The organism is Janthinobacterium agaricidamnosum NBRC 102515 = DSM 9628 (assembly GCF_000723165.1).
GTDB classification, from domain to species: domain Bacteria; phylum Pseudomonadota; class Gammaproteobacteria; order Burkholderiales; family Burkholderiaceae_D; genus Janthinobacterium; species Janthinobacterium agaricidamnosum.
The window spans coordinates 3,279,267-3,335,880 of record NZ_HG322949.1; the positions used below are offsets into that span (position 1 = coordinate 3,279,267).

50 protein-coding genes and 3 pseudogenes (1 of these 53 running past the window's edge) are annotated in these 56,614 nt (G+C 62.1%); 29 read left to right on the forward strand and 24 right to left on the reverse strand.

The genetic code is table 11. The annotated features are described in order from the left end of the window. The first annotated feature begins 384 nt into the window (after positions 1-384). Both GJA_RS13915 and GJA_RS13920 read left to right on the forward strand, forming a co-directional pair. Positions 385-2,301 carry a glucokinase gene (locus GJA_RS13915; RefSeq protein WP_038493193.1) on the forward strand — a complete coding sequence of 639 codons (1,917 nt, stop codon included), beginning with the start codon at positions 385-387 and terminating at the stop codon, positions 2,299-2,301. 74 nt (positions 2,302-2,375) lie between these two features. Beyond that, positions 2,376-3,416: a LacI family DNA-binding transcriptional regulator gene (locus GJA_RS13920; protein ID WP_081905411.1), complete on the forward strand. Its 1,041-nt coding sequence runs from the start codon at positions 2,376-2,378 to the stop codon at positions 3,414-3,416. Here GJA_RS13920 and GJA_RS13925 read toward each other — a convergent pair. Together GJA_RS13925 and GJA_RS13930 are read right to left on the reverse strand one after the other, a co-directional pair. After that, positions 3,408-4,334, reverse strand: coding sequence for a carbohydrate kinase family protein (locus tag GJA_RS13925; RefSeq protein ID WP_038493194.1), 927 nt, complete (start codon positions 4,332-4,334; stop codon positions 3,408-3,410). The genes GJA_RS13920 and GJA_RS13925 overlap by 9 nt on opposite strands. Further along, positions 4,331-5,545: an AGE family epimerase/isomerase gene (locus GJA_RS13930; RefSeq protein ID WP_038493196.1), complete on the reverse strand. Its 1,215-nt coding sequence runs from the start codon at positions 5,543-5,545 to the stop codon at positions 4,331-4,333. Before GJA_RS13930 ends, GJA_RS13925 begins: the two co-directional genes overlap by 4 nt. Before the next feature lie 155 nt (positions 5,546-5,700). On the opposite strand from GJA_RS13930, the gene GJA_RS13935 reads away from it, so the two are divergent. From GJA_RS13935 to GJA_RS13945, 3 genes are all read left to right on the forward strand, one after another. Next, positions 5,701-6,090, forward strand: a complete 390-nt coding sequence (locus GJA_RS13935; protein WP_144241537.1) for a DUF1090 family protein — start codon at positions 5,701-5,703, stop codon at positions 6,088-6,090. Positions 6,091-6,141: 51 nt separating this feature from the next. Beyond that, the gene (locus GJA_RS13940; protein WP_038493198.1) at positions 6,142-6,672 is read left to right on the forward strand and encodes an isochorismatase family protein; all 531 of its coding nucleotides are present in this window, start codon (positions 6,142-6,144) and stop codon (positions 6,670-6,672) included. A 312-nt stretch (positions 6,673-6,984) separates the two neighbouring features. Then, a complete protein-coding gene (locus tag GJA_RS13945; protein ID WP_144241538.1) occupies positions 6,985-7,392 on the forward strand; it encodes a cbb3-type cytochrome c oxidase subunit I in 408 nt (135 codons plus the stop codon). Between the two features lie 60 nt (positions 7,393-7,452). On the opposite strand, the gene GJA_RS13950 is transcribed toward GJA_RS13945, so the two are convergent. Continuing rightward, a complete protein-coding gene (locus tag GJA_RS13950; protein WP_038493202.1) occupies positions 7,453-8,361 on the reverse strand; it encodes a LysR family transcriptional regulator in 909 nt (302 codons plus the stop codon). Between the two features lie 163 nt (positions 8,362-8,524). Here GJA_RS13950 and GJA_RS13955 point away from each other — a divergent pair, with 163 nt between their 5' ends. Then, positions 8,525-9,544, forward strand: coding sequence for a zinc-dependent alcohol dehydrogenase family protein (locus tag GJA_RS13955; RefSeq protein ID WP_038493204.1), 1,020 nt, complete (start codon positions 8,525-8,527; stop codon positions 9,542-9,544). Positions 9,545-9,552: 8 nt separating this feature from the next. On the opposite strand, the gene GJA_RS13960 is transcribed toward GJA_RS13955, so the two are convergent. Next, positions 9,553-10,980, reverse strand: coding sequence for a heavy metal sensor histidine kinase (locus GJA_RS13960; RefSeq protein ID WP_038493206.1), 1,428 nt, complete (start codon positions 10,978-10,980; stop codon positions 9,553-9,555). Next, positions 10,980-11,651 (reverse strand): heavy metal response regulator transcription factor, encoded by a 672-nt coding sequence (locus GJA_RS13965; protein ID WP_038493208.1) that lies wholly within the window; start codon positions 11,649-11,651, stop codon positions 10,980-10,982. The genes GJA_RS13960 and GJA_RS13965 overlap by 1 nt, the downstream gene beginning before the upstream one ends. A 161-nt stretch (positions 11,652-11,812) precedes the next feature. Here GJA_RS13965 and GJA_RS13970 point away from each other — a divergent pair, with 161 nt between their 5' ends. From GJA_RS13970 to GJA_RS26215, 6 genes are all read left to right on the forward strand, one after another. Then, entirely contained in the window at positions 11,813-12,148 is a 336-nt protein-coding gene (locus tag GJA_RS13970; RefSeq protein WP_051780842.1) for a CzcE family metal-binding protein, read from the forward strand. A 24-nt stretch (positions 12,149-12,172) separates the two neighbouring features. Then, positions 12,173-12,571, forward strand: a complete 399-nt coding sequence (locus GJA_RS13975) for a DUF305 domain-containing protein (RefSeq protein WP_051780844.1) — start codon at positions 12,173-12,175, stop codon at positions 12,569-12,571. Between the two features lie 32 nt (positions 12,572-12,603). Next, a complete protein-coding gene (locus tag GJA_RS13980) occupies positions 12,604-13,995 on the forward strand; it encodes a YncE family protein (protein WP_038493210.1) in 1,392 nt (463 codons plus the stop codon). A gap of 176 nt (positions 13,996-14,171) precedes the next feature. After that, on the forward strand, positions 14,172-14,516 hold the full coding sequence (locus GJA_RS13985) for a CzcE family metal-binding protein (RefSeq protein ID WP_167541116.1): 345 nt from the start codon (positions 14,172-14,174) through the stop codon (positions 14,514-14,516). Positions 14,517-14,776: 260 nt separating this feature from the next. Continuing rightward, positions 14,777-15,127 carry a CzcE family metal-binding protein gene (locus tag GJA_RS26210; RefSeq protein WP_051780848.1) on the forward strand — a complete coding sequence of 117 codons (351 nt, stop codon included), beginning with the start codon at positions 14,777-14,779 and terminating at the stop codon, positions 15,125-15,127. 215 nt (positions 15,128-15,342) lie between these two features. After that, on the forward strand, positions 15,343-15,693 hold the full coding sequence (locus tag GJA_RS26215) for a CzcE family metal-binding protein (RefSeq protein WP_051780850.1): 351 nt from the start codon (positions 15,343-15,345) through the stop codon (positions 15,691-15,693). A gap of 8 nt (positions 15,694-15,701) precedes the next feature. Here the strand turns inward: GJA_RS26215 and GJA_RS14000 are convergent, their stop codons facing one another. After that, the gene (locus tag GJA_RS14000) at positions 15,702-16,160 is read right to left on the reverse strand and encodes a copper chaperone PCu(A)C (RefSeq protein ID WP_038493212.1); all 459 of its coding nucleotides are present in this window, start codon (positions 16,158-16,160) and stop codon (positions 15,702-15,704) included. A gap of 4 nt (positions 16,161-16,164) precedes the next feature. Further along, on the reverse strand, positions 16,165-16,779 hold the full coding sequence (locus tag GJA_RS14005; protein WP_038499859.1) for an SCO family protein: 615 nt from the start codon (positions 16,777-16,779) through the stop codon (positions 16,165-16,167). 283 nt (positions 16,780-17,062) lie between these two features. On the opposite strand from GJA_RS14005, the gene GJA_RS14010 reads away from it, so the two are divergent. Continuing rightward, on the forward strand, positions 17,063-18,700 hold the full coding sequence (locus GJA_RS14010) for an acyl-CoA synthetase (protein WP_038493213.1): 1,638 nt from the start codon (positions 17,063-17,065) through the stop codon (positions 18,698-18,700). 218 nt (positions 18,701-18,918) lie between these two features. Here GJA_RS14010 and GJA_RS26745 read toward each other — a convergent pair. Further along, positions 18,919-19,065 (reverse strand): annotated as a pseudogene (locus GJA_RS26745) (integrase core domain-containing protein); the annotation flags it as partial. A 167-nt stretch (positions 19,066-19,232) separates the two neighbouring features. Next, positions 19,233-19,526, reverse strand: a complete 294-nt coding sequence (locus GJA_RS26220) for a hypothetical protein (protein WP_051780852.1) — start codon at positions 19,524-19,526, stop codon at positions 19,233-19,235. Between the two features lie 206 nt (positions 19,527-19,732). Between GJA_RS26220 and GJA_RS14020 the strand changes: the two genes are divergently transcribed. Both GJA_RS14020 and GJA_RS14025 read left to right on the forward strand, forming a co-directional pair. Further along, positions 19,733-20,200, forward strand: a complete 468-nt coding sequence (locus tag GJA_RS14020) for a hypothetical protein (RefSeq protein ID WP_051780854.1) — start codon at positions 19,733-19,735, stop codon at positions 20,198-20,200. Between the two features lie 140 nt (positions 20,201-20,340). Next, positions 20,341-21,297 (forward strand): cupin-like domain-containing protein, encoded by a 957-nt coding sequence (locus GJA_RS14025; protein WP_038493215.1) that lies wholly within the window; start codon positions 20,341-20,343, stop codon positions 21,295-21,297. A gap of 330 nt (positions 21,298-21,627) precedes the next feature. Here GJA_RS14025 and GJA_RS14030 read toward each other — a convergent pair whose 3' ends face one another. Next, positions 21,628-22,728 (reverse strand): branched-chain amino acid aminotransferase, encoded by a 1,101-nt coding sequence (locus tag GJA_RS14030; RefSeq protein ID WP_038493217.1) that lies wholly within the window; start codon positions 22,726-22,728, stop codon positions 21,628-21,630. A gap of 212 nt (positions 22,729-22,940) precedes the next feature. On the opposite strand from GJA_RS14030, the gene GJA_RS27825 reads away from it, so the two are divergent. Together GJA_RS27825 and GJA_RS14035 are read left to right on the forward strand one after the other, a co-directional pair. Beyond that, complete coding sequence (locus tag GJA_RS27825; RefSeq protein WP_156484145.1) at positions 22,941-23,096, forward strand: hypothetical protein; 156 nt, start codon at positions 22,941-22,943, stop codon at positions 23,094-23,096. Positions 23,097-23,498: 402 nt separating this feature from the next. Continuing rightward, on the forward strand, positions 23,499-26,165 hold the full coding sequence (locus tag GJA_RS14035; RefSeq protein ID WP_081905414.1) for a PepSY domain-containing protein: 2,667 nt from the start codon (positions 23,499-23,501) through the stop codon (positions 26,163-26,165). Positions 26,166-26,350: 185 nt separating this feature from the next. On the opposite strand, the gene GJA_RS14040 is transcribed toward GJA_RS14035, so the two are convergent. From GJA_RS14040 to hisC, 3 genes are all read right to left on the reverse strand, one after another. Next, on the reverse strand, positions 26,351-26,932 hold the full coding sequence (locus tag GJA_RS14040) for a TetR/AcrR family transcriptional regulator (RefSeq protein WP_038499863.1): 582 nt from the start codon (positions 26,930-26,932) through the stop codon (positions 26,351-26,353). Positions 26,933-26,949: 17 nt separating this feature from the next. Further along, the gene (locus GJA_RS14045) at positions 26,950-27,693 is read right to left on the reverse strand and encodes a 3-oxoacyl-ACP reductase family protein (protein WP_038493220.1); all 744 of its coding nucleotides are present in this window, start codon (positions 27,691-27,693) and stop codon (positions 26,950-26,952) included. Between the two features lie 164 nt (positions 27,694-27,857). Next, complete coding sequence (gene hisC / locus GJA_RS14050) at positions 27,858-28,919, reverse strand: histidinol-phosphate transaminase (protein WP_038493222.1); 1,062 nt, start codon at positions 28,917-28,919, stop codon at positions 27,858-27,860. 210 nt (positions 28,920-29,129) lie between these two features. Here hisC and GJA_RS14060 point away from each other — a divergent pair, with 210 nt between their 5' ends. From GJA_RS14060 to GJA_RS14085, 6 genes are all read left to right on the forward strand, one after another. After that, entirely contained in the window at positions 29,130-30,359 is a 1,230-nt protein-coding gene (locus GJA_RS14060) for a hypothetical protein (RefSeq protein WP_144241539.1), read from the forward strand. 65 nt (positions 30,360-30,424) lie between these two features. Further along, positions 30,425-30,808, forward strand: coding sequence for a DUF2946 family protein (locus GJA_RS14065; RefSeq protein ID WP_038493228.1), 384 nt, complete (start codon positions 30,425-30,427; stop codon positions 30,806-30,808). Positions 30,809-30,892: 84 nt separating this feature from the next. Further along, a complete protein-coding gene (locus GJA_RS14070; RefSeq protein WP_038493230.1) occupies positions 30,893-32,233 on the forward strand; it encodes a PepSY-associated TM helix domain-containing protein in 1,341 nt (446 codons plus the stop codon). 86 nt (positions 32,234-32,319) lie between these two features. Continuing rightward, on the forward strand, positions 32,320-33,735 hold the full coding sequence (locus GJA_RS14075; protein WP_038493232.1) for an aminotransferase-like domain-containing protein: 1,416 nt from the start codon (positions 32,320-32,322) through the stop codon (positions 33,733-33,735). A gap of 91 nt (positions 33,736-33,826) precedes the next feature. Beyond that, a complete protein-coding gene (locus GJA_RS14080) occupies positions 33,827-34,510 on the forward strand; it encodes a hypothetical protein (RefSeq protein ID WP_038493234.1) in 684 nt (227 codons plus the stop codon). A gap of 82 nt (positions 34,511-34,592) precedes the next feature. Further along, positions 34,593-35,531: a DMT family transporter gene (locus GJA_RS14085; protein ID WP_038493236.1), complete on the forward strand. Its 939-nt coding sequence runs from the start codon at positions 34,593-34,595 to the stop codon at positions 35,529-35,531. Between the two features lie 51 nt (positions 35,532-35,582). On the opposite strand, the gene GJA_RS14090 is transcribed toward GJA_RS14085, so the two are convergent. The 4 genes from GJA_RS14090 to GJA_RS14105 all read right to left on the reverse strand — a co-directional run bounded on the left by GJA_RS14090 (position 35,583) and on the right by GJA_RS14105 (position 42,471). After that, on the reverse strand, positions 35,583-37,028 hold the full coding sequence (locus GJA_RS14090; RefSeq protein WP_038493238.1) for an MFS transporter: 1,446 nt from the start codon (positions 37,026-37,028) through the stop codon (positions 35,583-35,585). A 194-nt stretch (positions 37,029-37,222) separates the two neighbouring features. Further along, positions 37,223-40,669 (reverse strand): DUF748 domain-containing protein, encoded by a 3,447-nt coding sequence (locus tag GJA_RS14095; RefSeq protein WP_242404540.1) that lies wholly within the window; start codon positions 40,667-40,669, stop codon positions 37,223-37,225. 195 nt (positions 40,670-40,864) lie between these two features. Next, positions 40,865-41,635: a thiol:disulfide interchange protein DsbG gene (gene dsbG, locus GJA_RS14100; protein ID WP_081905415.1), complete on the reverse strand. Its 771-nt coding sequence runs from the start codon at positions 41,633-41,635 to the stop codon at positions 40,865-40,867. A 23-nt stretch (positions 41,636-41,658) separates the two neighbouring features. Beyond that, positions 41,659-42,471, reverse strand: a complete 813-nt coding sequence (locus GJA_RS14105; protein ID WP_242404541.1) for a TlpA disulfide reductase family protein — start codon at positions 42,469-42,471, stop codon at positions 41,659-41,661. Between the two features lie 140 nt (positions 42,472-42,611). Here GJA_RS14105 and GJA_RS14110 point away from each other — a divergent pair, with 140 nt between their 5' ends. The 3 genes from GJA_RS14110 (at position 42,612) to GJA_RS27370 (ending at position 45,773) form a co-directional block, all read left to right on the forward strand. Beyond that, on the forward strand, positions 42,612-43,277 hold the full coding sequence (locus tag GJA_RS14110; RefSeq protein ID WP_038493242.1) for a response regulator: 666 nt from the start codon (positions 42,612-42,614) through the stop codon (positions 43,275-43,277). Continuing rightward, positions 43,274-44,608, forward strand: coding sequence for an ATP-binding protein (locus GJA_RS14115; protein WP_038493244.1), 1,335 nt, complete (start codon positions 43,274-43,276; stop codon positions 44,606-44,608). Before GJA_RS14110 ends, GJA_RS14115 begins: the two co-directional genes overlap by 4 nt. Before the next feature lie 265 nt (positions 44,609-44,873). Continuing rightward, the gene (locus GJA_RS27370) at positions 44,874-45,773 is read left to right on the forward strand and encodes a S1 family peptidase (protein WP_144241540.1); all 900 of its coding nucleotides are present in this window, start codon (positions 44,874-44,876) and stop codon (positions 45,771-45,773) included. A gap of 114 nt (positions 45,774-45,887) precedes the next feature. Here GJA_RS27370 and GJA_RS14120 read toward each other — a convergent pair. The 3 genes and pseudogenes from GJA_RS14120 to GJA_RS14135 form a co-directional block, all read right to left on the reverse strand. Beyond that, positions 45,888-46,808 (reverse strand): annotated as a pseudogene (locus GJA_RS14120) (IS5 family transposase). A gap of 99 nt (positions 46,809-46,907) precedes the next feature. Further along, positions 46,908-47,706, reverse strand: a pseudogene (locus GJA_RS26750) (IS5 family transposase). 106 nt (positions 47,707-47,812) lie between these two features. Further along, a complete protein-coding gene (locus GJA_RS14135) occupies positions 47,813-48,415 on the reverse strand; it encodes a hypothetical protein (RefSeq protein WP_144241541.1) in 603 nt (200 codons plus the stop codon). Positions 48,416-48,779: 364 nt separating this feature from the next. Here GJA_RS14135 and GJA_RS14140 point away from each other — a divergent pair, with 364 nt between their 5' ends. Beyond that, positions 48,780-49,235 (forward strand): hypothetical protein, encoded by a 456-nt coding sequence (locus GJA_RS14140; RefSeq protein WP_038493247.1) that lies wholly within the window; start codon positions 48,780-48,782, stop codon positions 49,233-49,235. Between the two features lie 52 nt (positions 49,236-49,287). On the opposite strand, the gene GJA_RS14145 is transcribed toward GJA_RS14140, so the two are convergent. The 3 genes from GJA_RS14145 to GJA_RS14155 all read right to left on the reverse strand — a co-directional run bounded on the left by GJA_RS14145 (position 49,288) and on the right by GJA_RS14155 (position 51,865). After that, the gene (locus tag GJA_RS14145; protein ID WP_038493249.1) at positions 49,288-49,935 is read right to left on the reverse strand and encodes a YolA family protein; all 648 of its coding nucleotides are present in this window, start codon (positions 49,933-49,935) and stop codon (positions 49,288-49,290) included. A gap of 185 nt (positions 49,936-50,120) precedes the next feature. After that, a complete protein-coding gene (locus GJA_RS14150) occupies positions 50,121-50,804 on the reverse strand; it encodes a DUF2325 domain-containing protein (protein WP_038493251.1) in 684 nt (227 codons plus the stop codon). A 152-nt stretch (positions 50,805-50,956) separates the two neighbouring features. Next, on the reverse strand, positions 50,957-51,865 hold the full coding sequence (locus tag GJA_RS14155; protein WP_051780855.1) for a LysR family transcriptional regulator: 909 nt from the start codon (positions 51,863-51,865) through the stop codon (positions 50,957-50,959). 139 nt (positions 51,866-52,004) lie between these two features. Here GJA_RS14155 and GJA_RS14160 point away from each other — a divergent pair, with 139 nt between their 5' ends. Further along, complete coding sequence (locus GJA_RS14160; RefSeq protein WP_038493253.1) at positions 52,005-52,862, forward strand: oxidoreductase; 858 nt, start codon at positions 52,005-52,007, stop codon at positions 52,860-52,862. 116 nt (positions 52,863-52,978) lie between these two features. Here GJA_RS14160 and acpA read toward each other — a convergent pair whose 3' ends face one another. Beyond that, positions 52,979-55,108 (reverse strand): acid phosphatase, encoded by a 2,130-nt coding sequence (acpA, locus tag GJA_RS14165; protein WP_038493255.1) that lies wholly within the window; start codon positions 55,106-55,108, stop codon positions 52,979-52,981. A gap of 275 nt (positions 55,109-55,383) precedes the next feature. Here acpA and GJA_RS14170 point away from each other — a divergent pair, with 275 nt between their 5' ends. Next, on the forward strand, positions 55,384-56,614 hold the 5' portion of the coding sequence (locus GJA_RS14170) for a cytochrome-c peroxidase (RefSeq protein ID WP_038499873.1). 23 nt of this gene lie beyond the right edge of the window; the window shows 1,231 of its 1,254 coding nt (coding positions 1-1,231); the start codon lies at positions 55,384-55,386; its stop codon lies off the right edge, out of view.

Here is a 56,614-nt window from a genome sequence, read left to right on the forward strand (position 1 = left end):
CGGCTAAAGTCAGGGCGGCAGGTAACGCTTTCAACATCGTGCGATGCAGCATGGTGTGTCTCCTCGGTGAATTATTTTTTATCTAGTAATTCCATTTTGGAATTTACTGGCCAGAATCATTTCCGACAGAGATATAGTAACTATACTACGAACAAATATCAACAGATTATGTTGTAATCCTACGACTTTTCGGGATAAGCTTGATTGCGTAGTTTTTTGCCACGTAAACTGTGTTGCGCACCGAGTAGCAGCGCCGTGTTTAGCTATGCACGGCGACAAGATAAGACTTAGAATCCTTGGTTTTTGCCCATAACAAACAGCGCCGCCAAAGCGGCCAAAAAACCCATGCGTTGACATAGCGCAGGAAGAGACAAAAAAAATCCCATGAAAATAGACGAGAAAATCGACACCGCCATCGGCGATCCGTCCGAGCGCTTCAGCGACGGTCCGCGCCTGCTGGCCGACATCGGCGGCACCAACGCGCGCTTCGTGCTGGAAACCCGGCAAGGCCACCTGGAAGCGGTCGCCGTGCTGCCCTGCGACGACTATGCTACGCTGCTCGACGCCATCACTACCTATATGGACAGCGCGGAAGCCAAGGCGGTCGGCGCGGCCCGCGTGCGCCACGCCGCCATCGCGATCGCCAACCCGATCGACGACGACGTCATCAAGATGATGAACCATCACTGGTTTTTCTCGATCGAGGAAATGCGCACCGCGCTGGGCCTCGATACCTTATTAGTGGTCAACGACTTTACCGCGCTGGCGATGGCCCTGCCCCACTTGCGCACCGACCAGCGGCTGCAGATCGGCGGCGGCATTGCCCGCGCCGACAGCGTGATCGGCTTGCTCGGCTCGGGCACCGGCCTCGGCGTGTCCGGCATGATCCCGGCCGAAGACCGCTGGATCGCGCTTGGCAGCGAAGGCGGCCACGTCAGCTTTGCGCCGTGCGACCAGCGCGAAATGGACGTGCTGGCCTTCGCCTGGCGCGAACTGCCGCACGTGTCGGCCGAACGGCTGGCGTCCGGACGCGGCCTGGAATTGATTTACCGCGCGCTGTCCGAACGGGCCGGCAAGCCCGACGTGCAACCGCTGGCGGCGGCGGAAATCACCAGCCGCGCGCTCAGCGGCGAATGCGCGGTCTGCCTCGAATCGATCGAATGTTTTTGCGCCATCCTCGGCTCGATCGCCGGCAACGTCGCGATGACCTTGGGCGCGCTGGGCGGCATCTATATCGGCGGCGGCATCGTGCCGCGCCTCGGGCCGCTGTTCGCGCAATCGCAGTTCCGCGCGCGCTTCGAACAAAAGGGCCGCCTGAACGACTACCTGGCGCAAATCCCGACCTATCTGATCATCGCCGAATTGCCGACCTTCCTCGGCATCGCGGCGATCCTGGCGCAAAAGCTGAAACGCGCCCACAGCGGCGCGCCGATGCTGGAAACCGTGCGCCAGGCGCGCGGCCGCATGAGTCCTTCCGAATGCAAGGTGGCCGACTGGGTCTTGAAAGAGCCGAACGCCATGCTGACGCTGCCGATCGCCGAAATCGCCCACCGCATCGGCGTCAGCCAGCCGACCGTGATGCGCTTTTGCCGCTCGATCGGGGTGCAGGGCCTGGCCGACTTCAAGCTGAAGCTGGCGTCCGGCCTGACCACCGGCGGCGCCATCACGGTGGCCCATTGCCACGTCGAGATTTCCGATACCGACGCCGAACTGGCACGCAAAGTCCTCGGCAACAATGCCTCGGCGGCGCTGGCGCTGCGCGACATGCTCGACGTCAAGGCCCTGACCGCCGCCATCGAATTGCTGCGCAACGCCAACCGGGTCGAATTGCTCAGCGTCGGCAGCGCCCGCGTGGTGGCCGAGGACATGCAGCAAAAACTGCTCAACCTGGGCATCGTCAGCACGTATTTTCCCGATCCGCAGGCGCAGGAAATGAGCGCCGGCCTGCTCAAGCCGAGCGACGTGGCGCTGGTGATTTCGCGTTCCGGCGAACTGCCGGAACTGCTGCGCGCGGTCAAGGCCGCGCGCGCCTGCGGCGCGCAGGTGCTGGCGATTACCTCCAGCGGCTCGCCGCTGGCCAAGCTGGCCGACGTGCTGCTGGCCGTGAACCACCAGGAAGGCAACCTGAACTTCGTGCCGATGATCGTGCGGCTGCTGCAATTGATGATGCTCGATATCCTGTCGGTCGGCCTGGCGCGGCGCGATACCGCGCAGCGCAGCGGCGCGATCCAGCTGGAACAGGGCCAGCAGCACGGCATGCGCATCAGCGGCAAACTGAAATTTGGCGGACACCTGGAGTAACACGATGGCGGCGGCGTCATAGCGTCATATAATGCGATAAATTCATCACGACGTCGCCACCGTCAAACCAGCGCATGCCAGCAACCAAGCAGCCCGCCACTCCCGGCGGCGCCACCATCCACGATGTCGCCCGCCTGGCGGGCGTGTCGGCGATGACGGTGTCGCGCGTCATCACCGGCAGCGCCGGCGTCAGCGCCAAGACCCGCGACAAGGTCGACAGCGCCATCGCGCAACTGCACTACCAGCCCAACCTGGCCGCCCGCGCGGCGCGCAGCGGCACCTTGCGCATCGGCCTGTTGTACAGCAATCCCAGCCCTGCCTTCCTCAGCGAATTCCTGCTCGGCGCAATGGACCAGTGCAGCCAGAGCGGCGGCCAGCTGCTGCTCGAACGCTGCGACGATTTGGCCAGCCAGCAGGCGGCGATCGGCAAGCTGGTGGCGGCCGGCGCCGACGGCGTGCTGGTGCCGCCGCCGCTGTGCGACTCGGCCGCCGCGCTGAAACAACTGAAAGAATTAAGAATGCCGGCGGTGGCGGTGGCTACGGCCCGCCCGCTCCACGGCATGTCGGCGGTGCGCATCGACGATTACCAGGGCGCGCTGGCGATGACGCGCCATCTGGTCAAGCTGGGCCACCGCGACATCGCCTTCATCAAGGGCGACCCGCAACATACGCCGGCGCTGTTGCGGCAACAGGCGTTCCTCGATGCGATGGACGAAGCCGGCCTGGCCATGCCGGCGAACAGGATCGTGCAGGGATATTTCACCTACCGCTCCGGACTGGACGCGGCGCGCCGGCTGCTGGCAACGGCGGACCGGCCCAGCGCCATCTTCGCCAGCAACGACGACATGGCGGCGGCCGCGCTGGCGGTGGCGCACGGCCTGCAATTGCAGGTGCCGCGCGACTTGACCATTTGCGGTTTCGACGACACCCCGATCGCCACCACGGTCTGGCCGGAACTGACCACCATCCATCAGCCGATCGCCGACATGGCGCGCGGCGCGGTGCTGCTGGCCATCGAGGAAATCCGTCTGGCCCGCGCCGGCAAGGCGCCGCTGGCGCGCCACCAGCTGCTGGAATTTACGCTGCTGGAACGCGGCTCTTCCGGCTTACGATAATACGCTGGCCTCGAACAGCCGTTCGACCAGTTCCAGCGCCGGCGGCGACGCGCCGGCGCCCAGGCAGGCGCCCGCGCCGGCGGCGACGGCAAAGCGCAAGTGCTGGCCGCCATCGTGCTGCGGCCGGTACATCAGGCTGTACAGCAAGCCGCCGATGCTGGCGTCGCCGGCGCCGACCGAATCGATCACGTCGATTTCAGGCGGCGCCGCCATCCACATGCGGTCGCCCCGGTACAGCGCCGCGCCTGCCGCGCCGCGGGTGTACAGATAGGTCGCCTGCGGATTCCAGCTGCGCAGCAACTCGAACGACGCTTCGATGTCGTCGTGCCGGAACAGCCCTTGCAAATCCTCGTCCGATACCTTGACCACGTCGGCCAGCCCGGTCATGCGGCGCAAGGTCGCATCGTACTCCTGATCCATGAAGACGCGGAAATTCGGGTCGTAGCTGATCTTGACACCGGCCGCCTTCAATTGCTGCGCCAGCGCCACCAGCTTGCCGGCCAGCGGCTGGCGCGCCAGGCTGATGCCGCCGAAATGCACCCACAAGGCCTGCTGCCGCCACTGCTCAGGCAATAGCGATGCGTCGAAATGCAGGTCGGCGCTGTCGTCGCCGATGAAATAATATTGCGGCGGACTCAGTTCATGCACGATCGCCAGCAAGGGTGACTTGGCGTAGCGCTGCAGGAAGCGCATGTCCAGGCCGGCCGCTTCGGTGGCGCGGGCCAGCGCATCGCCGAACACATCGCGGCTGACCGCGCCGGCGAAGGCGCTCGGCACGCCGAGGCGCGCCATCACCCGCGCCACATTCCAGGTCGAGCCACCGACCTGGCTGGTCCACTGCTCGGCGCCGCTGCGCAGCATGTCGGTCAGCGCTTCTCCGGCCGATACGAAACTTGGCAAGCCATTTACCGTCGTCATTGCGCACCGCCGATCACGTTCAACACTTCATAACAGGCGCCCATGGTGTGGTAATCGACCTTGCCGGCCGGGCTCTTTTCTTGCGTGTGCTTGCTATTGTCGGCGCTCAGGATGCGGTACCACGCGCCATATTCATGGTCGACAAAGTGCCGCCAGCTGTAGTCCCATATCTTGTCGTAGGCATTCCAGTATTTGTCTTCCCCGGTGCGCGCGGCCAGCACGGCGGCGGCGGCAAAACTCTCGGCTTGCACCCAGAAGTATTTATCGCTGTCGCAAATTTCATCTTGCGGGCCGAAGCCGTAAAAAATACCGCCATGTTCGGCATCCCAGGCCTTGTCCAGCGCGATGTCGAACAACTGTTTGGCGCGCGGCGCCAGCCAGTCCGGCGAACCGGCCAGCCAGGCGGCGTGGCGTTCCATGATCAGCAGCAGCTTGGCCCACTCGGTCAGGTGGCCCGGCTGGTAACCCCACGGACGGAAGATATTGCTCTTGTCGTGCAGATTGTATTCCCAGTCAACCGACCAGTCCGGCTTGTAATGTTCCCAGATCATGCCGCCGGCCAGCGCCGCCTGGCGCACCGTGATGTTGTGCGCCAGCGTTTCGGCGCGGTGCAGGAAACGCGCTTCGCCGGTCGCTTCGAACGCCGCCAGCATCGCTTCGCAGGTATGCATGTTCGCGTTCTGGCCGCGGTAGGCGTCCAGCGTGCCCCAGTCGGCGCTCGCTTCGTCGGCGTACAGGCCGAAATCCGCTTGCCAGAAACGCTGCTCCATCAATTCGAAGGTTTCATCGATATAAGCGCGCGCTTGCGGGATGCCGGCTTGCAGCGCGTGCGCATACGCCAGCAGCACGAAGGCCAGGCCGTAGCAGTGGTTGTTACCGTCGAGGACAGTCTTTTTACCGTCTTGCCACGCCAGCTGCCACGCATAACCGCCGCTATCGGCGTCGCGGTGCACATCGCGCAGGAAAGCGAGGCCATGGCGCAGCGCTTCCAGGTATTCCGGCTTGCCGAACTGGCGGTAAGCCATCGCGAAATTGAAGATGAAACGGGTGCTGCTGACCAGGTGGCGCGTGCTTTCGTCGTAGATACTGCCGTCATCCATGAAGAAATGATAAAACCCGCCGCTGGCGTCGATGCAGCGCGGATGATAAAAACGCATGGTGTCGCCGATATGCTCCAGCAGCATCTCGCGCGAACGGAAATCAGGATTCATGTTAATGTCTCGTCAAAGAATTGTTATCGATAACAAATATCATATCACGGCTCAAATGGCGCCATCCAGCGGCGCCTGTATTTGGCGGAAAACGTTGCAGTGAGTGCTTTCTTTGTTATTCTACGATCACCTCAACGTTATCGGGAGAGACCATCGTGAAAACACCGTCGAAGGCCATCAGCGCTGCCTTATTGGCCAGCGCCATGGTGTGCTCCATAGCAGAGACCCACGCCGAAACCAGGCTGGCCGGCTGCGCCGCCAAGCGCGAGGCAGTCAGGGAACAGATACGCCAGGCGGAAGGCCAGCCGGAGCGGCTGGCCGGCTTGACGGCGGCGCTGGACGCCGTCAATGCCAATTGCCGCGACGACGACGTCGATAAAAAACACAATGAAAAGGTGATCAAGGCGCAAAACAAGGTCAATCAAACCGCACAGGCGCTGAGCCTGGCGCAATCGCAAAACCGTTCGCCAAAGAAGATCGCCAAATTGCAGGGCAAGCTTGACAAGGCGCGGGCCGAACTGGCGGCGGCGCAGGCGCTGCCCTGAACCATACGCCGCTGTGCCAGGCGCGGCAAAAAAACGACAGGAGCATGATGCATGCTGATCGATGCAAAACAATCGGTGCTGGTGATCGTCGACTTGCAAGGCCGGCTGATGCCGGCGATACACGACGCGGATGCGGTGCTGGCCCAGAATATCCGGCTGGCCGGCATCGCCCGCCTGCTCGACGTGCCGGTGCTGGGCACCGAACAAAATCCCGCCAGGCTGGGGCCGAACGCGCCAGCCATCGCGGCACTGTGCCGGCACACGCTGCACAAGCACCATTTCGGCGCCTGCGCCGACGGCTTGCAGGAACTGCTGCCGGCCGGCCGCAACAGCATCGTCGTGACCGGCTGCGAAGCCCACGTCTGCATGCTGCAAACAGCGGTCGGGCTGATCGGACTGGGCTACCAGGTCTTTATTGCGATCGACGCGGTCGGTTCGCGCAAGGCCAGCGACCGCGATGCGGCGCTGGCCCGGCTGGACAAGCTGGGCGCGCAACTGGTGACGGTGGAAATGCTGGCCTTTGAATGGCTGCGCGATTGCCGCCACCCGCGCTTTCGGGATGCGCTGGCGCTGATCAAGTAATCCGGCCGCTCAACACTCAAAAATAGCGCACTCGCCCCTGGCTGGCAGTACGCTTGAAGTTGCGTCGATATCGGCATCGACAATTACATCGATACACACCGTTTTTCTTCCGTCATGCAGCGTTAATCCGCATCACTCCATCGCACCAAAATACAGCCCGGCAGAATATAAGCAACACCCGAAACAAACACATTGATGCAGCTGCGAAAAGCCCAGAAAAGCCCTAGGGAGCTGCTATACTTAATTGCACATGGTAAATTTAAGTTTCTATTTGGAACTTATTTTCCTATGCTTTTTTTTGATGGAGCTTACATGCAACACGAATTACGCGCCCCATTCGCCCCCCCGTCCATGGCGGGGGTGATCTGGTTGAAGGTGGCGGTCGTCTATTTGATTATCGGTATCGCGATAGGCATCGGAATGGGGGCCAGCGAAAACCTGACGCTGCAGCCGGTGCACGCGCATGTGAATTTGCTGGGCTGGGCCAGCATGGCGCTGGCGGGCTTGATTTACAGCGTATTTCCGAAGGCTGGACAAAGCCGCCTGGCGAAATTTCATTTCTGGACCATGAATCTGGCGCTGCCGGTCATGATGGTGACCCTGGGTTTTCTTTTATTCGGCCACCTCGAGGTGTTACCGGTGCTGGTGGTATCGCAGATCGTCGCCGCGGTCAGCGTACTGGCGTTTGCCGCCAACATCTTCAAGAATCTGAAGCCTTGAGATGACTTGCATGCGGCTGGGCATCCGCTGCCCAGCCGCGCCTGCCTGACTTGATCGATGTCATGCGACTTTCTGAAATAACTCGGCAAGAAAATCGACAAACACCTTGACCTTGGCGGCGCGATGATGGCGCGCCTGCGTCAGCACCGATACGTCCGGGCCGGGACTGCGCCAGGCCGGCAGCAGCGGCAGCAGCGTGCCGTCGCGGATCGGCTCCAGCACCGACACCGACAATGCCTGCACGATGCCGCAACCGGCCTGCGCGGCGGTGATCATCGATTCGATATGGTCGAAATCGATGATGCCGGGCGGCGTCTGCGGATACGGCTGGCCGCCGTGCGCGCCATCATGGCGGAACATCCACTGCCGTACCTGGCGCGATTTCGGGTACAGGAAATTCAGGCACGGCAAGCGCGCCAGGTCGTCCGGCGTGTCCGGCGCGCCATGCCGGGCGACGAAGTCCGGCGACGCGCAGCAGATATATTCCATTTTTAGCAGGCAACGCGCGACCAGGCTGGAATCGGCCAGGTCGCCGATGCGCACCATCACGTCGACACCCTCCTCGACCATGTCGATCATGCGGTCGCTGACGGTCAGGCGCAGTTTGATGCCGGGATAGGCGGCCAGGAAGCGCGGCAGTGCCGGCGCCACCAGGTTGCGGCTGATGCTGCTCGGCAGGTCGACCCGCAAACCGCCGGACGGCGTGCCGGCCGCCTGCTGCAAGCTGCTTTCCAGTTCGGCCATGTCGCCGAGCAGGCGCAGCGCGTGTTGATGGCATTGGCGGCCCTCGTCGGTCAACGACATGCTGCGCGTGGTGCGGTTCAGCAGGCGGGCATGAAAATGCTGTTCCAGCGCGGCGACCTGGTTGGTCACCGACGAGGTTGAAATGCCCAGCTTGCCGGCCGCCTTGCTGAACCCGCCCGACTCGACCACTGCGCAAAATACCTTCAAGGCGTCCAGACGATCCATGGCGGCGCTTTCGATTGATGATGAAACGCCTATTCTAGCGATTATTTACGTTTTCGAAATAGTGCATCCCTGCCAGGCCGGTTTTTCTGCTGCCCAGAACGACCTACACTGCCTGCATCGGCCGCCGCACATTCCGTCCGGCGCCACTACCAGGAAAGCTGCCATGTCCGACCATCTTAACCATCAAACCATGTCCGCCGCCGTGCTGGAAACCTTCGGCGCCCCGATCCCATTAAAACAGGTGGCGCGCCCGGTCGCCGGCCCCGGCCAGGTGCTGGTGCGCATCCACGCCAGCGGCATCAATCCGCTCGACCTCAAGATCGCCGCCGGCCAGGCGGCGCACGCCAAGGTGACTTTGCCGTCGATACCCGGCATCGACGTGGCCGGCGTGGTGGAAGCGGTCGGTCCCGGCGTCAGCCAGTTCAAGCCCGGCGATGAAGTCTACGGCATGGCCGGCGGCGTCGGCGGCGTGCCGGGCACGCTGGCGCAATACGGCGCGTTCGACGCCGACCTGCTGGCCATCAAGCCGGCCAACATGTCGATGCATGAGGCGGCCACCGTGCCGCTGATCTTCATCACCGCATGGGAAGGATTGGTCGACCGGGCCCGGGTCCAGACCGGCGACACGGTGCTGGTGCATGGCGGCGCCGGCGGCGTCGGCCACATCGCGGTGCAACTGGCGCGCGCCTTCGGCGCCACCGTGTACGCCACCGGCAAGGCCGCCAGCAAGGCGGCGATCGAAGCGGCCGGCGCCACCGCCATCGATTACGAAAACCTCACGCCGCCGGAGTATGTCGAGCAATACACCGGCGGCAACGGCTACGACATCGTCTACGACACCGTCGGCGGCGCCACGCTGGATCATGCGTTCCGCGCCGCGCGCCTGTACGGCGGCCACGTGGTCAGCTGCCTGGGCTGGGGCACCCATGCGCTGGCGCCGCTGTCGTTCCGCGCCGCCACCTATTCCGGCGTCTTCACGCTGCTGCCGCTGCTGAGCGGCAAAGGCCGCGCCAGCCACGGCGCCATCCTGCGCGCAGCGACCGGCCTGATCGAAGCGGGCAAGGTCACGATCCGCACCGACCCGCGCCGCTTCGGCCTCGACGGCATCGCCGGCGCCTACCATGCCGCCAGCGATGGCAGTGCGCAGGGCAAGCTGGCGATCGATATCGTGCAGGAAGGTTGAAGCAGCTTTCAAGCATCCTTGAACAGCAAGAAAAACGTGGTCCCGCCGCCCGGCGGGCTGTCGGCGCGCACCGTGCCGCCGTGCAGGGTCATGATGGCGCGCACGATGGCCAATCCCAGGCCGGCCGAGCTGGACGCCGCGCCGCGCGCCGGGTCGGCCCGGTAGTAACGGTCGAAAATGTGCGGCAAGTGCACGGCCGCGATGCCGGCCCCGCTATTGCTGACCGCCAGTTCCACGCCATTGCCGACCCGGCGCGCCGACAGGCTCACCGCGCCGCCGCGCGGGGTGTGGCGGATCGCGTTCGACACCAGGTTGCCGACCGCGCGCTGCAACAGCACCGGATCGACGTGCAGCACGATGGCGGAGGCTTCGACGATCAGGCGCACGCCGGCGTCGTCGGCCAGCATCTCGAAATAATCATGGATGCGGCGCAGTTCGCCATCCAGCTCCAGCCGTTCGCGCTGCAGCGCCATCCGGGCGTTGTCGACCCGCGCCAGGAACAGCGTGTTTTCGATCATGCGCGCCAGCCGTTCATATTCTTCGGCGTTCGACACCAGCAGCGCCTGGTACTCCTCGTTGCTGCGCGGGTGCGACAGCGCCACCTGGGTTTCGAGCATCAGCGTATTGAGCGGCGTGCGCAAGTCGTGCGCCAGGTCGGCCGCAAAGCCGGACAGGCGCTGCACGCCGTCTTCGAGCCGGTCCAGCATGGCGTTGAAGGCCAGGCCCAGCTCGCGCAATTCGACCGGCGCATCGCGCACCGACAAGCGGGTGTTGAGGCGGTTGGTGCTGATGTCGTTGGCCTTGCCGGCCACCGAACGCAGTTGCCGGATGCTGTAGCGGGCGATGACAAACCCCAGCGCGGTAGCCAGCGCCGCGCCGATGCACAGCGCCCACAGCAAGTCGCTGGCATAGCGGCGCAGCATTTTCAGCCGGTCCGAGCGTTCGCGCGCCAGCGTGATGCGCACCGGCTGGCCCGCCGCGCCGTGATGGGTGCCGACCAGGCCGTCGGCGCTGAGCATGCGCCCGCTGCCGGCCGCCGGGGTCCAGTCGCGCACGTCGGCGACGGTCGGCTTGCGCCGGGCCGGCACGCTGTCGCCGGCCGGCAGCGGACGCGACGCCGGCGCGGTCTGCAGCAATGGCGCGCCGTCCGGCGCGCTGACCCTCAGCACGAAATCGTCTTGCCCGAACAGCGTGTCGAGCAGCGCGCGCGGCCCTTGCCCGACCGCCTGCAACGATGGCAATTCGCCCAGCACATGGCGGATCTGGGTCACCTTGCCGATCAATTCCAGGTCGTCGCGGTACGACATCTGGCTGGCCAGCGTCTGGTAAAGATAGGCGCCCACCGCCACGAAGGTCAGCACCGCGATCGAGGCGAACAACAGCGCCAGGCGCAAGGTGATCGACAGCGGGCGGCGTCGACGATGCGACCAATGCATCAGCTTTTCTCTTCCAGCAGGTAGCCGGAACCGCGCACCGTGTGGATCAGCTTGCAGGTGTAGGGATCGTCGATCTTGGCGCGCAGGCGGCGGATCGCGACATCGACGACGTTGGTGTCGGAATCGAAGTTCATGTCCCACACCATCGACGCGATCCGGGTGCGCGACAGCACTTCGCCCTGGCGCTTGACCAGCAGATGCAGCAAGGCGAATTCCTTGGCGGTCAGTTCGATGCGCGTCGCCTGGCGCGTCACGCGGCGCCGCAGCACGTCGATTTCCAGGTCGGCCACGCGGTACAGTTCGGCCTCGCGCACCGGGCCGCGCCGCAACAGGGTCTTGACCCGCGCCAGCAATTCGGTGAAGTCGAACGGCTTGACCAGGTAATCGTCGGCGCCCAGTTCCAGTCCCTTGACGCGGTCGCTGACATCGTCGCGCGCGGTCAGGAACAGCACCGGCGTATCCTTGCGCTCGCGCAGCCCGGCCAGCACCGACCAGCCATCCATTTGCGGCAGCATCACGTCGAGCACGATCAAATCGTATTCCTGTTCCAGCGCCAGGTTCAGGCCATCGGCGCCGTTACGGGCCAGGTCGGCCACATAACCGGATTCCTGCAGCCCCTTGAGCAGATAGTCGCCGGCCTTGGGCTCGTCCTCCACCACCAGTATTTTCATGATTTTTACCTTTCCCGAGTCCGTATTGTCGGTGTTTACGACGCGGCGGGGATTACAAATGTGTAATACGCGAGTCATGTTCCCGTCAGCCGGCTCCAGCCATACTGCACGCCATCGATCGCCAAATCGTACACATCAACCACACTAAAGGAAAACACATCATGCGTAAATCGTTCCGCGCCGCCATCCTGTGCGCCGCCCTGCCCGCCAGCTTCGCCGCCAGCGCGCAAACCAATACCGTCCACGATGCGCCATATGGCAGCGCCGCGCCGGCCAGCGCCGCACAGCGCCAGGTCAGCATCACCCCGGATACCGCATCGGTCAACGTCAGCAATGGCGAAACCGTGGAATTCAAGCTCAACGGCGGCAGTTTCACTTACCACTTCGCCACGCTGCGCCGCGAAGCGTCGTTCGACCTGGCGCAAATCGCCCCGGCCGGCGCGGCCAGCGGCAAGGTCACCGTCTATGTCGCCGCCAATCCGCTGTACGCCAACTAACCGCATCCTGCCCAAGGAAACGCCATGCGCACCTCCCCCCTGCCAAAAATCGGCCTGTGCCTGCTGCTGACCCTGGGCGCGGCGACCGCCGGCGCCCAGGAACAGCACCATCACGGCACGGCGGCGCCAGCCGGAACGGCGCCGCCGGTATTCATCGCCAGCAGCGCCAGGCCGTTCGCCGCATTGATGGACGACGCCATGGCCGTGATGGATTACGGCATGAAGCAGGCGCCGATGAACGGCGTCAGCGAACATGATTTCGTCACGATGATGATGCCGCACCACCAGGGCGCGGTCGACATGGCCAGGGCGGTGCTGCTGACCACCGGGGACCCGGAAATCCGCAACCTGGCGCTGGGCATCATCGCCGAACAGCAAACCGAGATCCAGGTGATGCAAGCCTGGCTGAAGCGCCACCCATGAACGCAGATAAACCATTCAAGAGAGCATCCAGCATGAAGACCTTCATCACCAGCGCGGGCCTGGCCGCCGGCGCCCTGCTGCTGTCGCCGGCCTGGGCCGCGCCATCGGCGCAAGACCGGGTGTATACCGCCGACCAGAATAGCAACACCGTCTCGGTGTTCAACCCCGCCGACAATACGCTGCTGGGGCAGATCAAGCTGGGCAACGTGCGGCCGGACGTGCTGTCGCCGCTGTACCGCGGTGAAATCAATGTCCATGGCCTGGGATTTTCGCCCGACCACAAGACGCTGATCGCCATTTCCAACGGTTCCAACTCGGTCACCTTCATCGACACCGCGACCAACCAGGTCAAGGGCAAGACCTATATCGGCCGCTCGCCGCACGAAGGCTTTTTCAGCGCCGACGGCAAGGAAGTCTGGGTGGTGGTGCGCGGCGAAGACTATATCTCGGTGATCGATCCCGCGACGTTCAAGGAAACCCGCCGCATCCAGACCGACCTCGGTCCCGGCATGGTGCAATTCCACCCGGACGGCAAGCTGGCGTTCGTGGTGTCGAGCTTCACGCCGACGGTCGACGTCATCGACGTCAAGTCGCATCAAATCATCAAGCGCATCGGCGTGGTCAGCCCGTTCTCGCCGTTCCTGCAATTCACGCCGGACTTCAGCGAAATATGGATGACCCACAAGGACGTCGGCAAGGTCACGCGCATCGATACCCGCACGCTGGAAGTGAGCGGCGTGATCGACACCGGCCTGATCACCAACCACCTGGCGTTCGCCACCGTGGCCGGCCAGGTGCATGCGTTTGTCAGCATCGGCGGCGAAAACGTGGTCAAGGTCTACAGCACCGGCAAGGAAGCCAGGCTGCTGGCCACCATCCCGACCGGCGCGCTGCCGCACGGCGTCTGGACTGCCGACGACAGCAGCCGGGTCTACGTGGGGCTGGAAAACGGCGACGGCGTCGATGTGATCGACCCGGCCGCCAGCCAGGTGGTCGGACACATGCCGGGCGGCCAGGCGCCGCAGGCGCTGGTGTATTTGTCGCACGTGGCGGCGTCCGGCGACGACCATCCGAACCTGCTGCCGCGCGTGAACCAGGACCCGCACAATATCCGCCTGCAGCCGGTCGGCGCCGGCGCCGGCACGGGCTTTATCGTGGTGCGCAGCCTGGGCGTGGTCGATGCGATGGAAGTGTCCTTGTATAAATTAAAACCTGACACGATCTATAACGTTTATCAAAGCAGCCAGGCGGCGCCGGTCGGCAGCTTCCGTACCGATGGCAAGGGCATGGCGAACGGCACCATGATCGGACCGGTGCGCGCGCCGGCGCGCAGCGATGCGCCCGGCGCCGCCGACCGCATCCTGGTGATGCAAGACGGGCAAGCGGCAAACCCTCAAAAAGCAACACTAGCAAGCAATTTATAAATCTACGGAGTAAAATCAAGCTGTGTAATCGGACGATAAAATCCGCTTGCACAGCCGCGTTGCGAAGCTGGCAAGCATGTTTATCAACTTCTTGCCGGGGCCCGATGGTCGTGATTCCTTCCACCGAAAGCAGCACGACAATCAGCAAGCAACTTCAACTCTATAGAAAGCCCATCATGTTCACACGCCTCTCCATCGCAGCCGCCGCTGCCCTCCTGTCCTCGGCCATGCTGCTGCCCGGTGCGCAAGCCGCCGGCCCGACCGGCACCGCCGCCGACTTTGGCAGCCTGGTGTCCGACAGCACGCCTGCGCGCCAGATCACGATCGATGCGCAAACCAGGTCGGTCAACGTCAAGGACGGCGAAACCGTCAAGTTCAACGTCGGCGGCAAGAGCTTCGTGTGGCATTTCGAGACTTTCCACGACGCGCTCGACGTCGACCTGTCGCTGATCGCGCCGGCCGGCATCAAGGTCGACGGTATCGTCGCCTATATCGCCGCCAACCCGCTGTACCGTGGTTAAACACCAGCGGCGCCTGCCGTTCTGACGCGGCAGGCAGCCTCCCTGTTCCCCCTCGATATTCCCTTCCGCAGCATCGCTACGCTTGCGTGTTGATCGTTCGGCCATGTTGCCGCATCAACCACGCCCCTGACTGCGCGGCTTCCCGATGTTTAATGAAAATTTCATCAAAGCTTAATGAATGCGCCGATGTCGCTGGTCATACTACAGACCACCGATCGCGATGAACATCGCTGTCATTTTTCATTACAAGGAAGATCATCATGATCAGATTGAAACACCTGGCCGGCGCGGCGGCCATCGCCGCGCTGTCTTCAAGCATGCTGCTGCCCGCCGCACAGGCGGCCGCGCCTACCGGCGGCGGCGCCGATTACGGCATGCAGGTAGCGCCGGACACGCCGGCGCGCGAAGTGACTATCGATGCGCAAACCAGGTCGGTCAACGTCGAGGATGGCGAAACCGTCAAGTTCAACGTCAACGGCAAAAGCTTTGTGTGGCACTTCGCAACCTTCAGCGAAGCCGGCAACGTCAAACTGTCGCGCATCGCGCCGGCCGGCATCGATGTCAAGCGAGTGACCGCCTATATCGACAGCAATCCTCTCTACCGCGGTTAAGCGCACCTGACAAGACGTCCATGGCGGCGTTGCATCGCCTTGCCCTGAACGTCTTGTCAGTCGTTCCGAAACGCCCGCCCTTTCTCCTCTCTTCAGCAAACTGTCATTTTTTTGTCATGACGACGTCATGATCCTGTCAGCGCGCGATGGCCATACTGTTTTCCATCGACGCAGATTACGCCGATTCCACTCTTGACCTTAAAAGGAAATTCATCATGTTTACGTTCAAAAACTTCGCCGGTGCAGCCGCCATCGCCATCCTGTCCTCGACCATGCTGCTGCCAGCCGCCCAGGCGTACGTGCCGAACGGCACAGCCGCCGACTTCGGCAGCCTGGTGGCGCCAGACACCCCGGCACGGGAAATCACCATCGACGCGAACACCAAATCGGTCAACGTCACCGATGGCGAAACCGTCAAGTTCAATGTCAACGGCAAAAGCTTCGTGTGGCGTTTCGACACCTACCACGACGCCTTCAACGTCAAACTGTCGCTGCTCGCGCCAAACAGCATCAACGTCGATGGCGTTACCGCCTACATCTCCAGCAATTCCCTGTACCGCGGCTGATGCGCTTGTCAGTGATGCATCGCGCCGGCCGATGACAATGGCCGCGCGATCGCATTCACTTCTATCGTTTCACGTTTCTTATCGCTTCCTTCGACGACCAGCGTCAGCGGCACCTTGTCGCCAGCCTTGACCTGCCCTTTCAATTCCAGCAGCATGATGTGGAAGCCGCCCGGCTTCAATTCGACCATCTTCCCGGCCGGCAGGTCCAGCCCCGCGACCTGGCGCATCACCATCGTATCGCCCGACATTTCCATCTGGTGAATCTCCACCACGCCGGCCACCGGCGAACGGGCCTCGACCAGCCGCGCATTTCGCAGCGACGTCAGTTGCATGAAGGCGCCGGTGGCTTTTTGCGCCGCCACGGTGCCGCGCACCCAGGCCTCGCCGACGGTGACTTGCGGCGCGGCCAGCGCCGACAAGGATAAGGTAGCCAGGGTCACGGCCAGCAAGCGGTTCAGATAAGTCATGGGGTCAGCCTTTGAAAAAATTCAAAATGGAACTCGATCGGGAATACATCAGCGAGCGCAGGTCGGCCGCGCACTCGTCGGCGGTTTCCTCGTGTTTCATGGCCAGCCGGATCTTGCCCTTGTCATCGAAGACATAGGTGATCGCGGTATGGTCCATGGTGTAGGAACTGCCGCTGGGGACTTTCTTGTAAAAGATCTTGAAGTCGGCGGCCGCCCTGGCGGTTTGCGCCAGGTCGCCATGCAGGCCGAGGAAGTCCGGGTCGAACGCGGCCATGTACTCGGCCAGCAAGGCCGGCGTGTCGCGTTCCGGATCGACGCTGACAAACACCACCTTGACGCGGGCGCCGTCGGCACCGAGCTTGCGGCGGATTTCAACCGCGCGCGACAGCGCCGTCGGACACACGTCCGGACATTGCGTAAAGCCGAAAAACAGCATCACGTACTGGCCGCGGAAATCGGCCAGCGAATAGCGGCGCCCGGCCGGGCCTTCCAAGTGAAAATCGGGACCGTAGGCGGCGCCGGTGATATCGATGGCGGTGTAATGCGGCGGCTGGCTGTCGCAGCCGGCGAGCGGCAGCAATCCTCCAGCGGCGCTGAGGATGAAAGAACGGCGATGCATGGCGATCAACTCCTGATAAGGAAGCAGCCGCGCCAGGTACAGGAAGATGCACAGGCGCGGACAAGACTATCTGAACATGGGCCTATTATAACGTTGAAGAACGTTGCAATATGCGTGACAAAATGTCCATGGCGGCGCCCTGCCCCGCCGGTACTTTGATACGGTCTGCGGCAGCTCAAACGCGATCAAACCTCAATCGGGACTATCCAGCCCGGGCCATGATAGGCTATCGGACAACGGCCCGGAGACACGGGAGCACGATCACTTCACCAGGAGACCCGGCATGACGACCGATTTCAACACTGGACTGGACAAGAACCGCGCCAACTACGCCGCCCTCAGCCCGCTCGACTACATCGTCCGCGCCGCCGAAGTCTATGGCGAACGCCACGCCGTGGTGCACGGCACGCTGCGCCAGAGCTGGGCGACAACCTATGCGCGCACCCGGCGCCTGGCCAGCGCCTTGAGCAAGCTTGGCGTCGGCAAGGGCGACACCGTCGCCGTGATGCTGCCGAACACGCCGGCGATGGTCGAAGCGAGCTTCGGCGTGCCGATGGCCGGCGCGGTGCTGAACGCGCTCAATATCCGCCTCGACATCGCATCGCTGGCCTTCATGCTGCGCCACGGCCAGGCCAAGGTTTTGCTGGCCGATACCGAATTCGCCGATGCCGCGCGCCAGCTGGGCCAGCAGATTCCCGAACTGATCATCATCCAGGTCAACGACCTGCTCGGCCCGGCCGACGTGCAGCCGTTCGGCCTGACCGACTATGAAAGCCTGCTGGCGGCCGGCGATGCGGATTTTGCATGGCAGCCGCCCGACGACGAATGGGATGCGATCGCGCTGAACTACACTTCCGGCACCACCGGCGATCCGAAAGGCGTGGTCTACCATCATCGCGGCGCGGCGCTCAACGCGCTGTCCAACATCCTCGAATGGGACATGCCGAAACACGCGGTCTACCTGTGGACCTTGCCGATGTTTCACTGCAATGGCTGGTGCTTCCCATGGACCGTCGCCGCGCGCGCCGGTATCAACGTGTGCCTGCGCAAATTCGATCCGAAGGTGGTATTCGACCTGATCCGCGAACACCGGGTCAGCCATTATTGCGCCGCGCCGATCGTCCACGCGGCGCTGGCGAATGCGCCGGCCAGCTGGCGCGAAGGCATCGTCGGTCCGGTGCGCGGCATGGTGGCCGGCGCCCCGCCGCCCGCCGCGATGCTGGCCAGGATCGAAGCGATGGGTTTCGACCTGATCCACGCCTACGGCTTGACCGAAGTGTATGGCCCGGCCTCGATTTGCGCCGAACAGGACGAGTGGGCCGGCCTGTCGCAAGAAGAACGGGCGCAGCGCAAATCGCGCCAGGGCGTGCGTTACCACCTGCAAGGCGCGATCAGCGTGCTCGATCCCGCCACCCTGCGGCCGGTGGCCGCCGATGGCCAGGAAGTCGGCGAGATCATGTTTCGCGGAAATATCTGCATGAAAGGCTACCTGAAGAACGACAAGGCGACCCGGGAAGCGTTCGCCGGCGGCTGGTTCCATACCGGCGACCTGGGCGTGATCTACCCGGACGGCTATATCAAATTGAAGGACCGCAGCAAGGACATCATCATTTCCGGCGGCGAAAACATCTCCAGCGTCGAAGTCGAGGATGCCTTGTACCATCACCCGGACGTGCTGGCGGCGGCGGTGATCGCCCAGCCGGATGAAAAATGGGGTGAAACGCCGTGCGCCTTCGTCGAATTGCGCGAAGGCGGCAAGGTGACGGAAGCGGAACTGATCGCCTTCTGCAAGACCAGCCTGGCCGGTTTCAAGGTGCCGAAAGCGGTCCATTTCGGCCCGCTGCCGCGCACCTCGACCGGCAAGATCCAGAAATTCGAGTTACGCAAGCGCATGCAGTCGGGCAAGGCGATTGATGTTTGAACGTTGCCCAGCCCATTCGCATCGACCGCAATCGCGCTTAGAGCCACCCCTTTCAAGGTGTCCATCGGGCACTAATTGTCATTTCACGAATCCAACACATTGTACGCCAGCCGAAAATTCCGTCAGCGCTTGTGGCGCTATCGGATACGACAGAGCATGAGCCGTCGGGGAAATTGTTGGGTAATCTCCCCATTTTTAAATCGTGCTAAAAGTAGAGGTTAAGCGACAAGGGCAAGCTTCTGTTTTGGTGTGATGCCGCCAAGTGCCATGCTGGGCCGGTCGTGATTGTAAGTCCACAGCCAGCGGGTTGCAAAATCCTGAATCTCATCGAGCGTTTCAAACAGGTGATGGGCCAGCCAGTCGTATCCAGATTGAGGCGATGCTTTAGACGTTTGAAGGTCTCCTCGATGCGCTAACGCGGATGGTAAGGGTCACCGAAATCGATCGCTGGGAAGCAGTGGCAATCGAGCCGGTTTGTCATCAGGACGCACACTTTCCCGTTGGGGGCGACATGGCATACCAAGCGCACGGTCTACGCTTCGGCGGGACATTCGTACTCCCGTGCATCGACTTTGTCGGGTGCGAAAAGGGTAGTACTTTGTTTTTGCAGGCCCGAACGCAGGAGGTCACGCACGCAAGAAATCCGGCGTTGCCTTCTCGACGGGCGGACAAAGCCGATGCGCCGTTGGTTGAGCAAAGCGACCAGCCATTGGCATAGGTAGCCCCTATCCTTCAGTAATAGGGCACCGGAGCTGATCAGGTCGAGGTGCTCGAACAACATCTGCCGTTCGTTCTCACAAACGCTATGCAGCAAAGCGGCGAGCATCAGTTGCGCGCCTGGCAGGTACAGCCCAAAGGCGATTTGTTCGTTTCAGGTAGCGCACGGCACATGACTGGAGCGATGGCCAAAGCGCAGCGACGAAGCGTCGGCGGCGACCAGACGCAGACCATGCCAAAGCGGCACGAAGCCCAAGGTGGCGGCGTGGCGCACCAGCCATACTTAGCGCTACCACCGTATCAACGCTCACTGGATTGAAGATCAGCGCCCAGACGGCGTTATACAAAATCGCAGGCAACAAAGCGCTCAACATCACTGCTTCGCGCTCCAAGACCAATATGAACGCCTTTCACCTGGTGCTCAAAAAAATCGCCAACGTCTTGAGCAAGGTTAAGGGCGCTCCACACCATGTCACCCTGATGAAGCCAACTGATCTCTCGGGCTCTGTTCCAAGCATCGAAGGTACCCACGTAAAAGCCCAGCCGCTGTCAATACTGTCCGCCCCCCCCGGCTCATCGCCTTCGGACGGACGCTTGATGAAGGCCATCCGAGCCTCGGCGGGAACGGAAGGCTCATCTTACGTACAAATGCATTTGCTCAACGACTTGGTGTTTGGGCCTGGCGAACTATGGAATCTGCCCCCTGGCCCCACGCAAAGCAACAGGACAATGGAGTCGAAAATCGAAGATCCGCTGAAACGCGCAATACCAGGCCCGACATAAAATGGAAAGCCACGGATGTGCTGTGGAGTTAGGTCAATCGTTGCACTGACTTCCCATTATTTTTCTGCCTCGACAAAATGGTAAGCTAGCTGCTTTTTCGTGCCGCTTGAAGGCCAGCAACAAGAAAATAGTAACGATCCATGTCAACAGAGAAGAATTCAGTGTCCCCTCATCAAGAACCATCGCCAGCGCCGCTATCGCCACGATTGCCGCCGCGTCGGCAAGTACCGGGCAACGCGTCGCCCGAAGACGCCATCGCTCAAAAGCAGGCCCGCGAACACAAGGATGCGCTGGTGCGCGGCGTCGCATCGATACAGGCAATGCGGCTGGCGATCAAGCGCGCCGCGCGCGGCTTGCCGGCCATGTCGGCAGTGCCGCGCATCGCACCGCTCGATACCGCGGCGTTCCGGACGCGCGCCGAAAAAGGCTTGCCATTCCTGATCACCGGGCTGGTCGACCGCTGGCCCCTGTCCGCCCTGCCCCCGCAAATCTTGCGCGACCGCTTAGGCGACGTGCCGGTGCGCGCGCGGGTCGGCGACTATATCAACACGGCGTTCGCGCCGGACCGGGCGATGCGGGATATGTCGATGCTGGAGTATCTTGAACTGGTCGCCGCCGGCACGCACGCACTGCCGCCGTACCTGGGCAACCTGGAATTGCGCGAATTGAACAGCCTGTGTCATTGGCCCGCGTATTTCGACAAGATGGGGCCGCCGCGCTTCTGGATCGGTCCGGCCGGAACGGTGACGCCGCTGCATTGCGACTATGACGATAATATTTTTGCGCAGATATGGGGCAGCAAGCGTATTTTCCTGGCGCCGCCGCACCACGACGAATTCCTCTACCCGAGCGAGGCGAATGCGATCCTGTTCGGCTCCCCGTTCAATCCGGAAGCGCCGGATTTCGAACAATTTCCGCTGGCACGCCAGGCAACCATGATCGAATGCATCGTCCAGCCCGGCGACTTGCTGTACGTGCCTGCCGGCTGGTACCACCAGGTCCGTGCGCTGACGTTTTCGCTGTCCTCCAACCGCTGGGCCAGGGCCGTGCCGTTTGCGTTGAGCGGCGATACATCCGTGCGGCGGCCGGCGGACTAGCAAAAAATATACGCCAGCAACCATGAAAATCATTTGCAATACTCCCGTCAACCCGCCTAACGCACCGGATCTGGTGCTTGACCTGTTGGCTGCCAGCGGCGCTGCTGGCGGGAAGAGCACTGGGGCTGGGCATTCTGCTGCACGACGCGGTGCACAATACTCTGTTCACGTCGCGAGCGCTCAATCAATGGATGGGACGATGGCTGTATGGCAGACTGCCCAACGTCGCCTATCATGCCTAACTTGGCAAAAGGCGTCCTCAGCAACATGCAATGATGCTGTCAAAGACGCCTCGGCCGACCATCGCTGATCAGATCCGCCGGCCGGGAATCAGCAGACTTGATGCATCCAGCCGTGCGTATCTTCAGCCGTGCCGTGCTGCAAGGCCAGCAAGGCTTCACGCAAGGCCAGCGTCACCGCGCCGTTCTGGTTGTCGTTGATTTCCATCTCGAAACCGTTGGCCTTCGCCTTGCCGACCGGCGTGATGACGGCGGCCGTGCCGCAGGCGAACACTTCGGTCATGCGGCCGGCGGCGATGTCGTCGCGCCATTGCTGCACGCTCAGCTTGCGCTCGGCGGTGGCGTAACCGAGGTCGCGCGCCATTTCCAGCAGGCTGCGGCGGGTGATGCCTGGCAGCAGCGTGCCGGTCAGTTCAGGCGTGACGATGGTGGTCTTGCCGCCCTCCTGGTACACGAAGAACAAATTCATGCCGCCCATTTCTTCGATGTACTCGCGGTGCACGGCGTCCAGCCACACTACCTGGTCGCAACCTTTTTCCTGTGCCTGGGCCTGGGCCAGCAAGCTGGCGGCGTAGTTGCCGGCGCACTTGGCCTCACCGGTGCCGCCTGGCGCGGCGCGCACGAAATCCTCGCTCAGCCAGACCGTCACAGGCTTCACGCCTTGCGGGAAGTAGGCGCCGGCCGGCGAGGCGAACAGCACGAACAGGTATTCGTTGGCCGGGCGCACGCCAAGGAAGGGATCGGTGGCGATCATCAACGGACGCATGTACAGGCTTTCGCCGGTATTTTTCGGCACCCAGGCGCGGTCTTGCGAAATCAATGCATCGCCCGCCGCCAGGAACAGTTCGACCGGAATCGTCGGCATCGCCAGGCGTTCCGCGCTGCGGTTGAAACGGGCCGCATTTTCTTCCGGCCGGAAAGTCTTGATGCTGCCATCAGGCTGGGCAAACGCCTTGTAGCCTTCGAAAATCGACTGGCCGTAATGCAGCGACGATGCCGACGGATCCAGGCTCAGCGGGCCGTAAGCCTTCAATTCACCTTGCTGCCAGGCGCCGTCGCGGTAAGGAATCACCACCATGTGGTCGGTGAAGACGCGGCCAAACCCCGGATTGTTGATGCGCGTCGCGCGTTCGGCATCGCTCAATGGATGGGCGGAAGGATTAATAAGCAGATTCGGAGCGGAGCTGGTCATATTGAATAGATCTGAAATGAAGAGGGTCGCCTATTGTAGCGCTTATCTGACAACATACGGTGCCGATCCGGCCATCATCCCTGACGCGGCGCAGCATGGACCATGGTTGAAGTTTCAATTAAATGCACTAATATCAAGCTTGGGTATACCAAGGATGGTGACTGGCCGGTCAGCCCGTATGCTGGGCGATGCCGGCATTTCAGGAGATAACCATGTTTGCGCTCAAATTGCTGGCCGCGATAGCCGTATCGGCGCTGGTGGTGGTGGTGCCGGTCGTCTTGCACGACACCTTTGAACCGGTGCGCGTGGTGATGTCGCAAACGCCCGATGTCGACGCCCACGCCATGTGGAGCCGCTGGCCACGCTAAAGCAAGCCTGTTCCGCCGGACTTTCGGTGCTGCGACGCAGCATCACCAAGTCCGGCAGACGCTATTTTGCAACGGCTATAAAAGCCGTGGCGTACTGTTATTACCCACAAAACTCCGGTCATGTCCGCTTGACGCCGTGGCGGCCTGATCAGGCATGGCGACGCTGCATCCACCCGCCATCTCCGCTGCCTGCCGCCCTACAAAGCGTTACAAGAAAGTATGCTCGCCATATAGTGCGAATGGTTCTCATTTGCGCTATTATTCTGGTCTCCGCCTGAATCTCTTACAGAGCGTCTAACAAAACGTTGATGGCAAGGCAATGTAACGCCGCCATGGATGTTTTGTCAGGCGCTCTTCGTATAGGCAAGGCCGCTTCATACAGAATTGAAAGCTTGTTGACTCATGCCGAACCATCGCACCATGCTGGCCGAAGACAGTCCGCCCGCCGCCCCGGTTGCCAAACCCGCCGCCCCGGCCTGGCGCCTGCCCGCCCTGCCCAGCTGGAAACAGGTATGGTTTCAACTGCACTGGTTTATCGGCATCACGGCCGGCACGGTGCTGGTGGTGATCGGTCTGACGGGCGCCTTGCTGACGTTCCGCGAAGAAGCGCTCGACCTGATCAATCCCGGCGTGCGCCATGTCACACCGAGCGGCGCCCCGGCCTTGACGCCGCAGCAAATCGTCAAGGTGGTCAGCGCGGAACACGGCGAGCGGCGCATCGCGTCGATGACGCTGTCGTCCGAACCCGGCGCTGCGGTGCGCGTGATCTTCGCCCCGGCCGAAGCGGGCAAGCGCGGCGAATCGATGTATGTCCAGCCCTACACCGGCGCGATCCAGCCGCCGCTGGTCGGACGCGAAGCGGTCGAATGGCTGGAATCGCTGCACCGCTGGCTGCTGCTGCCGCGCGATTCCGGCCGCAAGGTGGCTGGCGCGCTGGCGCTGTGCCTGCTCGGCATGGCCTTGTCCGGCCTGTACCTGCGCTGGCCGCGCCGGCCGCTGGACTGGCGCAGCTGGCTCACGTTCGACCCGGCCCTGCGCGGCCGCTCCTTCCTGTGGAATCTGCACGCGGTGGCCGGCACCTGGGTGCTGGTGCTGTATGTGATCTTCACCACCACCGGCGTGTACTGGAGCTACGACGTGGTGCGCGACAATATCGACGCCTGGGGCGGCCTGCCGAAACGCGAAGCGCCGAAACCGATGGATACGCACGCAAATAAGCACGCAAAAAAGGACCAAGCCAAAGGAGAGGCCAAGGCGCCGCTCGACCTGACGCTGGCCTGGTCGGTATTCGAGCAGCAGGCCAGGGGCTGGACCAACACTACCTTGCGCGTGCCGGAAAAACCGGGCCAGGCGGTGCAATACACCTGGCTGAGCCTGGATTCGCCGCATGAACGCGCACGCAACCGCCTGTCGGTGATGCCGCTGGACGGCAAGGTCACGCAAGACGACCACTACGCCAGGCAGTCCGTCGGCGCGCGCCTGATCAATTCGATTTACCCGCTGCACATGGGCACCTACTTCGGCCTGCCGGGCCGCATCATGATGCTGCTGGCCAGCCTGGCGCTGCCCGGTTTCGCGATCACCGGCTGGATCTTGTACCTGAACCGGCGCCGCGCCAAACGCGCGGCCCAGGCCGAACGCGCCAAGCTGGGTTTGCCGCAGGCGATCGCCGGCGCCAACGATGACGTCACGCTGGTGGCGTACGCCAGCCAGTCCGGCCAGGCCGAAAAACTGGCGCTGCAAAGCGCCGGCGCGCTGCAAAAAGCGGGGCTGTCGGTGGTGGTGTCATCGCTGGACCGGCTGGAACCGCAGCACTTGCGCCAGTACCGCCGCGCGCTGTTCGTCGCCAGCAGCTTCGGCGAAGGCGAAGCCCCGGATGGCGCGCGGCGTTTCGCGCGCCTGCTGTGCGATGCCGCCGCACCCGGCCTGCCCGGCTTGAACTATGGCTTGCTGGCCCTGGGCGACCGCCACTACAGCAATTTCTGCGGTTTCGGCCGCACACTCGACCAGCGCCTGCGCAGCCTGGGCGCCAGCACCCTGTTCCCGAGCATCGAAGTCGACAACCACGATGCGGCGGCGCTCGATGCATGGGCGCGCGCGCTGTGCGACTTGAGCGGCGGCAGTCCGGTCGAGGCATTCGCCGCGCCGCGCGAAGCCGCTTACGAGCATTGGCGGTTGAGCCGCCGCACGCTGCTGAACCACGGCAGCCAGGGCAATCCGCTGTATGAAGTGGCGCTGGTCAACCACAGCGGCGCCACCTGGGAAGCCGGCGCGCTGGTCGATATCCTGCCGCGCAATGCGCCGCAGGCGCTGGCCGCCTTCCTGCAAGCCAGCGGCCTGTCCGGCACGGAGCAAGTAAGGCACCAGGGACGCGAACGCACGCTGGCCGAAGCGCTGGACCACAGCGCGCTGCCGCCGGCCGACCAGCGATTCGCATCGGCCCAGGCTTGCGCCGACAGCCTGGTATTGCATGCGCCGCGCAGCTATTCGCTGGCGTCGCTGCCGCAAGACGGCGAACTGCAATTGCTGGTGCGCCAGGAGCGCCATGCCGATGGCCTGGGACTGGCGTCCGGCTGGCTGACCGAGTTCGCGCCGATCGGCATGGAAGTGGAATTGCGCCTGATGGCCAATCCGGGCTTTGCGCCCGAACTGGATAGTACGCCGTGTATCTTCATCGGCAACGGCTCCGGCCTGGCCGGCTTGCGCTCGCACCTGCGCGCCCGCATCGACGCCGGCCAGCACCGCAACTGGCTGCTGTTCGGCGAACGCGACCGCGAGCACGACAGCCTGTGCGCCGCAGAAATCGACGGCTGGCTGGCCGATGGTTCGCTGGCCCGCCTGGACCGCGCCTTCTCGCGCGATCCGGTGCGCCGCGAATACGTGCAAGACCGGGTGCGTAACGAGGCCGATGAAATCCGCGGCTGGCTCGCGCAAGGCGCGCTGATCTACGTGTGCGGCAGCCTAAAAGGCATGGCGGCCGGCGTCGATGCGGCGCTGGCCGAGATGATCGGCAAGGACGCGCTGGAAGAATTGATGACGGCCGGCCGCTATCGCCGCGACGTCTATTAAGAGCCTATCCCAGTAGTGAGCGTCTTCTGCTGGCCGCGCATCGGGAGCGCGGACCAGGCGTGAGGAGCAAGCGTGGCGGGCCACGCGACGACGAGCAACGCAGTCCCCGCTGCTGAGGGGCGCCAGCAGGGGCCGTATTCATCTACTGGGATAGGCTCTAAATCAAGGGGGTGAAGGCAGCCCGCTCAGGCGACCTTCAGGCTGTTGACGGCGAACCTGGCGATGCTGCGCAGTTCATCGTCGCTGGCGCCGCCCCTGGCGCTGATCTTCATGCCGATCAAGGTCGACATAATGAAGCGGGCGGCGGCCCGGATATCGACGCCGGCCGCGATATCGCCGCGCGCGGCAGCTTCGCCCAGCTTCGTTTCCAACGCGTCGAGCAGCAGCCTGGTGCCGGTCTGCTGGATCTGCGCGATATCCGGGTCATTGCAGCCGAACTCGCCGAGCGCATTGACGCCCATGCAGCCCAGCCCCCGTTGCGTCTCATCCCACGCGGTGAACGCCAGCAGCATGTTCGACACCGCCTCCAGCGGCAAGCCGCTCTGCAAATTGCGCAACTGGCCGCCAATGCTGTCGCTGATGTAATACTGCAACGCTTCCAGATACAGCGCACGCTTGTCGCCGAAGGTGTCGTACATGCTCTGGCGGCCGATATTCATCGCGCCCAGCAGGTCGCCGGTCGAAGTAGCCGCATAGCCCTTCTCCCAAAATACGCCGACGGCTTTTTGTAAAACCTCGGTCCGATCGAATTCTCTTGGTCTCGCCATGCGGCTATTGTAAACCATTACGCGAGGTAGCCGCCATCGACGGTCAGGCTGGCGCCGGTGACAAAACCGGCCTCTTCTCCGGCCAGGTAAGCCACCATCGAAGCGACTTCCTGCGCCTTGCCGAAGCGCCCCAGCGGTATCAGCGAGCGCACCATCGGCGCATATTCGCCGTCGCCGGGGTTCATGTCGGTGTCGGTCGGTCCAGGCTGCACGTTGTTGACGGTAATGCCGCGCGGCGCCAGGTCGATCGCCATGCCGCGCACCATCGCCGCGACCGCGCCCTTGGTCATCGAATAGGCGCTGACGCCGGGGAAGCCAGTGCGATTGGCGACCACGCTGCCGATGATGACGATGCGCCCGCCCTGCGGCAGGTGGACCGATGCCGCCTGCGCCGCGACAAATTGAGCGCGTACATTCACCGCGAACATGCGGTCGAACAGTTCCAGCGGCATGCTGTCGACGGTGCCGCGCTCGGCGATGCCGGCATTGCCGACCAGGATATCGAGCCGGCCGAACGTGGCCACGGTCAGTTCCACCGCCGCCTTGACGGCCTCGGCGTCGCTACTGTCGGCCTTGATCGCCAATGCCTTGCCGCCCGCCGCGCGAATGGTTGCGGCCAGGTCCTCGGCCGTGCCGGCCGGCGATACAGAAGTGAAGGCGACCGCGATACCGTCGCTGGCCAGCCGTTGCACGATGGCGGCGCCGATGCCGCGCGAACCGCCGGTGACCAGTGCGACTCTGGATGTGGTGATGTTATTCATGACATTTCCTTTAATTGACAGATCAGTCCAAAATTGATAAAAAAACAATCTCTAAAATACCTGCGGGATGCGTCAGCACCCCGCAGGTATTCCTACCGCATGCAGCGATGGTATTTATTCTGGATCGATCTGTCAATAACTAAATCGCGGCTGGAATAACGACCTTACCGATGCAGCAATTCCGTCAGTGCCGTGACCAGCGCAGCGCATTCATCGCCATTGCCGATGCTGATGCGCAGGTACTGGCCGATGCGCGGCAGATTGAAATGGCGCACCAGGATCGACCGTTCGCGCAGCCGCGCGGCCAGTTGCGCCGCATCGTGATCCGGGTGCGACACGAACACGAAGTTCGCCTGCGATGGCAGCACGCTGAAACCCAGTTGCGCCAGTTGCGCCGACAGGCTGTCGCGCAAGGCGATGACAGCTGCGCGGGTATGCCGGAAATACGCCTCATCGTCGAACGACGCGATCGCGCCGGCCTGCGCCGGACGATCCAGCGGATACGAATTAAAACTGTTCTTGACGCGTTCCAGCGCCTCGATCAGGTCCGGATGGCCGATCGCGAAACCGACCCGCAAGCCGGCCAGCGAACGCGATTTCGACAGCGTTTGCACCACCAGCAGGTTCGGGTATGTCACCGTCAGCGCAATCGCGCTGTCGCCGCCGAAATCGATATACGCCTCGTCGACCACCAGCACCGCGTCCGGGTGCGCGGCCAGCATCGCTTCGATGCTGCTCCGCGTCATGCCGATGCCGGTCGGCGCGTTCGGATTCGGGAAAATGATCGCGCCGCAGCCGGGACGGTAATCGGCCGGGTCGATTTCCATCGCCTCGTTCAACGGCACGGTGCGGTAATCGATGCCGAACAGCTTGCAATACACCGGATAAAAACTGTAGGTGATGTCCGGGAACAGCAGCGGCTTGTCATGCTTGAGCAGCGCCATGAACACAAAACCCAGCACTTCATCGGAGCCGTTGCCGACGAACACTTGCGTGCTGTCGACACCGTGGTAATCGGCCAGCGTGCGCTTCAAGGCGCTGGCCGACGGGTCCGGGTACAGCCGCAGCGCATCGCTGGTGGCGGCGCGCATCGCCTCGAGTACCTTGGGCGACGGGCCGAACGGATTTTCATTGGTATTGAGCTTGATCAGGTTCGCTAACTTCGGCTGTTCGCCTGGCACATACGGGGTCAACTGCTTTACTGCGGCACTCCAGAATCGGCTCATTGGCTAAAACTCACAGGTAAAAGGGGATCGAGGGACATTTCAAATCGATGATAGCAGAAGCGCGCAAGCGCCTGGCAACGACGGCAGGCGCAACACCGGGAATGGAACTGGATGACGGCACGCACGTACCTATCGAATGATTTTTTGTAAACTGTTTTTGAAAATACTTTTCACTAACATTAACTCCATGATAAATAGCGATGAACAGCGATGAATAATTTCCCCAATATCCCTACAAACCATGTCCCCGCCACAAGCTATACCGCTCATGATTATCAGCAGGCACAGTCGCCCGCTGGCCTTCAGCAGCCGCAGCTGCGGCCTGCAAGGGATGACCAGGGCAGGATGCGCAACGATAGCCAGCGCGGCGCATCCCTGCGCAAGGCCCTGCACGCCAGCCATTCCAGACACAGCCCGGCACACCCAGCGTCTGCCGGCCCCTTGCGCGGCGTCAACCTGGCACAGGAAAGAACACCGGTCAGCGCGGAACTGCACAACGCGCTCGACGCATTCCTCACGTATGCCAAGCCGCGTTTTGGCCGCCGGCGCGATGACGAGCTGGTCCAGGCAGAAAAATTATTGCAGCCGCTGGCGAACAAGCAGGCGCTGAGCCACAAGGATTTGTTGACGCTGCTGGAAGCGAGTTCCGTGCTGGAGGCGCTGGCTCGAAGAAAGCCGGAGAAAGCGGAGAAAAGCAAGGAACTGCGCCAGCGGATCGACAACTTTATCGGACCGGCAGAGGATTTGGCCAGGGGGCTGCGCCATCTCGGCGCACAGATCGAACATCGAGCTGCGGCCAAGGACATCACCACCTATATAAAAGAAAATTATCCAGGCATGGTGACCACCGATCCCCATACTGGCAAACCTCGATTGACGCCAAAAGGCGCCGGTCAATATAACAGGATCAAGCAAGAGTTTGAAAATACGGCTCTGAACCGAACCTTAATACGCGCCATCGCCAGCAATATGGATGACGGCGACCGCGCAGTCCAGAAAATTGTCGACAACACCTATCGCGATTATCAAAATGCGCTGCGCGCACCGGGTCAGGCGCCGGCCGCCAAATACAAGCTGATCGAATGTGCCGGCATTATTGCCGGGCTGACCCGCGCCAGCCCCGAAAAGGTCGTCAAGGAACGCTACGCGACGGTGTTCCCGGGCGGAGCAACACATCCATCCGAACTGGTGCACGGCGAAACTTCGCGCGAAAACGGCTTCCTGTTCGTCGGCGGCGAGCGGCCTTCCGACCACGGCTACAAGATGAAGGTCACGCTGGACAAGGGATATGGGGTCGATGCCCGCCAATATTACGGCCACTCGGATGCGGGCGATGAAAAGATGCAATGGCTGACACTGCCCGGCGCCCAGTTCCGCTTCGACGGCATTGAAAACGCGTCCGGCAAGCCGACCTATCTGTTTTCGCAAGTCTCCCGCTAACCGCGCGCCGCACAGTATCAATCGACAATTGACACTGTGCGGCCAGCTTGGGACAATGCAGGCCGATGCGCACACCGGCCAAACTTGTCAAGCTGCTGCTCCAGTTTCTCGTCCTGGCGATACTGGTGAATACGCTCGCCCCGGTTTTCCTGCATATGCGGCGCGACGCGGCATCGCCGGCCGGGTTGATTGAAATTTGCTCGGCCGATGGTTTCAAAGCCTTCAGGCCGATATCGTCCGACCAGCCCGACCACCAGCTCGATCCCCATGCCGACCATTGCGCGCTGTGCGTGACGCGGGTCGATCCGGTCACGCCTTCCTTGTCGCTGCCGCAACTGCTGCTGGTCACGGTCGGCCTGGCTTACTTGCCGCCGCTGTTGAGACAGGCGCCCAAAAGCCTGTTCGTGTGGGCCGCCAGCCAGGCCCGCGCGCCGCCTGCCGCTATCTGACCTTACTTTTTGATCTGGCCGCACCGGCGCAGCTACAGGCTGCGCCGTGCCGGCTTCCGTCCCCCTATTTCAAGATAGCGCAGCATGAACCCACCCAAGTTTGTTACCCGTCCGATCGATTTTTACCGCGCGGCCTGGCGCTGGCATTTTTATGCCGGCCTGATGGTCTTGCCCTTCATGATAGTGCTGGCCGTTACCGGCGCGATCTACCTGTTCCACAATGAAATCGACAACGTCCTGTACCGCGACTTGAAGACCGTTCCGGCCAGCAGCGCAGCCACGCGCCTGCCGGCCGACAGCATCGTCGCCGGCGCGCTGGCGGCCCATCCCGGCATCGCCTTCAATTACGCCCCGCCAGCGTGTCCACTGTGTTCGGCCCAGGTCAGCATCAAGCCGGCCCGCGGCGACAAGCTGCTGGTGTTCGTCGATCCGGCGCGCGGCGCCGTGCTGGGCGACTTGCCCTATCACGGCGGGTTTTCGTGGACCGTGCGTCAACTGCACAGCCTGAAGTATTTCGGCGCCATCGCCAGCGGCATGATCGAAATCGCCGCCGGCTGGAGCATCCTGCTGTTCTTTAGCGGGATTTACCTGTGGTGGCCGCGGCAAGCCGGCGGCGGCGTGCTGACGGTGCGCGGCGCGCCGAAACAGCGCGTGTTCTGGCGCGACCTGCACGCGGTGACCGGCATCCTGGCCGGCGCGTTGCTGCTGTTCCTGGCCGTGACCGGCATGCCGTGGTCGGTGCTGTGGGGCGCCAAGGTCAACCAGTGGGCCAACGGCAGCAATTTCGGCTACCCGGCCGGAGTCAAGGTCAGCCTGCCGATGTCGGGCGAGCACCTGAACCATACGGCGCCGACCAGCTGGTCGATGGAACAGTCCAAGGTGCCGATGTCGCACGAACATGAGCACCATCATGGCCAGGCCATCACGCTGCAACAGGCGCTCGACATCTTCGGCAAGCTGGGCCTGTCCCAGGGGTATTCGGTCAGCCTGCCGTCCGGCGCGATGGGCGTGTATACCGGCTCGGTCTATCCGGCCGACGTGCACCGGCAGCGGGTGGTGCACCTGGACCGTTTTTCGGGCCAGGTCTTGCTGGACATGGACTATGCCCATTACGGTCCGCTGGCCAAGGGCATCGAATGGGGCATCAGCGTCCACCTCGGCCAGCAATTCGGGCTGGCCAATCAGCTGCTGATGCTGGCCGCCTGCCTCGCCATCGTGCTGCTGTCGGTATCGGGCGCCATCATGTGGTGGAAGCGCCGCCCTGCCGGCGCGCTGGGCGTGCCGCCGCTGCCGGCCGCGCCGCGCGCGCGCAAGGTGGTGTTTGCGCTGCTGGGCATCGGCGGGCTGCTGTTCCCGCTGGTCGGCGCATCAATGCTGGTGATGCTGCTGCTCGATTATCTGTTTGCGCGCCAGCGCCAGGCCTGAACCTGGCAGGGCCGGCGCTTCCATGCGTGGCCATAAATGCATTACCATGCAAGCCTCGCTTATCGGCAAGGCAAGGCTCACACACGATGAAACTGTATCAGGCGCTGGCCCATGAAATTTCGCAATCCATCCTCGACGGCGTGCTGCGTCCGGGCGACCGGCTGCCGTCGGTGCGCCAGGCTTGCGCCAGCCGCAATGTCAGTCCGTCGACGGTGTTCCAGGCCTATTACGTGCTGGAGGCGCAAGGCTTGATCGAGGCGCGCGAGCGTTCCGGTTATTTTGTCGCGGTCAGCGCCCAGCCGCTGCCGCCGGAACCGGACGCGCCATCGCTGCCGGACGAAGATGCGGTCGACCTCGACGTCAGCGAACAAGTGTTCGAGGTGCTGAAATCGACGATGACGCGCGAGGTGGTGCCGCTCGGCTCGGCCTTCCCCAGTCCGCTGCTGTTCCCGATGGCGAAACTGGCGCGGATGATGTCGCGCAGCGTGCAAAACCTCGATCCGTGGGCCACCGTCGACGACCTGACGCCCGGCAATGCGCGACTGCGCCGGCAAATCGCGCTGCGCTACCTGATCGACGGCCTGCACGTGCAGACCGACGACATCGTCATCACCAACGGTGCGCTGGAAGCGCTGAACCTGTGTCTGATGGCGGTCACCCGTCCCGGCGACGCGGTGCTGATCGAGGCGCCGACCTTTTACGCGGCGCTGCAATCGATCGAACGCAACGGCTTGCAGGCGATCGCCGTGCCGACCCACCCGCGCGAAGGCATCGACCTGGCCGCCGCCGAACGGGCGCTGCAGCGGCACCGGCCGAAGGCGTGCTGGCTGATGACCAATTTCCAGAATCCGCTCGGCAGCCTGATGCCGGAACAGAAAAAGCGCGCGCTGGTGCAGCTGCTGGCGCGCTACAACGTGCCGCTGATCGAGGACGACGTGTACGGCGAACTGTACTTCGGCGGCAAACGGCCGGTGCCGGCCAAGGCCTTCGACACCGAGGGCCTGGTGATGCACTGCTCGTCGTTCTCGAAATGCCTGGCGCCCGGCTACCGGGTCGGCTGGGTCGCGGCCGGACGCTTTGCCCGGCAAGTCGCGCGCCACAAGCTGACCACCACGCTGAATACGCCCGCGCCGACCCAGGGCGCGCTGGCGCTGTACCTGGAAAGCGGCGGCTACGACCACCACCTGCGCCTGCTGCGCCATGCACTGGCGCGCCAGCAGGCGTCGTTCATGGAAGCGGTTGGACGCTATTTCCCGGCCGGCACCCGGGCCACCCGGCCGCGCGGCGGTTATTTCCTGTGGCTGGAATTGCCAAACGGCGTAGATGCGCTGAAAGTCCATCAACTGGCGCTGGCCCAGGGCGTCAGCGTGGCGCCGGGACCGATCTTTTCATCGCAAAAGGAATTCGGCAACTGCCTGCGCCTGAACTACGGCCACATCTGGGATGCGCGGGTCGAGGCGGCGCTGGCCACCGTCGGCGGCATCGTCGCCAGCCTGGCCTGATCCGGTTTACGGACAAGCTTCTGCTGCTGTTGCGGCCGGCCGCCGTGGCTTACAGTGAAGCGCTTTCAACCTGCCTCCCGCGCCCCCATCCATGTATGTCCACGACCAGAGCCAGTTGCGGGCCGCCGCACGGCGCCTGCAACGCTACCGGCAGCAGCTCAGGCGCCATGCCGCCGGCCAGTCGAGCGCGGCCGAATTCGGCCTGGCGCTGGCCGATAACGGCTTGTCCAGCGCCGGCCATGGATGGACACTGGCGGTCGCCCTGCCGCACGGCATGCTGACGGCCCGGCAGCTGCGCATGCTGGCCTATGTGGCGCGGCGCTGGGACAAGGGTTATGCCCGCCTCGCCGGCCAGCACCAATGGCACTTCGATTGGCCGCGGCTGGAAGACACGCCGCGCATGCTGGCCGACCTGGCCACGGCGCAGCTGTATCCGGCCCAGGCTGGCGCCGACCTGCCCGCGCATCACATCCGGGCGCCCGCTTACCGGCCCGCTCCCGCCAACCCGGACCATGCCCCGGCAACGCCGGCTTTTGCGCGCTGGCTGGCGGCCCATGCGCAGCCCCATCATATCGATGGCTATGCCGGCGTGACGATCCCGCTGCAAGCCGGGCGCATCACGGCCGACCAGATGGATGCGCTGGCCGACCTGGCGCAGGCCTACGGCCACGGCGAATTGCGCGCCGCGCCGGGATCGGGACTGATTTTTCCGGACCTGCCGCGCGCCAGCCTGTTCGCGCTGTGGCGCCAGCTGGACGTGCTGAACCTGGCCTGAACCCGCCCCTGGCGCGGCACGGATTTGCATCCACGCCGCACAAACGCTAAGCTGCATGCTCTTTGCATAATAAAGATCGCCGATGAAACGTGGAATAGCCTATGCGGGCATGGCCGGAGCCGCCTGGGGCCTGGTATTCTTGATGCCAAAACTGCTGCCTGAATTCAGCCCGCTGATGATCAGTTGCGGCCGTTTTTTACTGTACGGCGCCGTCTCGCTGCTGGTCGCCGCGCCGCGCGCGCGCCGCCTGCTGGCGATGCTGACCCGGACCGACCTGCTATTGCTGGTGCAACTGGCGCTGCTCGGCAACCTGCTGTATTACATGCTGCTGTCGGCATCGGTGCAAATGGCCGGCGTCGCCACCGCCTCGCTGATCATCGGCGTGCTGCCGGTGACGATCACACTGGCAGGCCGGCGCGACAGCGGCGCCGTGCCGCTGGCGCGGCTGGCCTGGCCGCTGACCATGGTGATCGCCGGCATCGCCTGCATCAACCTCGACACCCTGCTGGCGGCGGACGCGGAACAGGCGTCAGTGATGACCGTGGCGACCGGCGTCGTCTGCGGTTTCGGCGCGCTGCTGTGCTGGACCATCTTCGCCGTCGTCAACACGCGCCACCTGAAGAAGAGCCACATCAACAGCAGCGACTGGGCCACCTTGTGGGGCATCGTCAGCGGCTTGCTGAGCATTCCGATCTGGCTGCTGGCGCAGCTGTTCTCGGTCGGCGGCACCGGCATCGAGGCGCCGCCCGAGCGCTGGCTGATGTTCTGGGGCGTCTGCCTGACGGCGGCGATATTCGCTTCCTGGTTCGGCAACCGCATGTGGAACGCCGCGTCGCGCCGCCTGCCGATGACACTGGGCGGCCAGCTGATCGTATTCGAAACCCTGTTCGCGCTGCTGTATGGTTTTATCTATGCGCACCGGCTGCCCGGCGCGCTGGAAATCGCCGCGATGCTGCTGCTGATCGGCGGCGTGTGCTGGACCGTGCGGCGCCATGCGCCATCGGCGGCGCCGGCCCATTGACGCCGTTTTTTTAAATTCCCGAGACCGCCCGGACAGTCCTTCTTGTCGCCATCAGCGGCGTCGCGCCAGATGATTACCCGCCAGCGGCGCCAGCTTGAGCATATCGCCCAAGCCAAGCAGGCTGACCAGTCCGACCAGCAAAAAAGCCAGCCGGAAGTCGGCCGCCGGCATGCGATCCAGTCCGAGCATGCCCGACAGCCAATGGCCGAAGCGCACGCCAACCGCGCCCAGCGCAATGCCCAGCCCCATTGCCACCTGCACGATGGTACTGAACAGGGTGTTGGCGGCGGCCATGCGCTGTTGCGCAATATCGGAAAAGGCCAGCGTGTTCAAGGCCGTGAATTGCATCGAACGGGTCAGGCCGACGCAGAACAGCAGCAGCGCGACCAGCCACGCCGGTGTGCCGGGCGTCAGCAGCGCACAGGCCAGCAGCAAGGCGACATTCAGCAAACCATTCACCAGCAGCACCGGCTTGAAACCGAAACGGCGCAAGATGCCGGTGGTGGCCGGCTTCATCGCCAGGTTACCGCCGAACACCGCGATCACCAGCAGGCCTGCATGGAAAGCGTCCAGGCCGAAGCCGACCTGGAACATCAGCGGCAGCAGGAACGGCACCGCGTCGATCCCCATGCGGAACAGGGAACCGCCGAAAATGGTAACCGCGAACGTCGGCGTCTTCAGCATCGACAGGTCAAGCAGCGGATGCGCGGCGCGGCGCAGATGCCATATTTCGACTGCCAGCAAGACCAGGCCGGCGCAGAAAAATCCGCCGGCGCCGCACCATGGCGCATCGGGCTGGCTCAATTGTCCGGCGCCCCAGGTCAGGCAGAGTATGGCGCCGCCGCCGAGCACAAAACCGGGCCAGTCGAACGGTTTGCGCGGCGCCGGAGGACGCTCGGGGATCAGTTGCAAGGCCAGCGCCAGCGCAATCAGGCCCAGCGGCAGGTTGAGGTAGAAAATCCAGCGCCACGACGCATAGCTGGTGATAAAACCGCCAACCGCCGGCCCCAGCACCGGCGCCACCAGCGCCGGCCAGGTCAGCGTCGCGATCACGCTGATCAAACGCTCCTTCGGCGTATCGCTGAGCACCAGCAGCCGGCCTACCGGCACCATCATCGCGCCGCCGGCGCCTTGCAGCGCACGCAGCAAGACAAATTCCGTCAAGCCCTGCGCCAGGCCGCATAATACCGACGCCAGCGTGAAAATGGCCAGCGCCGCCGCGAACACCCTGCGCGGGCCGTAGCGGCCGGCGACCCAGCCGCTGATCGGAATGAAGACGCCCAGTGTCAGCAGATATACGCTGACGCCCACGCCCAGGTCGAGCGGCGCGACGCCAAACGAGCGCGCGATATCCGGCACGGCGGTGGTGATCACCGTGCCATCAAGGTTTTCCATGAAGAAGGCGCCCGCCACCAGGAAAGTAATCCACAGGGTGCGCCGGCGATCCGCCTCGGCCGCCGCTGTTGTGCTGTTGTCTTGCCGTCCGTTGCTTGTCATCCACTTCGCCTTGCTCTGCGCCTTAGCGCGCCCAACAAAACATCCATGGCAGCGTTACATTGCCTTGTCGACCATTCGTACTGCCTACGGCAATACGCCTTGTGCTGAACGCTTTGTTAGACGCGGTGACTCTTTTTTATGCGATATCGGCGATGCCGCATCTTGTTATGGCCCGCCAGCCGACGCTCAAAACCTCATTTCGACGCCAGGCCCAGCTTCAATTGCACCTGCTTGCCGGTCTCGGCGCCGATTTTCTCGGCCTTGCCGGCACCGGTGCTGGCCGGATCGACGCCGGCTTCCCGCAGCGCGGCGAGGATCGCGCCGGCCCGCTGCGCACCCAGCTTGTTCAGCGCATCGGCCGGCAGCGGCTGGCTTTGCTCCAGCCGTTCGCGCAGCTTGCCATAAAAAGCGCCGGCATCGGCCACCTGCGGTTCGCCCTGGATCATCTTGCCGAGCCGCTGCCAGACCGGCAGTTTCTTTTGCCCGGCGGCGCTGTCGGCGGCCGGTACGGTGGCAGCGGCCTCTGCCGCTGTCTTCTGTTTATCCAGTTCGGCCGCGCCAAACCGTTCGGCGTACAGCTCGCGCAAGGCGCCCCGTACCTTGCGCTCGCCCAGGCTCAACGGGCCCGGTTGTTCGCCCGCCTCCAGCTTGATGCCGGCACGCGTGGCGACCGCGCGCCGCAGCGCCGCTTCGCGCAGCGCTGCGGCGTCGCTGTCGCTGTACTGTTGCGGCACCGCCAGTTTCAGTTGCGCGCGCCTGGCGAGGATCTGCGCCACCTGTTTCAGCTTTTCCCGTTCCGGCGGCAGCAGCACGGCGCTGCCGGCGTCGAAATCGATCGATTCCAACTTGTCGGCGCTGATGCCCAGCAAGCTGCCCAATGCGCGGAATGGCGACGTGACGATCCTGGTCAGCACATTGCCGATGGCTTTCCAGATCACCGCGCCATAGCTGAACTTCGGATCGTTCATGTCGCCCGACACCGGCAAGCCCAGGTCGATGCGGCCATCCGCATCCTTTAATATCGCCAGCGCCAGTTCCAGCGGCAGTTTCAGCGCATCCGGGCTGTCGATGCGTTCGCCCAGCGTCAGCTTGTCGAGCACGATCTGGTTGCTGCCGTCGAGCTGGCGGTTGCGCACCTTGTATTGCAGGTCGAGCGAGATTTTTCCTTCGGCGATCTTGTAGCCGGCGAACTTCATGCTGTACGGCGACGCCGACACCATGTCGACGTTCTTGAACACCACGTTCAAGTCGGTATTGTCGCTCGGCGCGAACGGATTCAACTGGCCACGGATGCGCGCCATGCCGAAATCATCGATGCGGCCATCGAGTTCGATCTGGCTGCGCGTATCGCGCTGCGACGACAGGCCGGTCACCACGCCGTTCAATTCATAGATCTTGGCGCCGAATTGCGGCCGCAGGCTCAGGTCCGAAAAATCGAGCTTGGCGTTCTGCACGCGCACCCGCCGCACCCGCACCGGGAAGGAACTGTCGGCCGCCTGCGGCTCGGCCCTGGACTCCGGCTGCGCCGCCTCGGCCGGCGCAGGCTGGCGCACCAGCAGCCGCTGCGCATTCAGGCTGCGGTCGTTTTCGATCATCAGCTTGGCGTTCGGCTCGACGATGCGCAATTCCGGGATATCCAGCAAGTCGGGCGCTACGCTGACATGCAATTTATCGGCGCGCACGCTTTTCCACGACGCGAAGCGCTCGCCATTGAGCTCATTCAGGACCAGCCCGGCGATATCGAGCGCACCCGCATAACGCAGCCTGGCGCTTTTCGCCGTGCCGTTGCCGGTGGTCAGCCGGCCATGCGCCGAGATGCTGCCGCCGGCGATTTTCAATTTTAAATAGTTGGCCAGCAAAGGCTGTACCGGGGCCAGCGCCAGCTGTTTCAGGGTCAGTTCGGTATCGAGCGCGCCAGTGGCCGGCACCACCTTGCCTTGCGCCGCCAATTGGCCGCCTTCGCGCAAGCCGACGCCAAGGTCGAACTTCAACGGCTGCTTCAAGTCGCTGCCGGCGCCGGCCACTTTCAAGTTGAAGTCGTGCAGATTGCCCTTGATGCCGCTGGCGGCATCGTCGAAACGGGCGCCGAACCGGTTCACTTCGACGCTGGCGGCGGCAAACGACCAGGGCGCAGCGACTGTTTCTTCGGGCGCGGCCCTGGCTTTGGCCGGGCCGGCTTTCGGCAAATGGTCCAGCAAGGCGAACCGGCCCCTGGCGTCGCGCGCCAGGTCGATTTGTCCGCCATCGGCATACAGGCGCTGGACGCTGGCGCGGCGTCCGGCCAGGTCGACTGCGCCGCCGTCAAAGCCCGCATGCGCCAGCTTGAACGGCGTTTGTCCAGCGCGCTCCAGTGTCAGGCCGGCCAGCGAAAAAGCGGCGTCGGCGACTGTCAACTTGAGACCCGCGGCGGCCTGCTCGGCGTCCAGCTTCAACGCCAGGTGCAGGTCGTCGGCGCCGACCTGCAGCGCCGGACGCAGCGTTTCATCGATGGCGCGCACGGCCAGCCGGTCCAGCGACACTTGCCTGACTTGCACTTTCCAGTTGCCGGCGGCGGCCGGCTTGACGTCGGCGGCAGGGACGGCAGCCGTTGGCGCCGCCATCAAATTGGCCAAGTCCAGTTCGCCATTGGCGTCGCGCCGCATGCGGATGCTGCCGCCGTCGAGCCGCACGCCGCCCACTGTCGCCTGGCGGCGCACCAGGTCGGCGGCCACGTCGCGGACCTCGAACAGCTTGAGCGTGGCGAACGGATCGGCTGACTTACCTTGGCCATCCTTGTGCACCAGCGCCAGTTCGGACAAGCTCAAACCGGCGCCGGCCAGGCTGGCTTGCAGCTTGCCGTCGGCATAGGAAAACCGGTAAGGCAGTGTGGCGGACAGCTGGCCGCCGCTGACTTCCGCCTTGGTATAGGACTTCAGGTAAGCGGCCAGCCCCGGCAGCGAAGCGTTCTTCAAGATCAGTTCGCCGCTGCCGCGGATCGGATTGACCGACGCGGTGCCGCGCCAATACAGCTTGCCGCCGCGCGCCGCATCGGCGCTGAAGGTGTAGCTGCCATTCTGGTCGGGCAGCGTGCTCAGCTTGTCGAGCGTGAAATCGATCGGCGTAAACGTGTCGGCGTAACCGGCGCGCCGGTCTTGCAAGTCGACCTTGCCCTGCTCCAGCGCAAAATGGCCGATCACCAGCCGCGGCAAGCCGCTATCCTTGTCGTCATGCGGGCGGCGCTGCAGCGTGGCGATGAATTCGGCCAGATTAAAAGTACCGTCCGGCGCGATCGCCAGATGGGCCTTGGGCGCGCTGACGCGGATATCGGCAAAGCTCCATGCGCGCCGCACGATGGATCGCCATTCCAGTTGCAGCGCCAGCGTGCCGACCGAGAACAGCGGCGCGCCATTGGCTTCGGCCAGCCGGAAATCCCGCGCTTCCAGCCGCAAATTAAACGGGTTGAAACGTAGCTCGGCGATGCTCGCCTGGCGTTCCAGTTCGGTCTTGGCGAACTTCGGCAGCTGACTCTTGACCAGCTGCGGCAGCAGCCAGAAGCCGACTGCGGAATAGCCGGCCAGCACAACGGCGCCGCCGGCCGCCCAGCGTTTCCAGCGGATTTTTTTAACTGGTATTTTCTCGATTTTTGCTGCCGTTGTTGCCACTGTTATGCGCCTTGTTGGTTAAAGGATGACCACGGACCACCACTTGTCATCATCACCATCAGTATGCCCGTTTGCGGGCCGATCCGCAAAACCGTAGCGTATCGATAAGGCGCCCCTGTCGTCAGGCCATGCGGAACAGCGCTCCGGCGTCAGGCGCACGCGACGTCGTCGCCGAAGAGCGGGCTTGAAGCCGGTTTATTTTTTCGGCTCCATCATCGCTTCCATTACCTCAGGCGGCGGCACGCCGCGCAGCGTCTGCAAATTGCCGCTGGCATCCTTGTAGAGGATCGCCGGAGTCCCGGAAAAGCCCAGCTGCTGCATGATTTTCTGGTTGCCGTCCAGTTGCGCGCGCTGCGCCGGCGCGATGCTGTCGAGCGGCTGGATGCCGCCGCTGGCGTTGTTCAATTCATGCTGGGCCAGCGCCGCCTGCGGGTCTTTCGACGCCAGCAGCGCGGCTGCCTTGCCGGGGCTGGTGTCGCGGATGACGCCGACCATGACGTGGCGTATCTGCACCTTGCCCGCCTTGACCCACGGCCGCGCGTTGTTCCAGAATTTATTGCAATAAGGGCAGTTCGGATCGGTGAACGCGTACACCACCTGTTTGGCTTCCTTGCTGCCGTCGGCGATCCAGGCGCTCTTTTCCAGCAAGCTCCAGGTTTTATCCGCCATCGGCTTGCTGACCAGTTTTTGCAACGGCGCTTCGCTCAGGTTGGCGCCCTTGGCGTCGATCATGGTGCCGACGATGGCCTGCTTGCCGTCGGCGGTCAGGTAGATCGCCAACGGTCTTTGCTGGACCATGGCGGCGTAGCCCTGCAAGCCGCCCGGCGCATCGAAACGCCCTACTATTTCAACGCCTTGCGCTTCGATCGCCTTGACCGGCGCCGGCCAGTTGCCCGCCGGCGCCGCCACTGCGTTGCCAAAAATCGCGCACAAGGCCGGCGCCAGCAAGATGGTTAATTTGGACATGCGTGATTGATTCCTGTTGTGGGTTACGGGGCGGAGCCCTGGATTTTTTGCAGTTTATCGGCCAGCGACGCGGATGACAATTCGCCCAGGTGCACGTCGACCAGATGGCCGCCGGCGTCGTAGAACAAGGTGGTCGGCAAGCCCCGCGAGCGGGCCGCCTTGCCGAGGCCGCCGCCCAGGTCGAGCATCACATTCGACAAAACCAGCTGGCTGGCCTCGATGAAGCGCTGCACCGTCCCCGGGTCCTCGCCCTGGTTGGCGAACACGAAGGTGACGCCGCTTTGCCGTTGCTGCGCGGCCGACAGCACCGGCATCTCGCGCCGGCATGGCGGACACCAGGTGGCCCACAGATTGACCACCATCGGCTTGCCGTTCGCCAGCTTGACCAGCCCTTGGGCACTGCCATCGAGCGCCAGCAATGGCAGCGGCGGCAGCGTCGCCGCTTCGCTTTTCATCAGCGGCAAGAGGTTGAACAACACCAGCCATGTCAGCGCGCCGGCGCCGAGCGACAGCAGCAGCGGCTTGCGCTGTCCGGCATGGCGCCGGGCCTGCCACGCGGCCATCAGCAGCGCGACCAGGATGCCGGCCCATGGCGTAAAGCCGCCATCGCGTATATTGACGATGGTCCAGGGTGCGGCCAGGTATTGCTCATGCCAGGTCAGCACGAACGCCAGCCGTGCCGCGACAAAGGCGGCGATCAGCATATTCGATAAAAAATTACCCAGACTGGCGGCTTTCTGGCGCCGCGCGGCCAAGTGGCTCACGCCGTAGGCCGCCAGGATGGCGGCGATCAGCATGATCTGGGTGATCGACAAGACCAGAGGACCGAATTGCATGGTCAACATAGACACCTTTGAAAAAGACACAGCGCCATGCTGGACGGCGCAGGTTAAGGCAGTGTTAACGGTGCCATAATCCCGGTGCCATAATCTGCCCATGGCATATTACAAACATATTTGAACATGGAGCATGATCGATGCGGGTACTGCTGGTCGAAGACGATGAATTGATAGCCCACGGCATTCTGGCGGGCTTGCGCGCGCACGGCTTGACCGCCGATGGCGTGCGCACCGCCTCGCAAGCCGACAGCGCGCTGGCCACCCAGCGCTGGGACGTGCTGATACTCGACCTGGGCTTGCCGGACGAAGACGGCATGGTCTTGCTGCAGCGCTGGCGCGCGGCCGGCATGGCGTTGCCGGTACTGATCCTGAGCGCGCGCGACGCGGTCGAAAACCGGGTCGCCGGCTTGCGCGCCGGCGCCGACGACTACCTGCTGAAACCGTTCGACCTGGATGAACTGGTGGCCCGGCTGCATGCGCTGCTGCGCCGCGCCGCCGGGCGCTGCATCGATATCATCGAACGCGGCCCGCTGCGCCTCGATCCGGCCAGCGGCCAGGCCTGGCTGCATGGCGCGACGGTGCTGCTGTCGCGCCGCGAACTGGGCTTGCTGGAAGCGCTGCTGCAGGCGCGCGGCCGCATCCTCAGCGCCGATCAATTGAAGGATAAGCTGTATCACTTCAGCGAAGAAATCGAAAGCAATGCCTTGAACGTGCACATCCACCACTTGCGGCGCAAGCTGGGCGCCGAGCTGATCGAAACCGTGCGCGGCCTCGGCTACCGCATCGCCGTGGAGCAGCCATGAGCTTGCGCCTGCGGCTGCTGCTGCTGATCGGCATTTCAATGAGCTTGCTGTGGGGCGCGGTGGCGCTGTGGATGCTGCGCAGCCTCGACGCCGAAGTGCACCGCACGCTGGACCAGCGGCTGGCGATGTCGGCGCAAATGGTGGCCGGCCTGATGTCGCAAAATCGCGCCGCGTGGCAAAGCTCCGACGGCCAGGGCCATGCGCCGGCAGCCAGGATGCCGGCCATGGCCAAAAGCATCGATTGCCAGATCACCTCGATGCGCGGCGAAGTGATCGCCCGCACCCCCGGCGCGCCGCTGGAAGCGGTGGCGGCGCTGGAACCGGGTTATTCCGAGCGCGACATCAGGGGCGAACGCTGGCGCAGCTACACCTTTGAAGAAAACGGCTTGCGGGTGACCACCGCCGACCGGCTGGCCGAACGCGAACTACTGCTGTACAACACCGCCAAGGCCGCCGCCGTGCCCTTCATCGTCGCCACCATCGGCAGCCTGATCGTGCTGTGGTTCGGCCTCAAGAATGGCTTGCTGCCGCTGGAGCGGCTGCGCCAGGCGCTGGAGCGGCGCGCGCCGGACGCCTTGACGCCGCTGGACGCCGGCGCCATGCCGCGCGACCTGCTGCCGCTGGTGACTACCCTGAACCAGCTGCTGGAGCGCATCAACGTCGCGATCCGGCGCGAACGCCGCTTCACCAGCGACGCCGCGCATGAATTGCGCACGCCGCTGACCGCCATCAAGACCCACTTGCAAGTGATGCGCATCACCCGCGGCGGCGATGCGGCGCAGGCGCTGGATTACGCCGAAGAAGGCGTGGCCCGGCTGCAGCGCACGCTGGGCCAGTTGCTGACGCTGTCGCAAATCGAAGGACCGTTTTCTTGGGACGACGGCAACCTGGCCGCAGCGGACCAGGTGGCGCGGCTGGCGATACGCGACGCCAGCACCCATGACGCCGGACGCATCGTGCTGCATGGCGATACGGCGCCGGCCGCACTGGCCCTGCCCCAGGCACTGGCGGTGACCGCGCTGCGCAACCTGCTCGACAACGCGCTGCGCCATGGGCCGTCGGATCGGGCCGTCAGCCTGACATTGCAGGCTGGCGGCGATGCCTGCACATTCGTGGTGCGCGACCATGGCCCGGGCATGGGCGCCAGGGAACTGGAACTGGCGGCGCAGCGCTTCTGGCGCCACGGCGGCGGCCAGGGCAGCGGACTGGGCTTGTCGATCGTCGCCGCGATCACCGAACGCTTCGGCGGCACGCTGGTATTAAGCCAGCATCCGGACGGCGGACTGGAGGCGAGTCTGGCGCTGCCGAGGATGCAGGGTGAGTCGATATGAGAAATTCTTACATTAAAAAAGACTTTAAATATTAAAACGTGACCACGCACTTAAAATAAGGTATATTAATACCACAGAGAAATAAAATTTAAATATTTTATTATTATAAAATTCCTCCTTATTTTTCACCAAACCAATAATAAAATAAAAAATACACCAGCTGACATTGCATTATTTATCACATTCTTAATTAATAAAAAAATCATCAAAACGTAAAAATTACCAAATAAAAATAATTCGATAGACGTAAAAAAATCATTAAATCATGACATTTTCTCGGCAGATAATTAAAAACACCGACCACGCATCATTATGTTCTATTTTTATTCGAACAATATGTTCTACTCCAAACGGTGATTTTTCTTGCGGAATGGCAACGGGATTTCATTATCGGGACATTCTTAATCGAACATGGTTAATTACCAATTGGCATGTCCTTACTGGTCGCCGTCCAGACGATCCTGGTTTTTTACTTACAAATATACCTCAAAGTCCTTACAGAATAGAAGTATCTTATCCTGGATCAACAGCTGGTACTTTTATGCCACCTGTAATGCTCGATTTATATCAAAATGGAAAACCTATCTGGCGTCAGGTTGGTTTAGAATTAGGCATTGACTTAGCCGGTATACCAATTGAATTACCAGATGGTGCTACTGCACCTTGTGTACAAGACTTTACAGAACGTGATACGGATCCACTTCAGCCAGGAATAGATGTAATTATTGTTGGCTTCCCATTAGAACATAGTATCGATATGCCTTTTCCTGTCTGGAAACGTGCAATGATTGCGTCGGAACCAGCATATCCTGTTTTTGGTCAAATTCAGACACTTCTTGATACTCCGGGAACTCCAGGAATGTCTGGATCCCCTGTCTATCGCATTTCCCCTGGCGCCTCGGTATCGAGATCTCAATATGAAAAAATTAAAGAATTCAAAAAAGATGGAAAGATTGATTTAGATTTTTTTGAGAAATTTGACTTTACCAGGATCCAATCATGTCTAGTACTCAATTTAGTTGGAGTTTATGCTGGCTCCACCGGAAAACCCGGATTGGATCGTTTATCTCTGGGGAGAATGATATTAGCATCAAACATTGACCTTATGATTATGAAGGGAAAACCTGGCATAAATCCATTCCCACCTAAATACCATCAATACTAGGGAATCGCTGATCAATTCACTTTTCAGTGATGAATCTGGAGCCCAACCGCCCGCGGAGAGCCAAACGACAGACTTTGCAGACGATTTGATACTTTGCTGCGCGCTTTTCCTCGATCAGGACAGACTGCGGGATTCCGTGACCGTAAAACGCCTGCCTGCCAGCACCAGGTTGGCGAAGGCGGACAAGGTAAACAGTTGTGCTGTGTTCTTGGCCAGTCCGCGATAGCGGGTTTTGCGATGACGGAACACGTTCTTGATGACATGAAACGGGTGCTCGACTTTCGCCCGCACGCTCGCTTTCAGATACTCTAGCTTTTCCGTCAGGCGCCCCAGTTTTTTTTCGGCAACTCCTTGCGTTTGGAACGCTTCATGGTTACATAACACGTGACCGGTTTGCCGATTTTTTCTGGCCGCTTTTCCACGCCTTGGTAACCGGCATCGCCAAACGCAGCGATTTCGTCGCCGTGCAGCAGCGCGTGTGCTTGCGTCACATCGGCAACGTTGCCGGGCATACCGATGACGGTGTATACCAAGCCCGAGCAAGCGTCGACGCCAACGTGCACTTTCATGCCGAAGTGCCAGTCATTGCCCTTTTTCGATTGGTGCATTTCAGGATCTCGCTTGCCATCCTTGTTCTTGGTGGACGGTGGCGCGGTGATCAACGTCGCGTCCACGATGGTGCCTTCACGCATCATCAAACCTTTTTCGGCCAAGTGCCCATTGACGGTGGCGAAGATCCGCCGCATTAGCCCGTTTGCTTCCAGTAGGTGCTGGAACTTCAGCAACGTCGTTGCGTCCGGCGCCGACTCGCGCCCCAGGTCGATACCGACAAAGACGCGGATGGATTGGCTGTCGTAGACCGCGTCTTCGATACCTTCGTCCGACAAACCAAAGCACTGCTGGGCAACGTACATTCGAAATCAGCTTGTGCAGCTTGCCCCACGGTGTCACGCTGTCGATTTCCGCCAGGAAGCGGTCGCGCCGCGTCAGCTTCTTCTTGGCGGCGTATCCGAGATCGGAAAAGCTCTTTTGCATGATGAATCGCGGGCCGTGAACGTAGCGTTATTGTCTCAGGTCGGCCCGCAGCAAGGAACTGCACCCGATGAATAAATCAATGGTTCCCTAAGAAGCTGTTTAAAGTCTATGCAACAACAGTGACAAGAAGGCGAGCACGACAAATAGTCGGCTCGTCTCCAGTTTGCGCTCACAGTTTTTTCACAACCGCCGGCATTTCTCCAGCCAGGCGAATGAGCGCTCGACAACCCAGCGCTCCGGCATCGCCGCAAAGGTATGCAACTCCGATCGCTTTGCAATTTCCACCGATGACTCCAGCAACTCCTAGACGGCATCGGCAAACGGCTTGCCGGTATAACCGCCGTCGGCCAGCACATTTAGCACAGACGGCAGGGCATGCCGATAGCGCGCAAACATCGCCAGCGCACCCGCCCGGTCAGTCAGATCAGCGGTGCTGACATGCAGCGCATGCGGCAATCCCTGAGTATCGACAGCGATATGACGCTTGATGCCCGATACTTTTTTGCCTGCGTCATCCCCCTTCTGCCGCGCGCTGTTCGTATTCTTGACGCTTTGCGCATCGATGATGCAAAAAGTCGTTGAGGCCGCTCTGCCATGGCATAACCGCTCTTGCCGCACCTGATTTTTTTAAAGCCTGCTCAAGCAGGCTGGGTGTATCGTCCGATGACGTGCGGCTCCAGAGGTCAAAGTAATACCACACGGTCGTCCACAAGGGGAAATTTCCCGGTATGCCGCGCCAGGTACAGCCGTTCTTCAGTAGATACAGAATCGCACAAAATACATCGTAGAGATCGACTTTCCTCGGCGCCGTTTTATGCTGTCTGGCCCCTTCCAGTATGCTACGTACCGCTTCAAATTGTTCCCTGCTGATATCGCTCGGGTACATCTTTCCAGACATGGCGTGAGCGCTCCATCGTTCAACTCATGGAGCGTTTGACACCAGAATAATAAACAGGTTCTAAGTCAAAACAAGGCAAAGCGACATGCAGTCTTGCATTCGAGCTTTAGCGCAGCACGTAACGCCAGCCCGCGCCCTCCAGCGCAAACGTGAACCTGGTCTGGATATCGTCGGGACGGCTGGGCACGCTCAGCACGGCATCGCACTCCAGGTAGCCCGTCTTGCGCTGCATTTCACAGTGATTCAGGGCAGTGACCTGTATCGTGGTCTGCGCTTCCCGCATCTGCGCATCCTGCGCCGCCGCCGGATTGGCGGCCGCTTCCTGCGCGGCCCAGGCGCGCAGCATGGCTTGCGCCTCGGCGGGCGCCGGTCCCGCGAACCTGGCATCCTTGCGCTCGACGCCCACCCAGGTGGCGCCCTCCAGGCGCAGCGGCAACACTTTAAAACCGTCGCGCATGCCGACGCTCATGCCCACCAGGCAAACCACCTCCCCTTTGACTTCCTGCGACTCCTGGCAGCCCAGCAGGCTGGTGACCTTCACGCCGATGGGCACCGGCGATCTGAGCTGCACAACCGCTGCTTGCACGGCGGCGTGAATCTGCTCCTGGGTCGGCATGGGAACGGCATGCGCGGGCAAGACCGCAAAGAAGATCATGGCGGTCAGGGCGATAGTGGTCAGGCGCATGGTGTACAGGGAACAGTTATCCAAGGCGCGCAGTCTAGCACTTTACATAAAAACAGCTTTTTCTTTTACGCCCGGACAAGCCGATCGAGCAAAAAGCCGCGCCGCCGGACCGAGTCGCCCAACCCGAAAGACAGGCTGGCGCGGGCCGTGGGATAACACTAAAACAGCGCTGCAGGACGTGATTCCGCGAGGATATTGATATAACTCAAGTCATGTGAAATTATTTCGCATATGCAACGATAGTTTTGCAAAGATGAAACTTATGACTAGCTTGGTGTAAGTAATGAGTAGAGGCACGTTCACACTTCTGTTTAGTAAAATGGAGGAACCATGCTGCAAATAAAATATTTTTGTCGATGCCGGTGTATTTCCAAACCAAGGAGGTTTCATGTCTATCAATATTGGTAATAATTTTCCTTTTATCAACCAATCTCAACAAACTGCCAAGCCAAAAGAAAATGGTCGCGACACTGCATCATTTGCGGATGCCCTAAGCAAGAGTCAACAGGCATCCGGCAGTTCTGCCTCAGCTGATCGTAACGAAAAATATGATTTCAAGAATATGACGCCGAGAACCATGCGTGAAACCATGAATAGCCTTATTCGCAACGGAGAAATGACATTCGAAGAGTCGACTCCACTCATGGCCATGATTCCATCGCCGTTGTCAAAGGTAAATTATGACGGAAATATGCCTGCGTCATTTGATCAATCGTGGGATTTTCTTGCTAAAATCCAGGACGGAATAAGGGGAGCGCTTTCCAGAAATGAAAAGGCAAGTGCCGACACAATGCAGCAGACGTATGATGCATTAATGCGTCTCCAGGGCGGAAAAAAGACCTGAAGCGCCTGCACAAAGAAAAAGGCCGGAAATTCCGGCCTTTTTTCCAAGCGTATTATTTGATGAGGATGCTGGTACTTAAGGTATTGAATGGCGCATTGATGGAGGTGTCCTGGAATTGGAATTTTCCGCTCTGCTGGCCGTCAAGATTATAATATTTCATCCATCCGACTACCGTGTATCCAGCAGGACATGGCCAAACATAATTGTTTCCGACTATGCAAATTGATTGATTTGTATAATTTGCCGACTGTGGCAAGAGTCCGCCATTCATCCAGGCAAAGGGACTGGCGCCATAGCCGATTTCTTGTACCGCTACCCTGAGTAGTTGGCCGCCGTGATCACAGGTCGTCGAAAGTTGACCGAGAATCGTCATATACTCCCAGTCGCAATTCGAAGAACCAACTGCATAGATAGCAACGCGCGACAAAGCTGGGGCCGGTGCCAGCTGTGGACCTTTCGGAGCGAGCGAGTCGCCGCCGCTGGCGACGGATAGAACGCCCTGGCTTTCCAGGGCCGGCAATGAAACTTCACTCAGCTTCACCGGCATTGCATCGCCAGATGCGTCAGCGGCTGCTAATGCAAACTGCACTTTATTTTCCGGCTGCGCGGATCCCGGCTCTTTATTTTCTTGCGAATAAGCATTTGTACTCATGAATGCAAGCATTGATATAAAAATCGGTAATGCGAATTTCTTCGTCATGGAAAAACTCCAAAGTGGTATGTCTGAGTTATAGTGGAGACGAATCGTTTCGATAAGCGATTCGTAAATGGCGGATATTGAAAATTTATCACCATTTCATGATGTTATACAATATTTAATTGTTTATTGTCAATAGCCAGGGAAATTTGATATTAATAAATTTTCGTAAATTATCGTGTGAATCGTTAGATTGAGGTATTAAACACGTCCAGGCTGCGCACAAAATGCATCGCCTGCGGCTGCTCCACCAGCACGCACTGTTTACCCGTGCGTTTGCAATGATCCTGCACCCGCCAATACGCATCGTGGCTGACGCAGCCGGTCTGGCAAATCACCAGGTCGGCTTCGACCAGGCTCGCTTCCAGCGCCGCATCGTCGCCGCCATGGCCGCCCGCATGGTGCAGGAAGCGTCCGCCCGCATCTTCGATCGCCTGCTGCGCCAGGCCGGCGCCCGACTCGTCCTGGCCGATGCACAACACGGATTTTTCGCGCAGGTCGGCCGGCACCCCGGCCGGCTGCGACGCGGCGCCGGCCGAGGTCCTGGCGAACCATTCATGGTGCAGCAGTTCGCGCATCAAATCCTGCACCCGCTCGCTCAGCCATTCGACCCGCCGCGCCAGCGTCTGCCGCGCCGGCAAGCCGGGGATCGCCGCCTTCAACTCCGCCATGTCTTGCCGCGCATACGCCAATTGCGAGTCGCGCACGATGAGTTGCGCGCGCAGGCGCATATTGTCGGCCTGCAGCGACGCGATGTCGGCGGCCTGCTGCGCCAGCATACTGCTGCAGCGGCTTTGCACGCGGCCGTATTCCTTGATCAGCATGCCGTATTCCTGGGCGATGCGGTCCGGGGTGTCGGCGGGACTATTCATGGTTTCTCCTCTGTCTTTGCGGGCGACCAGTCAGCACCGCAGGTCGTACATGATAGACATTATAAATGAGAATCATTACTATTTGCCATGATGTCTGTACGGTCATGCAAATTAAATAAATATTGGCGTTTATTGCAGGATAGTGGCTTGTCTCAGTCCAGTTGCGGGAACACGCCCGGCGCGGCCTGGCTGACAAAATCGATGAAATTGCGCACTCGCAGCGGCATCTGGGTGCGCTGCGGGTAATACATGTACAGGCCGCCATTGGCGGTGGCCAGTTGCGGCAGGATAGCGACCAGCCTGCCCTGCGCCAGTTCGTCGGCGATCAGGTACAGCGCCAGCTGGCCGATGCCGACACCGGCCAGCACCGCCGCCACTTCCGCCTCCACATTATTGAAGCTGCACACCGCGCTGACATCCTGGTACACCGTGCCGCCGTCGATATGCAGTTCCCACGGCACCATCCGTCCCGAGTTCGGCTGGCGGAAACCGGTGCAGCGGTGCAGCGTCAGTTCGGCGGCATTGGCCGGCGCGCCGAACTGCTTCAGATAAGCCGGCGCGGCGCATACCAGCAGCGGCAAGTCGCTCAATTTGCGCGCCACCAGGTTGCGCTCGGGCGGATTGCCGGCGCGGAAACCGATGTCGATTTTCGCCTCGACCAGGTCGGTGAAATGATCCTCCAGCAGCACATCGAATACCGCGCCGGGATAGATGCGCTGGAAATCGCGGATCAGCGGCACCAGTTGCCGGTTCGCCATCGAACTGGGCGCGGCGATGCGGATCAATCCTTCCGCCTCCTGGCGGCTGGTCTGCACCTGGTCCAGCGCTTCGTCGAGCAGCCGCAGGCCGGGATTGGCCAGCTCGAACAATCTTAAACCATCATCGGTCGGACTCAGGCTGCGCGTGGTCCGGTGCAACAGCCGCACGCCGAGATAGGTTTCCAGCTGGCGCACCGCCTTGCTGACGGCTTGCGGCGTCAAGCCGGCTTCACTGGCGGCGCGGCTGAAACTGCGCGCCCTGACAACAGCGATGAACAGGCTGACGGTACGGGCTTTATCCATATTCAGATTGAAATCGGTTTACAAGTATTCACAACTGAAAGATGAAAATCAAACAGCTTTACATACTCTAGTGTAACACCGGGCTTCCTCTTACACTGGATTCCGTTGCACTGACTCTTCACCCCACAAAGGACACATCATGAAAAACAGCACGCCTAAAGTTTGGTTCATCACCGGCGCATCGCGCGGTTTCGGTCTACTGGTCGCCAGGAATGCGCTGGCCCGCGGCGACCAGGTGGTCGCCACCGCGCGTCATCCGCGGCAGGTGATCGACGCACTGGGACAACACGACAATCTGCTGGCCGTGCAACTGGACGTGAGCGACGAAGCGTCGGCGATGGACGCCGCCAGGCTGGCCGTCGAACGCTTCGGCCGCATCGACGTCTTGCTGAACAATGCAGGCTTCGGCTTGCTGGGCGCGGTCGAGGAATCGAGCGCCGCCGAAGTCAAGGCGATTTTCGAGACCAATGTGTTCGGCCTGCTGCATGTGACCCGCGCCGTGACGCCGTACATGCGGACCCGCAAAAGCGGCCATATCATCAATATCTCGTCGATCGGCGGTTATGCTTCGTATGCCGGCTGGGGCGTGTACGGCGCCAGCAAATTCGCGGTCGAAGGATTGACCGAAGCGCTGGCGATCGAACTGGCGCCGCTCGGCATCCGCGCCACCGTGGTCGAACCGGGTTTCTTCCGCACCGACTTCCTGGCAGCCAATTCGCTGCTGGAAACCAGGGCCCGCATCGATGACTACGCGGCGACGGTCGGCGCGATGCGCGACTTCGCGGCCGGTTACAGCCACAAGCAATTGGGCGACCCGGCCAAGCTGGCCAGCGCCATGCTGGTATTGGCCGACAGCGAACAGCCGCCGGTGCGCCTGCCGCTGGGTACCGACACGGTGGCCAAAATCCATGAAAAGAACCGCTTTGTCGAAGCTGAACTGAAGCAATGGCTGGAGCTGGCCAATTCGACCGATCACGACGACAGCATCGTCGCGTAAACATCGCATCATCTCTTCAGCCTGCCTGAAGCAGCACCGCCGCGACACTGCGGCTGTGCTGCTTTCTGCTTCAGCGCCGTTTCAGACGACGCCGACGTGGAAGCCGACCATCAGGCTTACTCTTGCGGCAGCAGCGCCAGCGCCGCGCTGAAGTCGCCCATCGGCTTGCCGCCGTTGGCGACCAGCGATTTATCGCGCAGCGTCAGGCCGTCCAGTACCGGCAGCGAGAAGCGGTGGGTAATCGCGCGCAGGATCGACGCGGAGTCGTATTGCGTGTGATCGACCAGGCCCTTTTTCACGTAGGGCGACACCAGGATCGCCGGCACGCGGGTGCCCGGGCCCCAGCGGTCGCCCTTCGGTGGCGCAACGTGGTCGTAGAAGCCGCCGTTTTCATCGTAGGTGACGATGACCAGCATGTTCTTCCATTGCGGGCTCTTTTTCAGCTGGGCGATGACGCTGGCGATATGCGCATCGCCGTCGGCCACGCTGGCGTAGCCGGAGTGCTGGTTCAAATTACCTTGCGGTTTGTAGAACGCCACCGCTGGCAGCTTGCCGGCGCTGGCGTCGCTCAGGAACTGGCTGTCGAAATCGCGCAAGTGGGCGGCGCGGTAGGCTGGCGCCTTGACCGGGTCCATGTCGGCGTAATAATTGAACGGCTGGTGATGGAACTGGAAGTTCGGCGGATTGGGGAAGCTGTTGTTGCGCGTGCCGGCGGTGGCCAGTGCGGTGGTGTCTTTCCATGCGCCGGCATACCAGGCCCAGTCGATGTTCTTGGCCGACAGCAGGTCGCCGATATTGGTCTGCGTCTGCTGCGGCAAGGTGGTCGCCTTGCTGGTGTCGGCATACAGCTTGCTGCCGTCGCCGGCGGCCGGGGCGTTGCTGCTCGGCTGGAACGGCGGCTGCATGGTGTTCACGGCGTAAAACATGCCGCTGCTGTCGGCCGGGGTCAGCGTGCTATCGTTGGCGTAGGCCGGCGGACCGCTCAGCACCGATGCCGGCGAGCTCGGCGACGGCGTCAGGCGCACGAAGTTACCCTTGGCGTTGACGTCGATCTTCGAGATCGAATTCCTGGCCACCGATGTGTCGGCGTTCGGATAGGTCGGCGCGCACGCGCAGATCAGGTATTGGTGGGTCAGGAAGGAACCGCCGAAAGCGCCGATGAACAGGTTGTCGGCCAGCGCATATTGCTTGGCGATGTTCCAGAGCTGCATCTTGCTGCCGTCGTAATAGCCCATGGTCAGGCCGCCGGCGTCGGTATAGGCCGCGAACTTGTCGTTGGCGCCGCCGTTGATCTGCATCTGGTTGTTATAAAAACGGTGCACCAGGTCGCGCGTGATGACCGATTGCGGCAAGTTCAGCGGGCTGTTCACGTCATCGATCTGGAATGGCTTGTTCGGCAGGTTGGCCGATTGGGCCTGGGTGATGACGGTGCCCTGGCCGGCCGCCGTCATGCCGCCCCAGGTCGGCGGCAAGACTGGCAAGACGCTGCCGTCGATATCTTTTTGCGGCACATAGGCCGAGGCCGACGTCGGGTTCACGCCCGGCACGCCGTTGGCGCCAGGGAACAGGCCGTACAAATTGTCGAAACCGCGGTTTTCCGCGTAGATCACGACGATGGTCTGGATATTGTTCAGCGCCAGGCCGCTGTTCAGCGCGGCCAGCGCATCGGCCGGCGCGGCTTGTCCGCTGGCGCCGGCGATCACCGCCGTGACGCTGGCATTTTCCGCTTTCAGCTTGGCCAGATCGTCGCCGCTGGCCTTGTTGAAGTCGGACGCCAGGCTGGCTTCCGACACGCCGATGCGCGCCGCCAGCTTGCTGCTGGCGCCGGCAAAGTCGCCGCCGTTGCCGTCCATGACCGCGGCCAGCTCGGTCGACAGCGCGCTGACAAAGTTGGCATGGCCGGCCGGCGCGCGCAACATCAGCTTTTGCGTGACCTTGGCGCCGGCGTCGCCCAGCACATCGTGGCGGATCGCATCGGTGCCGACCACGGCCAGCACGGCGCCCTGGCCGTTGAGCGTAAAGCTGCCGTCGGCGCCGGTCTTGACCGGGGTCGAATTGCTGTCGCAGGTCAGCTTGGCGGAGGCGCTTTCCAGGCACACCTGGGCATTCTCATAATAGCTGCCGATCACCTGGCCCTTGGTCGCCGCCGGGTGGTCGCTGCTGCCGCATGCCACCAGGCCGGCGCTCAAGCCCAGCGACAACAGCAATGGCAAGGGACGTAAAGCTAATCTTGCGTGCGGATTCATGTTTCTTCATGCCTTAGGGGTGGAAAACCCAGCATGCTATTGAGCAAATATTTCAACTTGATGAAATCACGGCGATGTTACATTCCGATACATTGCTGTTGTTAAATGATGGCCTCCATTTAATTTTTAATGGAGCAGCGCCTGCTTGTCATGGTCTTGTCATAGTCTTGTCACACTCGGCTGCTAGGCTGGCCGCCCATGTTCCGTCAATCAACGCCAGCAGCCGAGCCATGCCGCGGCAGCCCTACTTCTCTCCCTTCCCGATTTCGCCGCTCATGAAACTGACGCCATCCCTGCCCGGCCTGGTCTGCGCCGTCTTGCTGGCCGCATGCCAGCCGCAGACGCAGCCGCCGCAAAAAGGCGCGCCCGCCGCCTACCTGACGGCCGCCTACACGCCGACATTAAAACGCCAGCCGTCGGTGGCGGAAATGACGGCGATGGGACGCGCGATGTTTTTCGAGCCCGGCCTGTCGGTATCTGGCAAGATGTCGTGCGCCAGTTGCCACAGCCCGGACCACGCCTACGGCCCGCCGAACGCGCTGGCGGTGCAACTGGGCGGTCCCGAATTGAAGGACGCCGGCACGCGCGCCGCGCCCTCGCTGCGTTATATCCAGAACGCGCCGCCGTTCACCGAGCATTTTCACGACGATGACGGCGACGACAGCGTCGACGCCGGCCCGACCGGCGGCCGCAACTGGGACGGCCGCGCCCAGTCCGGCCACGAACAGGCGCTGACGCCCTTGCTGTCGCCGCATGAAATGGGCAATCCCGATGTCGCCTCGGTGGTCGCCAAACTCAGACAGGGAGCGCTGGCGGCGCAATTCCGCCAGACCTACGGCGACGATATCTTCGAGCAGCCCGGCCAGGCGCTGCGCTGGGCGCTGATGTCGCTGGAAGTATTCCAGGAAAGCCCGGCCGATTTCTACCCGTACACCAGCAAATACGACGCCTTCCTGCGCAAGCAGGTGCAATTGAATCCGCAGGAATTGCGCGGCCTGGCGCTGTTCAACGATGAAAACAAGGGCAATTGCGCGTCGTGCCACATCAGCCAGATCACGCCCGGCGGCGTGTTCCCGCAATTCACCGACTACGGCCTGATCAACATCGGCGTGCCGCGCAACCGCAAGCTGCCGGCCAATACCGACCCGGCATTTTTCGACATGGGCCTGTGCGGCCCGGACCGCAGCGATTTAAAAGATCACAAGGAATACTGCGGCAGCTTCAAGACGCCGTCGCTGCGCAACGTCGCGCTGCGCAAGGTGTTTTTCCATAACGGCAGCTTCACCAGCCTGGAACAAGTGCTGCGCTTTTACGCGCAGCGCGACACCGCGCCGCAAAAATGGTATCCGAAGAACCGCGATGGCAGCGTGCATAAATATGACGACCTGCCGCCCGGCCTGGAAGCCAACGTCAATCTCGAAGCGCCGTTCGACCGCAAGCCGGGCCAGCCGCCGGCCTTGAACGACAAGGAAATCGCCGACGTCATCGTATTTTTGAAGACCTTGA

Bases quoted from the DNA above. Each gene is read 5' to 3' on its own strand.
- GJA_RS14145 (WP_038493249.1), bottom strand. From the start codon at position 49,935: ATGACGAAGAAATTCGCATTACCGATTTTTATATCAATGCTTGCATTC.
- GJA_RS14040 (WP_038499863.1), bottom strand. From the start codon at position 26,932: ATGGCGAGACCAAGAGAATTCGATCGGACCGAGGTTTTACAAAAAGCC.
- GJA_RS13970 (WP_051780842.1), top strand. From the start codon at position 11,813: ATGCGTAAATCGTTCCGCGCCGCCATCCTGTGCGCCGCCCTGCCCGCC.
- GJA_RS13915 (WP_038493193.1), top strand. From the start codon at position 385: ATGAAAATAGACGAGAAAATCGACACCGCCATCGGCGATCCGTCCGAG.
- GJA_RS26220 (WP_051780852.1), bottom strand. From the start codon at position 19,526: ATGCTCGCCGCTTTGCTGCATAGCGTTTGTGAGAACGAACGGCAGATG.
- GJA_RS13950 (WP_038493202.1), bottom strand. From the start codon at position 8,361: ATGGATCGTCTGGACGCCTTGAAGGTATTTTGCGCAGTGGTCGAGTCG.
- GJA_RS14140 (WP_038493247.1), top strand. From the start codon at position 48,780: ATGTCTATCAATATTGGTAATAATTTTCCTTTTATCAACCAATCTCAA.
- GJA_RS14045 (WP_038493220.1), bottom strand. From the start codon at position 27,693: ATGAATAACATCACCACATCCAGAGTCGCACTGGTCACCGGCGGTTCG.
- GJA_RS14110 (WP_038493242.1), top strand. From the start codon at position 42,612: ATGCGGGTACTGCTGGTCGAAGACGATGAATTGATAGCCCACGGCATT.
- GJA_RS14010 (WP_038493213.1), top strand. From the start codon at position 17,063: ATGACGACCGATTTCAACACTGGACTGGACAAGAACCGCGCCAACTAC.
- GJA_RS13940 (WP_038493198.1), top strand. From the start codon at position 6,142: ATGCTGATCGATGCAAAACAATCGGTGCTGGTGATCGTCGACTTGCAA.
- GJA_RS27370 (WP_144241540.1), top strand. From the start codon at position 44,874: ATGACATTTTCTCGGCAGATAATTAAAAACACCGACCACGCATCATTA.
- GJA_RS14025 (WP_038493215.1), top strand. From the start codon at position 20,341: ATGTCAACAGAGAAGAATTCAGTGTCCCCTCATCAAGAACCATCGCCA.
- GJA_RS13965 (WP_038493208.1), bottom strand. From the start codon at position 11,651: ATGAAAATACTGGTGGTGGAGGACGAGCCCAAGGCCGGCGACTATCTG.
- GJA_RS14065 (WP_038493228.1), top strand. From the start codon at position 30,425: ATGCGCACACCGGCCAAACTTGTCAAGCTGCTGCTCCAGTTTCTCGTC.
- GJA_RS13945 (WP_144241538.1), top strand. From the start codon at position 6,985: ATGCAACACGAATTACGCGCCCCATTCGCCCCCCCGTCCATGGCGGGG.
- GJA_RS27825 (WP_156484145.1), top strand. From the start codon at position 22,941: ATGTTTGCGCTCAAATTGCTGGCCGCGATAGCCGTATCGGCGCTGGTG.
- GJA_RS14080 (WP_038493234.1), top strand. From the start codon at position 33,827: ATGTATGTCCACGACCAGAGCCAGTTGCGGGCCGCCGCACGGCGCCTG.
- GJA_RS14005 (WP_038499859.1), bottom strand. From the start codon at position 16,779: ATGCATCGCCGTTCTTTCATCCTCAGCGCCGCTGGAGGATTGCTGCCG.
- GJA_RS14090 (WP_038493238.1), bottom strand. From the start codon at position 37,028: ATGACAAGCAACGGACGGCAAGACAACAGCACAACAGCGGCGGCCGAG.
- GJA_RS14155 (WP_051780855.1), bottom strand. From the start codon at position 51,865: ATGGATAAAGCCCGTACCGTCAGCCTGTTCATCGCTGTTGTCAGGGCG.
- GJA_RS14085 (WP_038493236.1), top strand. From the start codon at position 34,593: ATGAAACGTGGAATAGCCTATGCGGGCATGGCCGGAGCCGCCTGGGGC.
- GJA_RS14030 (WP_038493217.1), bottom strand. From the start codon at position 22,728: ATGACCAGCTCCGCTCCGAATCTGCTTATTAATCCTTCCGCCCATCCA.
- GJA_RS14075 (WP_038493232.1), top strand. From the start codon at position 32,320: ATGAAACTGTATCAGGCGCTGGCCCATGAAATTTCGCAATCCATCCTC.
- GJA_RS14150 (WP_038493251.1), bottom strand. From the start codon at position 50,804: ATGAATAGTCCCGCCGACACCCCGGACCGCATCGCCCAGGAATACGGC.
- GJA_RS26215 (WP_051780850.1), top strand. From the start codon at position 15,343: ATGTTTACGTTCAAAAACTTCGCCGGTGCAGCCGCCATCGCCATCCTG.
- GJA_RS13920 (WP_081905411.1), top strand. From the start codon at position 2,376: ATGCCAGCAACCAAGCAGCCCGCCACTCCCGGCGGCGCCACCATCCAC.
- GJA_RS13980 (WP_038493210.1), top strand. From the start codon at position 12,604: ATGAAGACCTTCATCACCAGCGCGGGCCTGGCCGCCGGCGCCCTGCTG.
- GJA_RS13955 (WP_038493204.1), top strand. From the start codon at position 8,525: ATGTCCGACCATCTTAACCATCAAACCATGTCCGCCGCCGTGCTGGAA.
- hisC (WP_038493222.1), bottom strand. From the start codon at position 28,919: ATGAGCCGATTCTGGAGTGCCGCAGTAAAGCAGTTGACCCCGTATGTG.
- dsbG (WP_081905415.1), bottom strand. From the start codon at position 41,635: ATGTCCAAATTAACCATCTTGCTGGCGCCGGCCTTGTGCGCGATTTTT.
- acpA (WP_038493255.1), bottom strand. From the start codon at position 55,108: ATGAATCCGCACGCAAGATTAGCTTTACGTCCCTTGCCATTGCTGTTG.
- GJA_RS13925 (WP_038493194.1), bottom strand. From the start codon at position 4,334: ATGACGACGGTAAATGGCTTGCCAAGTTTCGTATCGGCCGGAGAAGCG.
- GJA_RS13960 (WP_038493206.1), bottom strand. From the start codon at position 10,980: ATGCATTGGTCGCATCGTCGACGCCGCCCGCTGTCGATCACCTTGCGC.
- GJA_RS13930 (WP_038493196.1), bottom strand. From the start codon at position 5,545: ATGAATCCTGATTTCCGTTCGCGCGAGATGCTGCTGGAGCATATCGGC.
- GJA_RS14070 (WP_038493230.1), top strand. From the start codon at position 30,893: ATGAACCCACCCAAGTTTGTTACCCGTCCGATCGATTTTTACCGCGCG.
- GJA_RS26210 (WP_051780848.1), top strand. From the start codon at position 14,777: ATGATCAGATTGAAACACCTGGCCGGCGCGGCGGCCATCGCCGCGCTG.
- GJA_RS14115 (WP_038493244.1), top strand. From the start codon at position 43,274: ATGAGCTTGCGCCTGCGGCTGCTGCTGCTGATCGGCATTTCAATGAGC.
- GJA_RS13975 (WP_051780844.1), top strand. From the start codon at position 12,173: ATGCGCACCTCCCCCCTGCCAAAAATCGGCCTGTGCCTGCTGCTGACC.
- GJA_RS14105 (WP_242404541.1), bottom strand. From the start codon at position 42,471: ATGCAATTCGGTCCTCTGGTCTTGTCGATCACCCAGATCATGCTGATC.
- GJA_RS14000 (WP_038493212.1), bottom strand. From the start codon at position 16,160: ATGACTTATCTGAACCGCTTGCTGGCCGTGACCCTGGCTACCTTATCC.
- GJA_RS14060 (WP_144241539.1), top strand. From the start codon at position 29,130: ATGAATAATTTCCCCAATATCCCTACAAACCATGTCCCCGCCACAAGC.
- GJA_RS13985 (WP_167541116.1), top strand. From the start codon at position 14,172: ATGTTCACACGCCTCTCCATCGCAGCCGCCGCTGCCCTCCTGTCCTCG.
- GJA_RS14160 (WP_038493253.1), top strand. From the start codon at position 52,005: ATGAAAAACAGCACGCCTAAAGTTTGGTTCATCACCGGCGCATCGCGC.
- GJA_RS14035 (WP_081905414.1), top strand. From the start codon at position 23,499: ATGCCGAACCATCGCACCATGCTGGCCGAAGACAGTCCGCCCGCCGCC.